Consider the following 40,570-nt stretch of genomic DNA (forward strand, 5'->3'; position numbering starts at 1 on the left):
ATACACAAAAGCTAAGTGCGAAACATTGTTTCGTCTTTTTTTTTGTCTATTTTTATCCAAGCTTTTTTGCTCAGTAACAAAAAATCATGTAGACTATACATATAATAGATACTCCTTAGGATCCATCCTAAGGTTTTTTTGTCCAGAATAAGAAGATCGAACTTTTTCTAAAGTTGATTTTTTTCTAGTAAGGTTCTTTAATAAAGGATAGCTATATAAATAACACTCTTGAAAACAGTCTTTTGAGAAAAGGGACTTAAATGAAAAAAGGTGAGTAATTAAAATGAAGCAATTTGAGTTTATCTCGAACAAGCCCGAAGATACAATGGATTTTTCTAAACGTCTTGCAGAATGTTTAAAGCCTGGCGATGTAATTGCTTTAGAAGGTGATCTTGGTGCAGGAAAGACGACGTTTACAAAAGGATTGGCTCTTGGTTTAGATATCAAAAGAAATGTGAATAGCCCTACCTTTACTATAATTAAAGAGTATCAAGGGAGAATGCCTCTTTATCATATGGATGTATATCGAGTAGAGGATTCATTTGAAGACTTAGGCTTCGATGAATACTTTGAGGGAAATGGAATTACAGTTGTTGAGTGGGCTCATTTAATAGAGGAACAGCTTCCACAGGAATTATTAATGATATCTCTGTTTTTAGGAGAAAATGGGACAAGAAAAATTGTCGTAACTCCTAAAGGTGAAAGATATGAGGAATTATGTAAGGAGTTTTTTATATGAAGTTACTTTCGATCGATACGTCTAATTATGCATTAGGTGTGGCCATTTTAGATGGGGACCAGGTGATAGGTGAATATATAACAAATATAAAGAAAAATCACTCTGTACGCGTAATGCCTGCAATTGAAACATTAATGAAAGACTGTGATATGAAGCCAAGTGATCTATCAAAGATTGTTGTTGCTGAAGGCCCGGGCTCATATACTGGGGTTCGAATTGGTGTGACTATTGCAAAGACATTAGCCTGGACATTGAATATCCCTTTAACAGGAGTTTCGAGCTTAGAGGTACTAGCAGCATCTGCCGGCCGATATTTCGAAGGTGTGATTTCTCCTATATTTGACGCACGCAGAGGTCAAATATATACAGGTCTCTATCAATTCCATGAAGGGAAATTGATTACAAAGAATAAAGATCAGCTGATATTATCTAAGTATTGGGCTGCTGAACTGAAAGAGAGAAGTGAAAAGGTTCTTTTTATTGGGAACGATTTATTGCTTCATAAAGAAACATTTGAAGGAATAAATGGAACGCAAGCCGTTTTTGCAGAAATAACGGAGCACAACCCTCGGCCTGCTGAGCTTGCTTTATTGGGCAGGGATAAGGAAGTCGAAGATATACATTCTTTTGTACCTAACTACATTCGTTTAGCAGAAGCGGAAGCTAATTGGATCAAAGCGAATAAAGAGAAGATAAGGAAGTAACAGTATGAATAAGTCTTTAACCTTCCGATTTATGGATATAAATGATGTAGATGACATTCTAAAAATTGAGCACGAATCTTTTACCCTTCCATGGAGTAAAGAGGCATTTCTAAATGAGTTAACGACAAATCAATATGCCTTATATATAGGTTTAGAAGAAGACGGAAAAGTCATTGGCTATTGTGGTGTCTGGATTGTGGTGGATGAAGCTCAAATCACAAATGTGGCTATTCTGCCGGAGTTTCGCGGAAGGAAGCTCGGTGAGGCATTAATGAGACAAGCGATGGAGGTTGCTTCAGAGAGGGGAGCGAGAACGATGTCACTTGAGGTGCGTGTATCCAACTCTATTGCCCAATCCCTCTATCGAAAGCTTGGATTTCAAAATGGAGGAATTAGAAAGAACTACTATTCGGATAATCAAGAGGATGCTTTAGTAATGTGGGTGAATTTATGACAAATAAAGATCAGTTAATTATGGGAATTGAAACAAGCTGTGATGAAACAGCAGTTGCAATAATTAAAAATGGAAGAGAGATTGCTGCAAATGTAGTTGCCTCCCAAATTGAAAGCCATAAAAGATTTGGCGGTGTTGTTCCAGAGATTGCTTCCCGTCATCATGTCGAGCAAATTACGATTGTGTTAGAAGAAGCATTAAATCAGGCAAATATCAGTTACGAAGATCTGAGTGCTATTGCCGTAACGGAAGGACCTGGATTAGTTGGGGCGCTTTTAGTGGGGGTAAATGCGGCAAAGGCCGTTGCTTTTGCTCATGGGATTCCGTTAGTTGGGGTCCATCATATAGCTGGCCATATTTATGCAAATCGACTTGTAACGGAGATGACATTTCCTTTGCTATCACTTGTCGTGTCGGGTGGACATACAGAACTTGTGTATATGAAAGAGCATGGTCATTTTGAAGTTATTGGCGAAACAAGGGATGATGCTGCTGGAGAAGCCTATGATAAAGTAGCAAGAACATTAAATCTGCCTTATCCTGGCGGACCACATATTGATCGGTTAGCACAGGAGGGAGAGCCTTCTATTTCATTGCCACGTGCATGGCTGGAGGAAGGCTCCTATGATTTTAGCTTCAGTGGATTAAAGTCTGCGGTTATTAACACAGTCCACAATGCAGAACAAAGGGGCGAAAAGATTAAGCCTGAGGATTTGGCGGCAAGCTTTCAACAAAGTGTGATTGATGTACTTGTAACTAAAACAAGTAAGGCTGCAAAAGAATATAACATAAAACAGGTACTATTAGCTGGTGGTGTAGCAGCTAATAAAGGTTTGCGTAAAGCTTTACAGGAAGAGTTTATAAAGCTTCCTGAATGTGAGCTAGTTATCCCGCCGTTATCCCTATGTACAGACAATGCGGCAATGATCGCTGCTGCAGGGAGCGTTTTATTTGAAAAAGGGATACAATCAACAATGGCGTTGAATGCAAATCCAGGTCTCGATATTACTATCCACAATTAAGGAACAACTAGGAAGAAGTCCTCATTGGAAAATGGGGACTTTCTTGTGGATAAATAGAAAAATCAGATAATTTTCGTAAAAATTGTGGATAAGAAGAGTTTTTATTGTGGATAATGTGGAAAAGTCTGTGGAAGTCTTTTATTTCAGGCTATATTTTGTGAATAGTTTTGTGGACAAAAAAGGAACAAAGGGTGTATATATCCCCAGTTCCTTTTTCATATGCTAGCTTCAGCGCCTATCGCCTATCAAACTTCAGGTCCTCTCTACGATAAGTCGACATCAATACGCTTTCATTCATTGTGTTTCCTTTATCGAAAGAACCAGCCCTTCTGCGTTTGTACGGTGATGACCAAGGCGCTTCCGCTTTTCTTAATCTGCTAATTCGGTCCATTCTTCGACCAGTTCGTCTAATTTAACTTTTGCCTCATTGTTTTTATTCGTAATCTCCAGTACTTTTTCATGATCTTGGTAAACCTCAGGCTCACATAATTGCTGCTCATAGTCAGATATTAAAACTTCCAACTCTCCGATTTGCCTTTCTACCTCTTCTAATCTCCTTTGGCGCTGTCTTTCCACTTTTTTCGCTTCTTTATCAAGCTGATAGCTGGTTTTTTCCTGACTACCCTGCTGTGGTGCAGAACTTTTTTGAACGGAGTTTAATGCCTTTAATTCTTCTTGCTCTTGTTTCTTTTCAATATAATAGTCATAATCACCAAGGTACTCGGTTGTGCCATTTTTGCTAAGTTCAATTACCTTTGTTGTAATCCGGTTGATAAAGTAGCGGTCATGAGAAACGAAAAGGATAGTCCCAGGATAATCGATAAGTGCGTTTTCTAATATTTCTTTACTATCTAAATCAAGATGGTTAGTAGGCTCGTCCAGAATTAAAAAATTTGCCCGCTGCATCATTAACTTAGCTAGTGCAAGACGAGCTTTTTCTCCTCCGCTTAAGGTGGATACATTCTTTAATACATCATCACCAGAGAAGAGGAAATTTCCTAACACAGTGCGGATATCCTTCTCTGGCTTTAGTGGAAATTCATCCCAAAGCTCATTTAAAACACGCTTGTTCGATGATAGTTCAGCTTGTTCCTGATCATAGTATCCAATGAAAACATTTGAACCCTGCTGAAAATGACCAGCAATAGGAGATAATCTATCAATGATTGTTTTTAAAAGAGTAGATTTTCCAACCCCATTTGGCCCCACAAGAGCGATGCTTTCCCCTCTAGTAATTCGGAAGGAAATACTATTTGAAATTTCTTCTCCATGATAACCAATAGCAATTGAGTCTGCCTTCAATACTTCATTTCCCGATTGTCTTTCAATTTGGAAGCCAAATGAGGCTGATTTTTCATCGCCTAGAGGCCTGTCCATTACTTCCATTTTTTCAAGCTGCTTTCGGCGGCTCTGAGCTCTTTTCGTTGTGGAAGCACGTGCAAGATTTCGTTGAATGAAATCCTGAAGCTTTGCTACTTCCTCCTGCTGTTTTTCATATTCCTTCATTTCACGTTCAAAATTTGCTGCCTTCTGGTCGAGATAGGCGCTGTAATTCCCGGTATATTTGCGAATTTGAAGTCTCGACAATTCGTAAACCTGGGTAACCACTTTATCTAAAAAATAGCGGTCATGTGAGACAATTAAAATGGCCCCATCATAGCTCTGTAAATATTGCTCTAACCAAGTTAACGTATCAATATCTAAATGATTGGTAGGCTCATCCAGGATTAAAATGTCGGGTTTAGTTAATAGTAGCTTTCCGAGAGCAAGTCTAGTCTTCTGTCCCCCGCTTAGTGTTGATACTTTTGTATCGTAGCTGAAGGAATGAAAATTCAAACCGTGGAGAACGGAACGGATATCTGATTCGTATTGATAGCCGCCTTCCTCTTTGAATTGAACTTGGCGTTTGTCATATTCGGACAAAATTCGCTCATATTCTTGCTGATTTTCCATCGCTTCGGGATCAGACATACGTTCTTCAAGCCTGCGCAATTCTTTTTCTTGGGTTTGAAAATGCGCAAAAACGGTTAACATTTCATTCCAAATGGATTGATCGGATTCCAAGCCCGTATTTTGCGCTAAATAACCAATTTTTACATCCTTAGGCTTAATAATTTCTCCAGAATCATAAGACATCTGACCTGCGATAATTTTTAAAAGAGTAGATTTACCTGCTCCATTACGTCCTACCAGAGCAATACGATCTCTTGTTTGCACTTCTAGCTTTATATTCGATAAAATAGGATCAGCACCAAAGTTTTTCATTAATTGATTTACTTGTAATAAAATCATTTTTTTCACCTCTATATTCTAGAGTTAGTGTAACTCATTCATATATGATGGGCAATAACCGATGCTTTTTGCGTAAGTGAATGATTGTACAAATTGCATACAAATGGATAAAAATAGTGTATCATTTTGTAGAGAGGTGTATGTACATGACAGATTTTACTCATTTTAATCAAGAGGGCCGAGCAAAAATGGTTGATGTAAGTAATAAGCCTGAAACAGTCCGAACAGCGATTGCTCACTCAAGTATTATTGTCAATAAAGAAATATATGAGAAAATTACTTCTAATAAAATGAAAAAAGGGGATGTCCTTGCAGTCGCTCAAGTAGCAGGAGTAATGGCGTGCAAGAAGACCTGGGAAATCATCCCGATGTGTCACCCTATCCCGCTTACAGGTGTGGATATATCTTTCTCATGGGAAAAAGATAAAGAGGAATACATCCTATTAATTACAGCATCTGCTAAAACAAAAGGAAATACTGGCGTCGAGATGGAAGCGCTAACAGCTGCATCTGTCTGTGCTTTGACTGTTTACGATATGTGTAAGGCGATTGATAAAGGAATGATTATTGGCAGAACGTATTTAGTTGAAAAAACGGGCGGTAAAAATGGTGACTTTAAAAGAGACACAATATAATGTAACTTTGGGAGAGTGGATGAAAAATGGCGAATGAATCAGTAAAAATTCCGCAAGCAACTGCGAAAAGGCTCCCTTTGTACTATCGATTTCTAAAAAATTTACATTCCTCTGGCAAGCAAAGGGTATCATCTGCTGAGCTAAGTGAGGCAGTTAAGGTTGACTCTGCAACCATTCGCAGGGATTTTTCCTACTTCGGAGCATTAGGGAAAAAGGGATATGGATATAACGTCAATTATTTGCTTACCTTTTTTCGCAAGACTTTAGACCAGGATGAACTGACAAAGGTAGCATTAATTGGAGTAGGGAATTTAGGTACTGCTTTTTTGAACTATAACTTTTTGAAAAATAATAATACAAAAATTGAAGTAGCTTTTGATGTAGACGTTAATAAAGTCGGTACAAAAATTGGGGAAGTCCCGGTTTTCCATATGGATGATTTAGAAAAAGTGATTGAAGAACATAATATTCAAGTAGCAATATTAACTGTTCCTGCTCCTGCTGCACAATCAATCGCTGACCGGATCGTTCAGGGTAGTGTAAATGGAATTTTGAACTTTACTCCAGCCAGACTATCTGTCCCATCTACAATTAGAATTCATCATATTGATTTAGCTGTAGAGCTTCAGTCACTTATCTATTTCTTAAAGCATTACCCGACAGAAAATGAAAGAGAAGAGTAAAATACAAAAATAAATGAGCCTCTCAAAATGGAGGCTCATTTATTTTTTAGGCTATTCTTTATTTTGAAATGAAAAGCAACCATGCGCAGCCCGCCGCCTAAGTCAAAGGTTGCTATAATAATTAGAAATACAGTGAAAACTCCCCAGCCTTGTTCTCTTTGAATATTTTGAATAGCAATGTATGTAAAGAGGAGACCGAGAATAATATAGATAATGCCCGAAAATAAAGGTGACCTTCTCATATAAATCCTCCAATAAAAGATTGTATTTTTTCCATTTTTTCCAGCCAGTTTTCTATAGGCTCCTTATTAAGCTGGAGAATGACAACAAGTGTATTCATTGTCACATGTGCGAAGATTGGTACGATAATCCGCTTTGTTTTTACATATAGAAAAGCAAACGTAAATCCCATTGCAGAATATAAAAGCGTATGTTCAATCTCTGCATGTGCTAGGGAGAAAATGACAGAGCTGATTAATGCGGATAAAAAAAAGTTCAATCGTTTATTTAGAGAACCAAAAATGATTTTCCGAAAAACGATTTCTTCCAATATTGGTCCGATGATGGAACTGACGATTATTACGGCAGGGAAGGTTTTGATAAGCATTAGGATGTCTTGTGTATTTTCGGAACCCATTTCAATGCCGATGATGTTTTCGATACTTGCCGCCATTATTTGTGCGAAATAGGCTAGGAAGATTCCGCCCACTGCCCATGCGATAGAAGCAGGAACAGAAGAAGCTTCCCGTAATTCACGGACTGTTTTCATTTCTTTCCGTAATAACGCAAGAGTAATGATGAAAGTAATGGCGAAGCTAATGACAATCCAATAAGGAACGGAAAGTATTTGCATTTCCTCAGGACTCTTGCCAAAAAAATTACCGGCAAACATGAGAAGGGGAACGCCTATAATCCCTGAAAATTGCATGGCGATATATGCAATTAGAATGATCCAGTATTCTTTTTTCAATGTATTGTCTCCTTCAATTAGGTTGGTTGGCTAAAGATGCTTATATACTCGTTACATGCCCATCTTTCATTGTACTCATAATTTGGTTCCAGTTTCAAATAGAACCATTCGATAGTCATAACTATTGCAAAATAATACAATGACAGATGCAAATTTTTGCTGTGAATATTTTTTGTAAAAATTTGAGCTTCACCCTTGCAAATAGAGTTCGTTTTCTTTAATATAATAATTGTGTTAGCACTCAGAAGGATAGAGTGCTAATAAAAAATAATACATATAAATTGAGGAGGTTGTTTCACTTGTTAAAGCCACTAGGTGATCGAATTATTATCGAGCTTGTTGAAACCGAAGAAAAAACTGCAAGCGGCATCGTTTTGCCGGACACTGCTAAAGAAAAGCCTCAAGAAGGTAAAGTTGTAGCTGTAGGTACTGGACGCGTTCTTGAAAATGGTGAGCGTGTAGCCCTTGAAGTTGCTAACGGCGACCGTATCATCTTCTCAAAATATGCTGGAACAGAAGTGAAATACGAAGGCAAAGAATACTTGATTTTACGTGAAAACGATATTCTTGCTATTATCGGTTAATTGACAATACACAAATAAATTCTAAAAGATAACTTTTCATATTCTAGAGGAGGTTTTTACAAATGGCAAAAGAGATCAAATTCAGTGAAGATGCTCGCCGTGCGATGCTGCGCGGTGTTGATACACTTGCAGATGCAGTAAAAGTAACTCTTGGACCAAAAGGACGCAACGTGGTTCTTGAAAAAAAATTCGGTTCACCATTAATCACAAATGATGGAGTAACCATTGCAAAAGAAATCGAATTAGAAGATGCTTTCGAAAACATGGGCGCAAAGCTTGTTGCTGAAGTAGCCAGCAAGACAAATGATGTTGCTGGTGACGGTACTACGACTGCAACTGTACTTGCTCAAGCAATGATTCGTGAAGGTCTTAAAAACGTAACAGCTGGTGCGAACCCAATGGGCATTCGCAAAGGAATTGAAAAAGCTGTTACAACTGCAGTAGAAGAATTACAAACAATTTCTAAGCCAATCGAAAGCAAAGAATCCATCGCACAAGTTGCTGCAATTTCTGCTGCTGACGAAGAAGTAGGACAATTAATTGCTGAAGCAATGGAACGTGTTGGCAACGACGGCGTTATCACAATCGAAGAGTCTAAAGGCTTCACTACTGAGCTAGATGTAGTAGAAGGTATGCAATTCGACCGTGGATATGCTTCTGCATATATGGTAACAGATACGGAGAAAATGGAAGCTGTCCTAGACAATCCATACATCTTAATTACAGATAAGAAAATCTCAAGCATTCAAGAAGTATTGCCAGTACTTGAGCAAGTAGTACAACAAGGCAAACCTTTATTATTAGTTGCTGAGGATGTTGAAGGTGAAGCACTTTCTACATTAGTAGTAAATAAACTACGCGGAACATTCAATGCTGTTGCTGTTAAAGCTCCTGGTTTCGGTGACCGTCGTAAAGCTATGCTTGAAGACATCGCGATTTTAACTGGCGGGGAAGTAATCACAGAAGAATTAGGCCGTGACCTTAAATCAGCTACAATCGCTTCTCTTGGACGCGCTTCTAAAGTGGTTGTTACAAAAGAAAACACAACAATCGTTGAAGGTGCTGGAGACAGTGCACAAATCGCTGGCCGTGTAAACCAAATCCGTGTTCAAATGGAAGAAACAACTTCTGAATTTGACCGTGAAAAATTACAAGAGCGCTTAGCTAAATTAGCTGGCGGAGTGGCAGTAGTTAAAGTTGGTGCTGCAACAGAAACAGAATTAAAAGAACGCAAACTTCGCATCGAAGACGCTCTAAACTCTACACGCGCAGCTGTAGAAGAAGGAATCGTTTCTGGTGGTGGAGTAGCTCTTCTAAACGTATACAATAAAGTAGCTGCTCTTGAAGCTGAAGGTGATGTTGCTACAGGTATCAACATTGTATTACGTGCAATGGAAGAACCAGTACGCACAATCGCTCACAATGCAGGCCTAGAAGGATCTGTTGTTGTTGACCGCTTAAAGCGCGAAGCAATCGGCACAGGCTTCAACGCTGCTACTAATGAGTGGGTAAACATGGTTGAAGCTGGAATCGTTGACCCAACTAAGGTTACACGTTCAGCTCTTCAAAACGCAGCATCTGTTGCGGCTATGTTCTTAACAACTGAAGCAGTTGTTGCTGACAAGCCAGAACCAGCTGGTCCTGCAATGCCTGATATGAGCGGCATGGGCGGTATGGGCGGCATGATGTAGTCTGTCCCTCAAACCCTTGATATGACTGGGTTTTGTAGTAAGATGAGAGTGGTTTGCTAACATTTTACTAACATTGAGGTAAATTAACGGAGGCTTCTCATAAGTTCAGCGAACTTTTGAGAGGCTTCTTTTTTCATTTCTTTAAATATGTTGAGCTACAAATAGGTTGAAAAGTATCTAGAAACATATAGGTGAAACCGAATCTGAAATAAACTATATAAAGATACCCGTATTGCAAATGAGCAATACGGGTATCTTTATATAGTTAAAATATGATATTTTTATATAATTTAATCTTTTTGCAATGTATCCGCTTACAGTTTTATTCGCCTGTAATGCCCTATATTTTATAGTTAAGTTGCAAGGTTCTAATTAATATCCTTGCATTTCTACAGAACAAATCATTTTTAATGGTTTAGACCGGTTTTTTCGGTGCGCAGCATGAGTTAATACATATATCTATAAAAAAATACTCTAAAAGGGGAATACTATTATGAGCGGCTATAACGCAGTATTAGCAAGAAATACGGAAAATGCTCCAAACGGTAACGGTCTATATTCACAGACTGTAGCTTTCTCTCATTACAATAATCTTTCAGCTCAATTACCTATCGAACCCAAAACTGGTAAATTGGTAGCTGGTGGTATAAAAGAGCAGGCTGAACAGTGCTTTAAAAATATCAAGGCAATTGTAGACAGCATTGATCATGTTATGAGCGATATTGTTAGAATCACTGTATTCGTTAAGAATATCAAAGATATTGACGCTGTAGACGAAGTGTATAAAACATACTTCCCAACCTATGTTCCTTCACGAACAACAGTTGCAGTTGCAGCTTTACCTATGGATGCTTTGGTGCAAATTGAAGCACTTGTTTCACACGGTGAAGGTACAATTCCAAACGCACCACAAGCAGGCGATCTCATAAAGCTTACAAATACCACGGCAAATGCACCAACAAGTTCTCTATCTACACAAACCGTGTCCTTCTCTCATTACAATAATCTTTCAGCTCAATTACCTATCGATCCGAAAACTGGTAGATTGGTAGCTGGCGGTGTAAAAGAGCAGGCTGGACAGTGCTTAAAAAATATTAAGGCAATTTTAGAAAGTATCGATGTTCCTTTTGATGATATTGTTAAAATTAATATCTTCCTTAAAAACCTATCAGATATTGAAGCGGTAAATGAAGTGTATAAAACATTTTTCCCAGACTCGGCTATCGCTAGGACAGTAGCCTATGTCCCTGCACTCACAACGGTTGCAGCATCAGCTTTACCTATGGATGCTTTGGTACAAATTGAAGCAGTCGTGTCACACGGAGATGGTACACCTCCACAAGCTGTGGAAGACAGACATGGAATCGTTATATGGGCAAACAACACTGAAGATGCACCAAAGAGTTCACTATCAACACAAACTGTAGCGTTTTCTCATTACAATCACCTTTCAGCTCAATTACCTTTAGACCCAAAAACGGGTGAAGTAGTAGCTGGTGGTATAAAAGAGCAGGCTGAACAGTGCTTAAAAAATATTAAGGCAATTATTGAAAGTATCAACCATGCTATGGACGATGTGGTTAAGGTAAATATCTTCCTTAAAGATATCGCAGATGTTGATGCTGTTGACGAAGTTTACACAACATTCTTCCCAGGCGGTGTTCCTGCACGAAGAACAGTTGGCGTATCAGCTTTACCTCAAAATGCTTTAGTCCAAATCGATGCAGTTGTAGCAAACGCTGAGGGAACACCTCCAAAAGCATAACAGGCATTTGTTTGTAAATACAGGGACTATCAAAGTTACTTGTTAATGCCGATGGTGAATGCGAAATCGCCTATCCTATATAGACGTTACTAAAAGCTATAAAATACAATTTTGATTACATAGCTGGCAGAATCGGAAGGGAAAATGCTAACGTAGTGTATACCAATCGAGGATTCTTATAAGTTCATTGAACTTATGAGAATTCTCTTTTTTCATTTCTAGCGTGACGGGGTGGTATACATTTTTCATAATTTGATTGTTAGTATGACCAAGCATATACAAAACCTGTTCGAGTGATATACCGCCTCTGTAAAAAGTGGCGTATGAGTGTGACTTAGACTATTCGGTGTTTTAACTTCATTTAAAACTGCTATAGTAAGCAGCACCTAACAGCTCCATAACTTCCTCTTGAATTTTTTTATGTTCCTTCAAAGCCACTTTAACTTTTTCATCCCAATGATTTTCCTGCGTGATTTTCTTTTCTTTGGCGTGACTAGTTGATATTCTTTGGCATTTAGTTCTTGGATTTTAATACGTTTTAGTGATGCTGATCGTGTGGTTTACGAAATCGCCCCCCTCCACTTAAGTGCCAAAGTTCACCAAAAATTTATTGACCGTTATATCGACAGCTGATATACTTTATATATCAGCAGTCGATATAACGGTTCACGATAGGTGGTGTAAAGATGGAGGAAAAAGCTCCGTTAACAGAAGGTGTATATTATATTCTTTTATCTCTGTATGAACCTAGGCATGGATATGGGATTATGCAGTTTGTTTCTGAGCTGAGTAACGGCCGTGTTGTGCTTGGGGCAGGAACCATTTATGGAGCCATTAAAACATTGGTTAATAGAAAATGGATTATTCCGCTGGATGAGGAAGGGCGAAAAAAGGAATATGTGATTACGGATACTGGTAAATTGATGGTTGAATATGAAATCAAAAGACTTTGTGAGCTGTATAATAATGGCTTGGCGATTGCGAAGGGAGAGGACTTACCATGAGGAAAATATTGTATCGCTTTTTTGTGGATTTTGAAAAAGAAGAAAAATGGGTTAATGAAATGGGAGCACAAGGCTGGCATTTACAGAAATTTTCTTTCGGACGCTTTACATTTACAAAGGGAGAGCCTGGGACGTTTATTTACCGCAATGAATTCATTAGTGGGATGTCTTCAAACGAAAAGAAGGATTACTTTGAATTTCTGAAAGATAGCGGGATTTCAATTATCAATGAATTGGGTGGCTGGGTATACATGAAAAAGGCAGCAGCTGATGGCCCATTTGAGATATACACCGATACAAAGTCAAAAATTGCCTATTATAAACGTATGTTAAATATTTTTGCTTTACTTTTTATCATTAATGCTTGGATGGGGATTGCGAACATAAGTATTTTTGGGGATAAAACAAGTTTCGAATTCGTTAATCAAAGCGTTGGGATTTTTAATATTGCTGCAGCATTGCTAATAGCATACCCAATTATAAAAATAATAAAGAGTAAAAGGTTGTTAGAGAAAGACCTGCAGTTCTTCGAGTAACTGTAAGAAATCAATCTTGTATCAATTAACAATCATTATATAATTGCAAACATAGATAAAATTAACGGAGACTTCTCATGAGTTCAGCAAACTTTTGAGAAGTCTTTTTTTATTTTTAGAGTGTGGTGGGCGTGAGCATTTTTCTTAATTCGGCATGTCACGGATCCTCCTCTTGCATGCACAACCTCGTCTATAGATATAATGTCCTTTCATTTTATTAAATCTCCTCTCCTTTCATTATTTTAGATAAATGCTATAAGCCCGATTAGAAAGTATCGCGATAAATAGAAAGAAAGTCAAAGTCCAGTTATTTAATGCTGCACATGAATTAGAATCAAATCGGAATCTATAAACTTATTACCCCAAAAGAAATAGAAAATATTCTTTATAATGATTTTGAGTTATATCTTGATTCAACATTCACTATAAAATTTACAAATAATTTATTATTGGCTTATATTACCTCAACAATTTTTCTCTATTCTAGATGATAGATGGCATATATAAAGGGGGAGTTTGAATGACAATCGAATCAATTCTCTCAGTTAACCGGATTATAGCAGCGTCACAATTAAAAGATATAGAAATAGCAGAGAAATCACGTTGTTCAGCTATTATTTTAATGAATGCCAAACTATCTGAATTAATGCATCTGCCAAAAGTTCAAAAGCCATTATTCATACATATTGATCTTTTAAAAGGGCTAAAGAATGATAAAGATGGAATTGCTTCTCTTAAAAGCATGGTACATCCAACTGGGATTGTTACGACAAAAGGGAATTTAATAGAAGCAGCAAAAAAGGAAGGCTTACTTACAATTCAGCGTATATTTTTAATAGATACTAATTCATTGAAGACGGCAATTCAAAATATTAAAGATAATCGACCAGATGCTATTGAAGTGATGCCAGGGATCGCTCCTTCAATTGTTAAGACTTTGAAGCAAGAGCTTAATATTCCAATTATTTTAGCAGGTTTAATTTCAACAAAAGAGGTTATGCTTCAGGCATTTGATGCTGGAGCTGAGGCGGTTTCTCTAAGTAATCAGCTGCTTTGGAGTGAAACACCAAAGGTGGGTATTAAAACCATATAAAATTTGATAAGAACTTGGGTGGAGACCATGGAAAACCCATTTGTTCCCAATCTGTTAGTGTATTTGGCATGTTTTTTTGTCAAATAAAGGGGGTGAATGTATTTTCTATTGTCTCCCTTTTTTGTATAGAAGAGAAAGGAGGTACTGCATTTAAAGAGCAGTCGATTTAATAGAATATGAGTTTTTCTAGAAATAAACGATTTAGAAATGAATATCCAAAATCTTTCCATTAGAAAGGAGAAATATTTATGAAACGTATACCAATTTTATTAAGTGTCATCGTTTTAATGTTCGGTATTTTAGCAGGATGCAGCAGCAGTACATCTGAAAGGTCGAATGAGGCAGATTCAAACAGCGAGACAATCGATTTAACGTGGTATTACCCAGTCAATGTAGGTGGTACGATTACTGAGGTGATTGATAAATATGCTAAAGACTTTAATCATGGAGGAATTAAAGTAAATGGCAAAAATGTAACAGTTACACCAGTATATAGCGGTAACTATGATGAAACGATGACGAAAGTTCAAACAGCCATTAAAAATGGAAAATCTCCAGACTTATCTGTTCAATTATCTGTAGATTTATTCCAAATAAAAAATTCTATCATTCCTTTAGACGACTTTATTAAAAATGATTATGAAGCTCAAGAAATGGTAGGCGACTTTTTCCCAGGTTTTATGAAAAATGCACAGACTGATGGAAAAACGTGGTCCATTCCATTCCAAAGAAGTACTGTCATTTTATACTACAACAAAGATATGTTTAAAGAAGCTGGTTTAGATCCGGAAACACCGCCTACAACTTGGGAAGAAGTAATTGAATATGGCAAAAAACTGACAAAAAAAGGTCAGTGGGGGATTGAATTACCGGCTACTATCAGTGGTTACTGGATCTACCAAGCACTATATTTACAAAACAGTGATAGTAATATGATGAGTGATGATGGAAAAGAAGTTTATTTAAATACAGATGAAGCAAAGGAAGCTCTTCAATATTGGGTTGATTTAAATAATAAACATAAAATTATGCCAGAGGGGGTACTAGATTGGTCTACTGTACCAACCGACTTTATTGAAGGTAAGACAGCAATGATGCTGACAACTACAGGTAACTTAACAAATGTAAAAAATAATGCGAATTTTGATTTTGGTGTAGCATTTTTGCCTGGAAATAAGCGTGTGGCTACTCCAACTGGCGGCGGGAACTTCTATATATTTAAGGATACATCTGAAGAAAGACAACAAGCAGCTTTTGAATTTATAAAATGGATTACTGAACCCACTCGTGCAGCTGAGTGGAGTATGAATACAGGATATATTGCTACTCGCCAATCCAGCTATGAAACAGAAGCATTAAAGGAATACGTAGGGGCATTCCCACAAGCTAAAGTTGCAATGGAGCAGATCGAATTTGCAAATAAGGAAATTTCGGTGTATGAGCAAGGTAAAATTCAAAAAATTATTCATGATGCATTACAAGCAGCCATTAATGGCGCTGATGTGAATGAAACATTAGACAAGGCTCAAGCAGAAGCGGAAGCAACTTTAAAAGCATATCAATAAACTACACAGTGAGGTGAAGGATTTGAGGAGAAGTAATGTTGTCAGAGAAAATTTGACTGCTTGGATTTTCCTCCTTCCATCCCTCATTTTTCTTGTCATGTTTACTTTATATCCGATATTGAGCACATTCATTTCCAGTTTTTATAAATCGGATTTATCGACAATAGAACCTATATTTATAGGGTTCGATAATTATGCAATCATGATGAAAGATGAGGTATTTCGGAAGGCGTTTATTAATAACATTTGGTTCACTATTGGTACTGTTCCAACAAGTGTATTACTTGGCTTATTATTAGCAATATTAGTAAATCGGACTTTTGTTGGAAAAGTAATGTCTAGAGTGTTTTTCTTTTATCCAGTTGTTATTCCAATGGTTGCAGTATCTTTTATTTGGTTGTTCTTCTACACACCAGATTATGGGATGATTAATTCTATTTTGAAACTGATTGGATTTGAAGAATTAAACTTATTAGGTAATTCAGGCACAGCTCTATTGTCGATTATTATTATGGTCATTTGGAAGGAAGCAGGCTTTTTTATGATTTTTTATTTGGCCGCTTTACAAAACATTCCAAAAGATTTAATTGAAGCTGCACGAATTGATGGTGCTTCAAAATGGAGACAATTCCGCAGTGTTATATTTCCTTTATTAATGCCAACAACTTTATTTTCAATCATTATAGCGACAACGAATGCATTTAAAACTGTCGATCAGCTAGTAGTTATGACACAAGGTGGTCCAAATAATGCAAGTAACCTGCTGCTTTATTACATCTATGAAAATACATTTCGTTTTATGGATTATGGAAGGGCAGCGACAGTAACTGTGATTGTATTAATGATCATGGTGAGTATTGCGGCTATTCAATTTTTCGCTGCAGATAAAAAAATTCATTATAGTTAAGGTGGGAGTCCATTGAATCGGCTCATATCAATTTCTACATATATATTAGCACTTTTATGGGCACTCCCATTTTTAGGTATTGTTTTTATGGCCTTTAAAGACTCAAGTGAACAGGGATATTCTCTTACTTTTAGAAACTTTATTGATGCTTGGAATGCTGCACCTTTTGGTCAATACTACTTGAACACAATTATTATTGTAATAGCGATTTTGTCTGTACAGCTTATTACCATTACATTAGCTGCGTATGCTTTTGCAAGAATGAATTTCATTGCCAAAGGTTTTACTTTTATGTTAATTCTCATTCAAATTATGATACCAAGTGATGTCTTAATTTATCCAAACTCCAATACAATCGCACAATTAGGAATTTATGATACAAAATTAGCAACGACGATTCCATACTTCATTTCTGCATTTGGTATTTTTTTATTAAGACAAACGTTTAAAGGGATTCCTTATGAACTTGAGGAAGCTGCAAAGATGGAGGGGTGCAGTCGTCTGCAAATTATTCGGAACGTATATATCCCATTAGCAAAACCGACATACCTTGCATTTGGATTAATTTCAGTTAGTACGCAGTGGAGTAATTTTTTATGGCCATTGATTATTACAGATTCAGATGAGAATCGTCCGTTAACAGTAGGGCTTTCAATGTTTGCCAAAGCTAGTGATTCAGGAGCTCAATGGGGGATTGTATGTGCTGGTACATTATTCATTATATTTCCTTTATTGTTGGCCTTCTTACTATTTCAAAAGCAATTCGTTTCAAGTTTTATGCAATCAGGCATAAAGTAAAACTAATTTATATATTGGAGGAAGTATCGTGAAACTTTCTATCTCAACATATACTTTATTTTCACAACCAATAGATGAAGCAATCAAACAGTTGGTGAATGGTGGATGGAAGTCGATTGAACTTATGGGTGAAGGGGAACACCATGGAGAACGGTTACTAGAAATGGATGATTCACAACTTATGAGTATTGCACAATTTGCTAAAGAGAATAGGGTATCTTTTGGTTTCCATTTACCAATTAAACATTTTAATCCAGCATTAGTAGATAAAACAACTGAAGAGATATGGAATAACTGTTTGCGAATTGTCCGTATTCTTGAAATGAATTATGTATTACTTCATCCTGGTTTAAATCTTTCAGTAGACAATGGGATCGATTCAACTTCTCGATTTATAAAAGAGATGCTTGAAGACTTACCTAAAGAGACGAAGCTTGCCATTGAAAATGTCCCACCTGCGGAAAATGTAATTGGTTCATCGATTGATCAGCTTATTACAATCATTCAAAAAGTAAATGATAGCCGAGTATCCATCATGTTAGATACCGGTCATTGCTATATGAATAGTAAAGAAGCCTTTATTCAGGAATGCGGTAAAGCGTATAACCATCTTTTCGGAATACATATCAATGATAATCATGGAAAAGATGATGAACATCTTGCCATTGGAGAAGGGGATATCCCATTTAAACAATTGCTTCTAGAATATAAAGAAAAGGACTGCGTATATGTATTAGAAACAAATTCTGTAGAAGGGGCAGAGAGATCACGAAGAAAAATAACGCAATTTTTTGATTAGCCCCTTTACAGAACAGAAGAGCAACAGAGAGGAAGTAGAATCATATGGTTCATGTTAATGAATATGATGCTTTTTGTTTTGATTTAGATGGAACGATATATGTAGAAGATACATTATTACTAGGGGTTAAGGATGTTATAAGCAGTTTAAGAGATTATAATAAAAAAGTCTTATTTATCTCAAATACTTCTATTCACACAAGAGAAACATGTAAAGAGCGTTTAGGGAAGATGGGGATAGAGGCAAGTGTAGATGAGATCATTACAACTACTTATATGGCTGAACGTTTTTTTAAGCAAAACATTCCGAATGCTAATGTGTATGTTGTAGGTGAACATAGCTTAATAGAACAGTTAATGAATGTTTCAATTAGATTAACTACTAATCCCGTTGAAGCAACACATGTACTTGTTGGGCTAGACCGAGATTTTACGTATAAAAAATTAAGTCATGCCATGAAAGCTGTTCGAAATGGTGCAAAAATTATAGTCACAAATCCGGATATTGTTTGCCCTGTAATGGATGGCTATATTGCAGACGCTTTCGTGTTAGCACAGGCGATTGAAACGGCATCAGAGAAGAAAATTGATACGATAATTGGAAAGCCTTCAGCATATTATAGTACGGCTATTATGGATTTATTAAACATTCCAAATGAGAAATGCTTAATTATCGGTGATCGGTTGGAAACAGATATTTTGCTTGGGTTAAATAGTGGCATGAAAACATGCTTAGTATTAACAGGGGTCACGAAGAGAGCAGATATTGCAGGCACAAAAATTTATCCAGATTATGTTGTTGAAAACCTTTCAGAGTTCATGTTAGCTTAATGTGAAATTTAAGTGGATAAGCAAATTAATTAGATTATTTATTTATTTATCTATCAACTACAAAACCCCACTGAAATAAGGTGTCGACTAGTTTATGATTGTATTTTAACTAAGTAATTCACCCCCTTCTATGAAAGAAGGGGGTTTTGCTATTATTGACTTCATTCAAATCGATTATCAATCAGTGAAATTCAATAGAATGATTGGCTACTTTATCAAAACTGCACCATCTTTTGTTTCAGCTGAAAGCATATTATCCCCTTTGCCAATAATATGTGTTTTCTTATTATAATTTGGCAGCATTATTTCAATATCTTCACCAGCTGTTGTAATCCGAAGGGAGTCGGGTGCTTTTTTATAGTGTATTCGAATATCTCCTGAAGTACTTTTTGCTTGTAATTTTGGCTGTTCTTTTGCCTCTGTTATATTAATTTGTCCATCAACTGTTTGTATCTTATGGTTGATGCCTGTGCTATCTTTTATGGAGACATCACCTGCATTTGTGGTGATTGAAAAATCTTCAATCGAACTTTTCGCAATGGATACACTGCCATCTTTTGTTTGGATATTTGCATTTGAGATGGACATATTTTTAAGAATGGCATCACCTGCAGCTGTTTTTATTTCTACTGAATCCAGCACTAATTTATTAATGGTAGAGTTCCCGTCAACCGTATGAAGTGTGAGTGTTTTAAGCTGACCCTTAGGAATTTGTACGAGAATAGTAGGTGTCTGACGAAGATGAATATAATCTGTCCATTTTTTCTTTTGTTGTTGTTCTTCCACCACGAATCTTTCGTTTTCTTCGCGAATGCCTACCCTTTTTTTATTTAATTGATGTCCTTTTATTTGTACATGTATTTTATCATCAGGTGAGCTGGTAAAATCGATATTTAGCATATCAAGCTTCACATCAATATGTGAGATTGATTTGTACTCGCCGATTGTTATGGTTTTTGCAGGTTGTTTCATAAATAGATAAATACTTGCACCGATGAACCCGGGTAATAGTACGGCTAACATAGTTTTTTTCATGATGAAACATCCTGTCTATCAATATTGCGAAAGGATAAATAAGCAATGCCAATTCCAAGCAGAGCTAGAATCAGCGGGATGATGACAACATCAGCCAGGCTAAATGTCTTTCCGCTATCTGAAACTGTTGAATTTACTAAAACGCCAATAATGACAGCTGAGGTGATCGTTGTCGCTGTTGATTTTTTCCGCATGCCGAAAAATAATGGAATTAGTGCAATCGCACCCATCGAAAATGCGTTTGTTATTGTTTTTGGAAAAGTGGCTACTATTTCTTGCCAAGTAATTGTGCCTGCAAATAGTCCGAGTGAAGGCTGCAAAAATAATGTAGTCACTTGCATAAGACAAATACCAATCAATAAACTTCCTGTCGTAAAGGTATAGGCAAGAATTAATTTAGCCAGTAACAATTTTTTTCGCTGGATTGGGTAGGTGAATAGCACTTGCATCGTTTTTGTTCGAAATTCCGAAATGACTAAACGCGAGAGAATGACACTGCCAAATGTAATGAATGTAATATTGGTGATAACTGTAATAAGTGACATGAATTCTTGGAATGAACCCATATCCCCGCTGTCAATGGCTATTAATGTGACAAAACCATAAATGCCCAAAATACAGCATACAAAGGTTTTAAAATAACGTGTCATCTGATTTTTGTTCCACTCAAGCTTCATAATCTGCAGCATTTGTGATCCCTCCATTAATGCGGCGAACAAAGTATTCTTCCAATGTTTGCTGCCTTATTTCCACTTTCTCGATATCTACCCCATGAAGAATTAAATGCTTTGTCATGGAGGTTGCCTTTTCATTTATTTTTGTAATCTGCAACGAATTTTGGCTAAGGATTTGTACTTTTGCACCAAACCCATCCTCTAGTAAACGCTTTGCCTTATCAGTGTCACTCACTACAATTTCAACCGTTGGCTGTTGCAGCTTGCGGAGCTCAGTCATTGTGATTTCTTCAATTAATTTACCATGATGTAATATGCCAATTGTATCTGCAATGGACTCAATTTCAGAGACAATATGACTGGAAATGATAAGGGTCATTCCATACTGTTTTTTTAATTTGATAAATAACTCACGCATTTCTTTTATGCCAATTGGATCCAGCCCATTAACTGGCTCATCCAATATTAATATTTTGGGTTTTGTGACAATTGCACGTGCAATTGCTAGGCGTTGGCGCATACCGAGTGAAAATTCTTTTACTTTCTTCTTCTCTATCTCCCTGAGTCCTACAATTTCTAAAACCTTAACGATGTGATTATGATCTTTATATCCTATATATGCACAATGCAATTGCAGGTTTTGATAGGCGGTAAGGTCGTCGTAAAATACTGGATATTCAATTAAACTGCCAATGTCTTTCAAATAGTGATAAGAATCTTTAGTGATATGCTCGTTTTGAATAATGATTTCACCGGAGGTCGGTTTAACTAAGTTTAATATCATTTTCATTATCGTGGTTTTACCAGCACCATTTGGTCCAAGAAACCCATAAATTTCTCCTTCTTTTATATTCATGTTTACACTGGTAATGACAGATTCGAGTGTAAATCGTTTTGTTAACTGGTGTGTCTGAATAATATTGGTCATACAAAAGCCTCCTGTTTCTATTTGCTTATCTACAGCTTAAAAGATGAAAGTAAAAACAAAGTAAACAGAATGGAAAATGTACGTAATTTTTATTTGAAAAGTAGGTGGTAGTGGGAAAAAATGCTAAAATGAAAATAAAAAGAGGAAAATGTATGAAAGATCATGCAAGGATTTTAATTGTGGATGATGAAATTGGCATTTTAAAAATGCTAGATATCACATTGAAAAGAGAGCACTTTTCCCATATTACAACAGTACCAACAAAAGAAGAAGCATTGCGGGCTTTAAAGGAGAAAGAATTTGATATTATTTTATTAGATGTCATGCTGCCAGATGGGGATGGGTTTGCATTATGTTCAGCCATTCGTCAGCAAACGACTGCGCCCATTTTATTTATTAGTGCACGTTCTAGTGACTTTGATAAATTAACAGGTCTTAGTGTGGGTGGGGACGATTATATTACAAAGCCTTTTAATCCACTTGAAGTTGTGGCGAGAATACGTGCTATTTTGCGCAGACAGAGAGTGTACGAAAATAAGATAGGGCAATTTGAAAAGAAAAGCTATGAATACAGCACATTTTCATTTTCACCTGATGAGGCTTTATTAACTGTGCATGGGGAAGTAGTAAAAGCTACTGCAAAGGAATTAGAATTATTGCTTTTCTTTTGTAAAAACCCAAACCGTGTATTTACTACCTCAAAAATTTATGAGCTTGTTTGGGGAGAGGATGTGTTTGGAGAAGAGAAAACGGTCACAATCCATATTGCAAAGCTGCGAAAAAAATTAGGTGATCATTCGAAAAATCCAACGATTATTGTTAACTTGCGGGGCATTGGCTATAAGTTTATTCCTCCAACAGGTGATGCAAGGTGAAAGTTCAACACCGCTTTATTCGGTACCTATTATTAGGATTTGCTTTTTGGTTATTGGTTTTAACTATCATAATACCAATTATAATGCAGCTTATTTTACCAAAGTTCGGGCTTGTCGGTGAGAAATATGAGTGGATCGTACCAATTATTATTTGTATTGTGACACTGTTATGCATCATTCTATTTGGCTGGTATTTTGGAAGTCCCTTAATGCTTGTGATGAAGGGGATTAATCAGCTTGCTCATGAGGATTTTACTGCTCTTCAAGAGCAAAAAAAAATATATACACGTAAAGGGAAGTTGAAAATTCGCTATCGATTATATCAGGAAGTGATCACACAGCTTTCTGACCTGCGATTACGGCTAGAAAAGGCAAAGGACGAACGTGAGCAGGTAGAAGAGGCGAAGCGGGATTGGATTGCAGGAGTTTCACATGATTTAAAAACACCATTAACCTATATTAAAGGATATTCTAAATTATTGCTAAGCCCGGATTATAATTGGTCAAAAGAGGAGCAGCATAATTTCATTCAAGAAATTGATGATAAAGGGACACATATGGAGCAGCTTGTGGAAGATCTAAATTTAGCAATACGTTTTGAGGGGGCACAATTGATGCCCATTAATAAAATAGCACAAAATATTGTTACTTTTGTCCAACAAGTGCTGGCTGATGTTAGCAATGATTTGCGAGCGCAAAAACATCAATTTGAAATGTATACGGAACTCGATAAATTAGTGATGGAAATTGATTCTCATTTATTAAAACGGGCACTGCAAAATATATATATAAATGCGGTAATCCACAATGAATCACCTATTACAATTACAACTACCTTGAAAAAGGACCAAAATAGTTTAACTATTTGTATCCAAGATAATGGAATCGGTTTGACAAAGGAAACTCAGCAGAATTTGTTTAATCGTTATTACCGGGGCACAACGACCGAACAAAAATCTGAAGGAACAGGGTTAGGTATGGCGATTGTGAAAAGTTTAATTGAGGCGCATGAGGGTGTAATTGAAGTAGAGAGCGTAATACAGCAAGGGACAACATTCACAATCATACTACCCATTAATAATGTAATATCTCCATGAAACCCTTAAAGGATAAGTTCTTTGAGCTGTATAAGATATAACTGGTTTTGTAAGTGGAATACTGCCATTTTGCTAACATCGAGGATATTATTCGAAGCTTTTCAAAAGTTTATTGAACTTTTGAGAGGCTTCTTTTGTATTGCACCCAACTTTAATCTTCCATCGAGTAATAGTAAATCCTTTTGCTCAAATTCTGAGGTAGCTGCCATAGATGTTCTTCAAAAAAGAAGACTAGGATAACATCCTTAGCCTTCAAGTATTAATCCTCAACCAGAAATTCAATATCGAAATGCGGAACAGTATTTCTAAGAATTTCTTCAAATAAGTATTTATCCCCAATGCCCTTTTCTACATATTCAGCGTAAAGTGCGTGTTCTTCCAGGAAGATTTTTTCTCCATTTATGTAATAATCGAAAACCTTTCCTCCTTCAAATCGTTTAATCATCATATTTACATTAGGAACAGATGCTAAGATTTTTTCTTTTGTTTCGTTAACAATCTTTAATTCCTCTCCATCTGTTAATGCCTCTGGAAAGTCAAAATTCACGATTAAGTATAACGGTGAATTATCAAAAACACTTTGTAACGTAATATCTTTAAATTTATAAATATCCTTATAGTTCTCAAATAGTTTATCCGGGTTTTCATCATAAGCAATATTCATCATCGATCCACTAAGGTTAGAATTATTTAAATAAATAGATTCAGGTGCATCGCCTACTATGGCTCTTATTTTTTTAGTATAGAGCGCATTTAAATGTGGACCTATACTGTTCAATAGTGGATCATCATTCTCCATATGAAAGATTTGTTTGTTGCCTTCATTATCTTCATAAGCAATCTCCCAAGCTATGAAGTTTTCATTATAGTCTCCTGCTGCAATAGCTTTATTATGTTCATTTGATGTGTTCAATACTGTCCAATCCCCAAGCGTATAATCTAAGAAGTCCTTATATTTAACAGTGTAGTCCTCCGTAAATTCTCTAGTACAGCCGCTCAGTATAATTAAGACAAGAAAGAGTGCTGATAATTTCTTCATTGTGTTCTCCCTCGTAATTCTAGCATTATAAATAATAATATATTTTAAATCATTTCCCATGGAAAACGAAGGGTATAGACGCATAGCGCAGGGAAATGCTGGTAACATTATAAAGGGACATCCACTCTAAGGAGAGAATAATCCATGCCACATCAGAAGTTCGAGTCAGGGAACATAAAACCTCGCTATTCCAAAGGGAAGATCTCTGTATTTGGGATCAACTCGGTATATCCACGCACACCTTGGATTGTAGCCTGGTGGTCAGCTGCCTTTCCAGGGTTTGGGCATATGTTTGTTGGCAAGTATCTACATGGGTTTATTCTAATTATTTGGGAGCTTGTGGTAAATGAAAAATCCAATCTAAACATGGGCATTGCCTTATCCTTTCTTGGCAGATTTGAGGAGGCAAAAACTCAATTAAATCAGGACTGGTGTCTGCTTTATATCGCCGTCTATGTATATTGTATCTGGGACAGTTACCGTTGTGCGGTTGAGATCAATAAAAGTCACGTGCTGGCAGAAGTTGAAGATGCACCTATTGCACCATCAGATGTTAGTTTTTTTGATGTGGTCATTCTCGACAAGAAAAATCCTTGGGTGGGAATGGCATGGTCAGCTTTCACACCTGGATTAGGGCAATTATATGGTGGCAGTACGATTGTTGGCACATTCATATTGGCCTGGTGGATATTTGTTTGCTATAAGGCAGTGGCCGTACGTGCCTGGCTCCATTCATTCCTTGGAGAATTTAGCTCAACAGCAATGGTGGACTGGCAATGGTTCCTCTTCCTGCCTTCAATGTACGTTTTTGCCATTTACCAAGCGTATACATCAGTAAATGAAAGCAATATTTTATTCGATATTGAACAAATACGGTTTCTTAGAGTGAGGGCTGCTAACTTGAACCAGCTAAACACAATCGATAACGAAGTAGTACAAATAATTGCAACCTTTGAACATTCCCCTTTTGTAGAGATGGCAATCCATGATATTGAGAAGTTGGGAGTACCATCCCAGAATATCGTTGCGCTGCCTCTGGAAAACCTTGAATCCCAAGCACATATTCTTGACTCCATTCATCGGGTGGATGGCAGAAGTATTCTGGATGGGGCGATGATGTGCGGTACGATCTTTGCAGTATTGGGGGCAATTTATGGATTCATCTTATACTGGGGACCAATCATTTGGGGGTTGCTTGGCTTAGCAGGAGGATTCTTCTTGGGATTGGCAATCGAATTAGCACTCAATAGAAAGAAACTAAAAGTTTTTGCGAGCCGTAAAAGTGAGGTTATTATCGAGGTAACATGTAATGCCTCACTCAAGAACGAACTGATTAAAGCCCTTAAATCAAGGAAGGCTATGGGGTTTGTGATAATGCCTAAACAAGTAAGATCTTATCTATAACTGCAGAATTAAAAACTATATATGCTCTGTAACGCAAAAGAAGTAACACGCTATGAGTTCGGTTACTTCTATTTATTTTGTCCAATGATAGTACCACTAATTTAGATGATACTATTGCTAGGACAGTGACAGAAGTGGATGAAATTTAAGCGCCCAGATAAATAGTAAGAAGCTAGGCATTCTCAACTTTTAACTGTCTCCTAGTCATCCACCGCGACAGTTGCTGTGCAATATATTCAGAGCTATAATGTTTTCCATCGCGAATCCACCACATTAAAATTCCTAGAATCGAGGATGCGATAATATCTTTTGAAACAGCATCTTCTGTTACGATTTTTCGCAGATCGCGCCTAGCTTGAACGAAGTCTACGATAAAGTTATGAAGCTTCTTTTGGAAAGCCTTTTCTTCGAATAACACGGATAAGTATTTTCGATGTTGATAGAAATAATCCAAAAAGGTAATCATTTGTTCATCTGAATTTATAGATTCTAGCTGTAGTAACGGTGACAACTTATTAGACAGATCGTCGAAAACATCATAAACGACATGCTTCAATAAATCCCGCATATCTAAATAATGCAAGTAGAATGTAGCACGATTTAATTCTGCTTTTGCAGTTACTTTTTGAACAGTTAATTCCTGTAAATCTTGTGATTCAATTAATAATGATTGAACCGCTTCCTTCAATAGACGTTTGGAGCGAATAGCACGTGGGTCCTCTTTTTTTACCGACATTTTAATGCCTCCTTTATCTATTAAACAAACATTTTAACAACACATGAAAAAAAACTGTTGCATAGTTGACGCTTTATTAAAAAATGTTGGTGGTTTCTTCATTTAAAAGTTGTTACAATTCATTTTATCGTCATTGTGTTGATAAAGTAAAGAGGAGGTCTATGAGTTTCTATGGATCAACAAATAAATAAAAAAGTATTACTGTTTGTGCTGCTGCTTGGAGGATTTTTATCGATTTTAAATCAAACACTTTTAAATGTTGCATTAAGCAGATTTATGGAAGTGTTTAATGTTAGTGCAACCACCGTTCAATGGTTAGCAACAGGATTCATGCTCGTTAACGGTATACTGATTCCGGTAACGGCTTTTTTAATGAAGCGTTTTTCTACACGTCAGTTATTTATAAGCTCGATGCTATTATTATTAATCGGTTCTATATTTTGTGCGATTTCAGCAAATTTTACGGTTTTATTAATAGGACGCATGATTCAAGCTGCAGGTGCTGGTATTATCATGCCGCTTATGATGGGTATCGTTATGTTTATTTTCCCGCCAGAAAAACGTGGGAGCGCAATGGGCCTAATAGGTCTTGCCATGATCTTTGCGCCAGCGATTGCACCAACATTATCTGGCTTTGTCATTGAATATGTATCATGGCGCTGGTTGTTTATCGGCTTAATCCCACTTGTAGGAATTGTTATCTTATTAGCATTCAAATATTTAATTAACGTATCTGAAGGATCAAAAGCAGATTTGGATGTGCTAAGTTTCATCCAATCAACAATCGGTTTTGGGCTAGTATTGTATGGATTCAGTAATGCTGGCAGTCACGGCTGGGACGATGCGGTGGTGTTATCGTCGATTATTGCGGGGATTTTAGTGCTAGTGTTATTCACAATGCGTCAATTACGGGCTAGTGATCCGTTCTTAAATGTTCGAGTGTTCCAGAACAAAACATTTACAATGACATCTCTCATTAACATTATCGTAACGATGATGTTATATGCTGATATGATTTTGCTGCCGATCTATTTACAAGATGGGCGCGGCTTTACAGCATTTGATGCAGGACTATTATTATTGCCAGGGGCCATCATCAATGCACTCTTATCACCTGTTACCGGAAAATGGTATGATCGATTCGGTGCGAAGCCCCTATTCATTATTGGTTTAATTTTTGTTATTCCTTCGATGTGGATTGTAACCGACTTAACGCAAAACACGACATATACTTTCTTGATGATTCGTACGATCTTCTTACGTATCGGTTTAAGCTTTATAACAATGCCACTGAATACAGCTGGCTTAAATGCATTACCTAAGGACCTTATTACACATGGCACAGCCGTAAACAATACGGTTCGTCAAATTGCAGGGGCAATTGGTACGGCGGTTGTTGTAACCATTTATACATCGAAAGCAACAGACTATGCAGGCGATTTAGTTCATCAAGGTGTAACAGAAAGAATTAAAGAACTGTCATCTATTTTTGCCTCAAGTGAATCATACTACTTCATGATGATTTTAGCGGTGGTTGCACTTGTGATCACAATTCTGACACCGCTGAAAAAACCAATGCCAGCTGAAAAAGCAGAAGAGATGCAATAAACATGGAATCCGTAAGTTGATACAACCTTTGGAGGATCTTCCCTATAGTGTAGTCTTCTCCGGCATTATAAAAATAAAAGGACCCCTTTCTAGTATAAACTCGAAAGGGGCTTTCCTTATGCATCAAGTGTTTCAATATAAAATTCTGTTACTCTCGTTCTCTCTTCATCTGCTTTTGCCTGGCAAAACAGTACGATTGGGCTTTCTTCATCGTCGAACCATAAGTACCTTATTTCAGCGCAAAATCCGCTGTTATCATTATATTCATACACATCTATTTCCATTTCTTCGTTGCTAGGCGGCAATGAAAGGATTCCTTGTTCCTGAAACACTTCCTTCAAGAAGTTTTCCGTTTCCTCATTTAATTTATTCTCTTCTTTCAGTTTATCATAGCGTAGATGGACTAAATCAACAAATGCTTCTTTCGTCAATTGCCTGATTTGCTCTTCAATTGTCACTTTCCAATCACCTCCTAATGTTATATTTTGACATTACCATATGGCAGTGTCTTGATGGAAGTGCTAAAGTCATGCATAGCAAGGAAGTTTGTATAATATTGCTTGATTTTTTTAGAGCTATTGACTATTCCCTTAGGTAATGGTTTAAGATGATTTTGAGGTGAAGAACGTGTTGATTAGTGAAGCAAGCAAATTAGCAAATTTGACTAAAAAGGCAATTAACTATTATATAGAACAAAATCTGATTTTTCCTGACAGCTTAGAAAATGGGTATCGGCATTTCAGTGACAAGGATGTTGAACGCTTAAAGGAGATTTCCGTTTTACGAAAACTTGGTCTTAGTATAGAAGAAATTAAAATGATATGTACGGATGATGCTAGCTCTGCAATTCAAAAGATATCCGTACGGAAGGAATTAAGTTTACAGCGGGATAAAGCCCAAAAAGCTATACTTGATAAACTTAGTTATGGCTATAGCTTTGCTGAAATTCACAAGGAATTAGAAGCCATTGAGCAGAGTGCAACTGTAACAGAAAAGTTACTGGAAGCATTTCCAGGATACTACGGACGATTTATTTGCTTACATTTTGCACGGTTTTTGGACGAGCCTATTGAAACGAGTGAACAGCAAGCTGCTTATGAAGAAATTATCGCGTTTTTGGATAACGCACCATCTATAGACTTTCCTATAGAAATACAATCGTTTTTAGTAGAAAACACAAAACATATCAATACAGACGACATTCATGACATGATAGAGAACACAAAAAAATCTTTAGAAGATCCACAGAAGTTTTTATCGGGAAATAGGGAGAGGTTAGAACAATACCTAGAATATAGGCAATCTGAAGAATATAAACAATCGCCGGTTTATCATATGCAAAAAATACTGAAGGAATATAATCGTACAAGTGGGTATAATGATGTCTTTATTCCCGCGATGAAAAAGTTAAGTAGTTCTTATGCAAAATATTATGAGCAAATGGAAAATGCAAACGAAAAATTACTTTTACAGTACCCTGAAATTGCTGCGTTGAACAAATTAAATGAGTAAAGACTGCGTCCTTAAAATTAGGAGGCAGTCTTTTTTATATATGAATTTCTTATATATATTAATCCTTAATAATTATAGTTTTTTTGAACAATGAAAACTATCTAATATAACAACTTGTTACCTCCTGATTTTGTTGAGTTGACATATAAAAAAATGCCTGTATGTCTTCAATACTAAGACCTATTTTCCTTGCTTCCATAATTAATTGGACCCATTCTTGTTCTAATTTATCCATGTTTTTACCTCCGTTAATAATTGATAAGATTCCGCTTGTAGTTACTCCTTCACGTATAGAGGGATGAGAAGTGTAGGTGAAGTAAGACTGGTTGTAATATTTGGAAAATAATTCAAAGTATCTAAATCGGAATATTGCGAATTTTTTTCGTAGAGTACATGATATTGTATACTAAGTGATTAATTCCCTTCTTAAAGAAAAAATATTTTTAAAGACTTAAAAAAGCTCATTGATCCCATAAATAATGTATTAATATGTTATGAATGATTTTTGATGTTTTTATACGAAATGTAAGGTTAACACACTTATTATAATAATAAACAAATTCAGTTTATATCTGCTATTGAGGAATGTTAATATTTTACTATTAGCTAATGAATTAATTAAAAAAACACATCCATCAATAGGATGTGTCAGTAAATACAGTTATTATTAGCGGCTAAAGGTTCCATTCTTTTGCTAATAAGATTGCTTGTGTTCGGGATTGTACTCCAAGCTTGCTATAAATAGTAGTTAAATAGACGCGAATGGTTCCTTCAGAAAGAAATAATTGACTAGCAATCTCCCGGTTTGATGCACCACTTGCTAATAATTGGAGGACATCTAATTCACGAGGGGTAAGTATGTCTTTACTTGATTCATCGGTCATTTTATGCTTAGTCTTTAACAAATCTTCAACATAGGAAAGGGGAACAGAATTCCAATTATCATTTGAATGCTTTTGTCGAAACGTTAGATATTTTTTTAATAGCAGAATGCTATCTGCATCGTCAAGAAAGATTCTTTTATATCCAAAGGAAGAACCTAATTCCATTGCTTTATGTACGGTGTGAAAGGCTAATTCTAAACGATCTATTTTCAGATAACTAATTGCTTCAAGTAGTGTGGCTTCTATAATCGTTGAAATTTGATTTTCATTTAATGCTTTTTCTTTTACACGGATAGCGATTGTCAACGCCTTTTGAATATCATTAGTTGCTAATAAAAAACGCACGTAAGTGAGCAGCCAGAATTCTTGTCCTAATTCAATTTTAAGCATGTCTGGTCTTTTCATTTTGAACAGTTCGATTTCTGCATTTGTTCTGTTTGATTCCATTAGATAACAATGAGCCTTCATCGCTTGCAATGAACGAATCCAATACCATTCAGTCACACCTTCCATGGCATGATCTAAAACAGCGTGAGCGGCGGTAAATTGCCTTTTTGCCATATAAATCCTACTTTTTAATAGATAGAGAGGGATGGATAAACCAGAATCTTGAAAACGATAAGCATATTTCAATCCTCCTCCTATTTCATCCATTGCATCTTCAAGTAAATTTGCTTCATATAGTATTTCGGCTAACACAGCATAGCTAAATCCCATCATATTTTGTTCTTTAAATTCGCTTTGGCGAAAGAAATTTGCAAATCCAATCGACTCTTCTATTGGAGAGAATTTTCCTTTTGATCCGATTAATGTACGGGATATCTTTGCTTCAAACTGATTGTATTGCATTGGAATATGATCCCATCTAGAACTCACTCTTCCCACTGTAAGTTGTTTTACAATAATCTCTACCATTTGTTCCGGGTTATCCCCAATTGCCATGAGGACATATGCTTTTAAAGTAGTCAAAATACTCACAACACCTTGATGATCAGGTTGATCCATCCATTGATTAACAGCATGCCTTTGTTCCAGTTCATCGATTAATTTCTTTGCTTTTTGTAAGTTGGGAATAGAGGTTAGTGCAATGATATACATGACAAGCGTTTCAAAGGGAAGAGAATAGTTATTGGTTCGTAATAATTCCACCCAGCGCACAAATGTTGATAGTTGTCCTGTTGTAAAAATATCAACAAGGTAGGTTGTAATCCATAAATCCGCTAAATCATAGATTTCTTGCTGTAATACTAATTCAATTGCAGAAACGTAATCTCCTTTTTCGCATAAAAGGGTCGCAGCCTTCTTATAATATGCAGCCACTTGTTCTTCAGGATATTTGTTTCTCATTTCTGATTGAAGAACATCTGCGAATAAATGATGATAACGAAACACAGGACGATTTGAAGATAGACGAACGGTAAACACGCCTTTTTCGACAAGCTTTACTAATACATCGTAACTATCAATACGATCCGTTAATAAATTACAAACCTTGGGTTCCAGCATGTTTAGGACAGAGGTTTGTAAAAGGAAATCCTGCGTAGAAGGTGAAAGTGTTTCGAAGATTTCTTTCATCAAATATTCGGCCACAAATGGATGTGTTCCATCAAATTTGTCCACACTGAATTCATCTTTGGCAATGGATAAACTTGCTAATTGTATACCAGTCACCCATCCCTCCGTTAAATCCAACACATCTTGATATAATTTGCTACCATTTAATAAAAAATTTTTCTTTTTATATAAGGCTTCCACTTCCTTATAAGTAAAACATAGCTGCTTAAAACCAATCTCCGTAATCCATGATTTTACTCGCCATTTAGCTAAGGGAAATGGCAGGTTCGTTCGACTTAATATATAAACACGCGTGTTATTTGGCAAATAATCAATAAAGCGAATCATCATCTCATGAATAATAGGATGCTCAATATAGTGATAGTCATCTAAGACAATATGTAAATTTTCTTTAACAGAGCTAATTTCATTTAAGAAAGAATCAATTATAAGCTCATATGGGGATTGAGGATGTGAAGTGAATAGTGGAAATAGTCGAGTAGCTAAATCATTATTAAGTGCGTCAGACATGGATTGTATGACATATTTCCAAAAACGAATCGGATCATTATCAATCGCATCAATCGAAAACCAAGAAGTAGGTTCGTCCATTTTGCATATCCACTGACTAAGAATAGTTGTTTTCCCATAACCACCTGGTGCTTGGATAATTGATAATTTTGTAGAATTCCCTTTTTTTAATAATTGCTGGAGCCGATCTCGATTGATTGCCATTTTTGCAATACTTGGTACTTTTGTTTTAGAATCCAACCAAATAGTATTCATTCATTCCCTCCTCCTTAGATTACGTGGAGTATGCGACAACATTATTATTTCAAATAACATTTTTTAATAAAATATATAATAAGGGATTTATTGGATGAAGTTTTGCTGGCTATTTTTTGTAAGCCCAATAATGATAGACAATCTGAATAAATTATAAAATTAATTGTCAATAAATACAAATTTTTCAGAACTATTGTCATAAAACTGTAGAATTTAGGTAATAGAGTGTCTTTTCGAAAAAGTTAATAAGTAGGGGGAGTTTTGTACATGTACTCTTTAGGAATTGATTTTTTCTCCTTTACATTATTAGGAAACAAAAAGGATCCTTTATCGGTTCGTTATTAAAATCTCCATCAGAGAAATACGATAGCAGACGTTGTTCGTGGCAAAAAGATTGAAATAGGGCCGGGTCGTCAATTTGGATTGGTGGAGTATACAAATGAGTTCAAGCATGCTTCCATTATCAAAGATGACAAAAAAGACAAAGTGTTAAAGGCAAAAATAAGGCATTTAATTATTACAGTAAAAGCTTTGACTTTCAGGATCATTGTCATAACTGGGACAATGATCCTGTCCCTCTGTCCCTTCCTCTATATTGCTTAGGTGTTAATCCGGTATGTTTTTTGAAGGTTTTTATAAAATAGCTTTGATCGTTGAAGTTTAAAAATGTGCCGATTTCCGAAATCGAATAGTTCGTTAAATCCAATAGCTTTTTTGCTTCGTCTATTCGAAGCTGCTGAATAAATTCGCTTATAGAAATACCAACTTCTTTTTTAAAAAGAGAGGATAAATAATTGGGACTTAAATGACATATTTCTGCTAGGTGATCAAGTGAGATGTCGCCATACAAATGGTTATAAATATAGTTCTGACAAGCAGTGATGGGTGCCGAATATTTTGCTTCATTTAATTGGTGCACACGATTGGTAAAATCACTTATGGCTTCTTCTGTTAACTTCAGAATGGCTTTCAAACTTCCTAATTCCTCGAGTTGCTGAATATAGAAATCACTTAAAGTAAAGGCAAGTTCATCATTTAAACCACCTTCAATCGCGGCTCTGCAAACAAGAGCAATTCCTGTGATCATCAGATTTTTTTCACTTCTTAATCGATTTCGTTTGGACAACAGCCCCAATTCTGCTTCACCGATAATTGAGTAGTCGAAAATATCCTTTAATTTATCTTTTTGGCCGTGTTTAACATAATCGAGCAAAACTCGTTCATATGAAAGGTTTGAATGAAAAATTAAATTCCTTCTACCATTAGAAAGCTCAAGATCCAAATTCTCTGATTCAATGTTAACCAGGTTCAACTCATGATTGTTTTGTATGACAAATGATTTATCTAACTTTTTACGGTAAATCAAAAAATACATTAATAAGCTGATCGCCAGCAGCTGCTGTTTATCAATAATAGGAACGGAGTGATAGTAGTCAATAAGCTTTCTTTTATTCACGTTTCCCTTAAAGGCGTCAACTATTTTGGAGATATTTGCATCAGAAATTTCTGATTCAAGGACGGGTCCCGCTATAATAGAACCTAAAAAGTGATTCTCTAATTTCAAATTAATAAAAAAGAAGTTCAAATTAGAATTTGAAAAGAAGATAGGAAAATCATTGGGATCCTCTTCATTAGAATATAAACTTATCTGTTGCTTGAACGGGACATCATATGGATTTCTCCGCATGTCACTTGTTGAAATTTCGTATTCAACCTCGCCTAGTGTATTGACATAATAAACGGGAATTTGATGAGCTTCATAAATTAACTGACAAATAGATCGTAATTCTTCTTTTGGCATTTCCATTTTAATTACAAGCTCCATTCAAGTTTAGTTGAATTTATTTTGTGTATTAAAGATGATAAAAAAATACTATTATTCGTAAAATATTGCAATAAATATAGCTTTGCAAGTTTTAAAATAATTGATGTATCAACTATTTAATAACAAGGGGGAGCTATAAATGGAATTAACAAACAAAATTGCTGTCATAACTGGAGCAGGAAGCGGGATTGGCAGAGCAAGCAGTTTGAAACTTGCTGGTGAAGGCGCAACCGTTGTTCTAGTCGATTTCAATAAAGAAACAGGGGAAGAAACATTAAAGCTTGTTAAAGAACAGGGCGGAGAAGGGATCTTCGTTCAAGCAGATGTTTCAAAAGATGAAGAAGTACAAAATTATGTAAATAAAGCAGTCGAAACATATGGACGTATAGATGTATTTTTCAATAATGCAGGTATTATTCAAAAGTTTGCTCCATTCACTTCAGTGGAAGAATCTGAATTTGATCGAATTATGGCGATCAATGTAAAAGGGGTCTTCCTTGGCATGAAATATGTGTTAAAAGTAATGGAAGAGCAAGGCAGTGGTTCTATTATTAACACGGCTTCTACTGCTGGAGTTCGTCCTGAGCACAGTGTAGCAGTGTATTCTGCAAGTAAGCATGCAGTGATAGGCTTTACAAAAGGGGCTGCATTAGAATATGCTAATAAGGGAATCCGTATTAATGCCCTATGTCCTGGCGGTGTTCAAACAGCCTTAACTGCTAGTGTAGCCACTCAATTTGAAAAAGGCGGTTATGTTCCAGAAGAGATTTCAAATATGAGAATGGGCCGTTATGCTGACCCGAAAGAACTAGCTGAAATGGTTTCTTTCTTAGCATCAGATCGAGCAAGCTATATGACAGGTTCGGTTGTTCTTGTGGATGGCGGATTGACATTATAAGCTATATTTAGCGAACATCCTTATGAATTAATCGTAATATAGAAAGAGGAAAGGAGGTGCTTCCATAAAATGAATAACCAGAATAGAGTTTTCATTAGAGAGATTTGCTCCGCACAAATGTATACGATGAAGCATTGTGTCAGGAGCCTAATCAGGAAGCAACCTGCTTCCTCTATTCATCGGCTAATAGTTTGCTGATAAAAGTATAGGGTGCTATGCTTATTTGAGTATGACTATTTGCCGATGATATAAAGATTAAAGGGCCATAGACAATGCTTTGTCTATGGCCCTTTGTTTTGGATTTTTCAATGAGCTTTTTTATTGAAATGTTTTTTTGCTGCATCTATTACAGCAAAACCCCAAAGCAAAGAGCTGGCGTCTAAAAACGCCGTCTCTTTGCTTTTTTTTATTTTTAGGAAATGAGGAATGAACATGAGTTTACTAGAGGTCAGAAATTTAACCCACAGTTATATAGATAAAGTTCTATATGATAAAGCAAGTTTTGATTTATACAAAGGCGAACATATGGGGATTGTAGGACAAAATGGTGCAGGAAAAAGCACCCTGATAAAAATATTGATGGGAGAAATGATTCCGGATAACGGTTTGATCAAATGGCAGCCTTCCATTCGTATAGGGCATCTTGATCAATATGCCAAAATGAATGGAACTCAAACAATTATTGAATATCTAAACACGGCATTTGCAAATCTTTTTGATCTAGAAAAGAAAATAAATGATCTGTATCAGGAGATGGCGGATACAGGTAATTATGATTTGCTGGAGCAAACAGCAGCCTATCAGGAAAAACTAGAGGCGAGTGATTTTTATTTAATTGACAGTCAGATTGATAAAGTCGTATATGGGTTAGGGATAAATGCAATCGGCACGAATCGCTTAATTAATGAGCTTAGTGGGGGACAGAGGGCGAAAGTCATTCTTGCGAAGCTTTTGCTGGAAAAGCCAAATGTTCTATTGCTGGATGAGCCAACAAATTTCCTTGATAAAGAACATGTAGAATGGCTTGCCAATTATTTAGCCGTTTTTGATGGCGCTTATATAATTGTATCCCATGACTATGACTTTTTAGAAAAAGTATCTTCTTGCATATGTGATATTGAGTTTGGAACGATTAAAAAATATACAGGGAAATACTCGGATTTCCTTAAGCAAAAAGAGCATTTGCGAGAAGATTATATTAGACAATATGAGGCCCAGCAAAAAAAGATAGAAAAAACGGAAGAGTTTATTAGAAAAAATATTGCTGGAGTTAATACGAAGATTGCACAAGGGCGCCGGAAACAGCTTGAAAGGCTGGAACGATTGGCACCGCCAACTTTCACTCATAAACCTGCTTTTGCCTTTAAAGATATCCCACTTTCCGGGCAGATCGCACTCTCAGTAAATGAGCTAGAGGTTGGTTACGGAAAACCGCTATTGCCTAAATTGAATTTCTCTGTGCTAGGCGGGGAAAAGCTAGTAATTACAGGCTTTAACGGAATCGGTAAATCTACATTGCTAAAAACACTTGTACAACGTATATCGGCTATAGCAGGCAGGTTTCGATTTTCAGAATCAGTAAAGATTGGTTATTTCGAACAAGATTTAGTATGGGAAGATGGAACGAAATCACCGCTGCAAATCATCTCAGATTATTATCCAAAATTGGGTTTGAAGGAGATTCGAAGCCGATTGGCTCAATGTGGTGTAAAGAATACCCATACGACTCAAGCAATAGCGACGCTGAGCGGCGGAGAACAGTCGAAGGTGAAGCTATGCCTGCTCGTACTTTCGCCGTGTAATTTTCTTATCTTAGATGAACCAACCAATCATTTAGATGCGGAAACAAAAGAAGCATTACAAAAAGCGTTAATTCAGTTTAAAGGCAGTGTATTACTAGTCTCGCATGAAGAAAAGTTCTATCAGCAGTGGGCTGATCGCTCCTTAAATATAGAGGATTGCATATAGTCAATTAAATCGGCAAAAGCCTCTGGATAAAAGGGGCTTTTGCCATTGCAGATGATATTTGAGGAACATAAATTTTTCCGCTTATTTGGTACAGGAAAAGGCAAGTACGACTGGAATTCTTAGTCTTCTAGTGAACTCTTCTTCATTGGAAAAATACTCACGGCTAGGTGTTCCTTCTCGTAAATCAACCACTGAAAAACCAGATGCAGTAAGGGCTTTAAAGTAATATTCAATGGTTCGATGATACTTTACAACGGTTTGGTCAATCCAAGGTTCTTTTCTTTCACCTTCAATAAAGTAATCATCAACGACCCAGTTCCCGCGCTGATCACCTTTTTGTTTGCTTATAAAAGAAGAAGTAGTAAGCGGATGCTGCACACTGAAAATGAATTTTCCATTATCTTTTAAGGTGCTATGCACGTTTTGAAATAGTAAAAGAATATCTTGAACATAGTGGATAGCAAAACGAGAGGTGACAATATCGAAATTGTTTTCAGGATAGTGATAGGATTCCATCGTTTTATGCAGAAGGGACCCATTTAATCCAGATAAATTAAAAGTTGCAGAGGCTATCATCTGTTCAGAACCTTCTATTCCTGTGTAAGATGCTGCTCCTTGCTCTAGTAGTTCCTTTCCAAATGATGCATCGCCACAGCCTAAATCTAAAATACTTATATCTTGAACGTTACCAATAAGTTCTTTTATGATAGGGCCTTCAATCGCATTGTTGGGACTGTCCTTCCTATTCCTTCTTTTCATGTAACTGTTAAAAAAATCAGCTTGGTCATAGGCGCTGGATCCCCTATATTCCATAACAGATACCACCCCTCTTAATGATATTCAATAAGCAAATAGCTTTGAATATTTTACCATATAATGAGAGTAACTTGACTTTTTCTTAAAATAACCGTATAGTTACCTTTGGTAATAGTTATCCATGGTAATTTTTTTTTTGAAAGGAAGTGTAAGAATTGGAAGGTTTTTTTCAACGTTATCTAAGTCTTTATCGTTCGCTAATAACTACATTGAATGAATTATTGAGCGCTTATGAGCTTTCTTATTCTTTATGGCAAGTTATCTACCATATAAAAACCAATGGTCCGTCCACACTTGTAGATATTTCTGCTAGATATAATGTAGAAAAGCCGACCATTACCAGAAGGGTTCACCGTTTGGAAGAATTGCAAATGGTGAAGCAAATTCCCGGTAAGGATAGGAGAGAAAAGGTGATTCAGTTAACTGAATTAGGAGATAAGATTTACCAGGAATGCAGAAAAAAAATAACTGATTTAGAACATAGTGTGATGGAAGGGATAGCGAAAGACGAGCAAAATGCTGCCTTCCATATTCTTCCCAAAATCCAAGAGAATCTATTTAATAGAGAGGGTAATAAAAGTGAGTAAGCCTAAATTATGGACGAAGGATTTTATTATTGTGTCCAGCATCAATTTTTTGTTAACGCTAGTCTTTTATTTATTGATCGTCATAATAGGTGTCTATGCGGTAGATGAATATCATGCAACAACAAGCCAGGCAGGACTTGTAACAGGACTTTTTATTTTGGGCACGTTAATTGGCCGTTTATTTATCGGCCGCAGTATCGATTTAATTGGGCGTAAAAGAACATTGTTCATTGGATTAATTTTATATATATTATCGACAACATTATATTTTATCCACTTTGGCATCATCTTCCTCCTTATTACTCGTTTACTGCATGGAATTACGCTAGGTATTGCGAGTACAGCTACGGGAACAATTGTGGCTCAGATTATCCCGGAAACACGAAGAGGAGAAGGGGTCGGTTATTATAGTATGAGTGCCACATTGGCTACTGCAATTGGACCGTTCGTAGGTCTATACATGAGCCAGCATACGAGTACCCAAATTATTTTTAGTCTTTGCCTTGTTTTAGGAATCATTAGTCTGATCACAGCATTTTTTGTGTATGTACCGGTATTGGAAGGATCAGCAAAAACAAATGAGACAAAAGGATTCAAGCTTTCCCAATTTATTGAGCCAAAGGCCGTTCCGATCGCATTGATTACTTTAGTTGTTGCCTTCTGTTACTCTAGTGTTCTATCATTTATTAATTTCTTTGCTATTGAAATTGACCTTGTTAGTGCAGCAAGCTTTTTCTTTCTTGTCTATTCAATAGCGGTATTGGTTTCACGTCCATTTACAGGCCGATTAATGGATGTAAAAGGAGCAAACTATGTGATGTATCCGGCGTTTATTTTCTTTACAGCCGGTATGCTGCTTTTAGGTTTGGCTCACAACAGCGTTACGCTATTAGCAGCAGGCATCTTAATTGGACTCGGATTTGGAAATATGCAGTCATGTACACAAGCAATTGCCATTAAGCTCACTCCACCTCATCGAATGGGATTAGCTACGTCAACTTTCTTTATTTTTCTTGATGCAGGGCTTGGATTTGGACCCTATCTATTGGGATTCTTTATACCAATTACGGGCTATAGTACACTTTACATGATTTTAGGCATTGTTGTTTTGGTATCCTCTGGCCTTTACTATGTCCTGCATGGCAAGAAAGAAAGGACTACTATTAATAATGCAGTTGAAACGCTTGGTTAAGTTTAGTACCGACCCCCGAAAGTTAGAGTAATAAATCTAACTTTCGGGGGTGTTTTTTATGGCAAAATATAGTGAAGAATT

General features: G+C 36.4%; 39 protein-coding genes. 26 read left to right on the forward strand and 13 right to left on the reverse strand.

The window, feature by feature from the left end:
• Window positions 1-283 precede the first annotated feature (283 nt).
• The 4 genes from tsaE to tsaD are packed head-to-tail and all read left to right on the forward strand — an operon-like array spanning window position 284 to window position 2,919.
• On the forward strand, window positions 284-739 hold the full coding sequence (gene tsaE / locus ASU02_RS23455; RefSeq protein ID WP_057767847.1) for a tRNA (adenosine(37)-N6)-threonylcarbamoyltransferase complex ATPase subunit type 1 TsaE: 456 nt from the start codon (window positions 284-286) through the stop codon (window positions 737-739).
• Window positions 736-1,443: a tRNA (adenosine(37)-N6)-threonylcarbamoyltransferase complex dimerization subunit type 1 TsaB gene (tsaB, locus tag ASU02_RS23460; RefSeq protein ID WP_057767848.1), complete on the forward strand. Its 708-nt coding sequence runs from the start codon at window positions 736-738 to the stop codon at window positions 1,441-1,443. The genes tsaE and tsaB overlap by 4 nt, the downstream gene beginning before the upstream one ends.
• A gap of 4 nt (window positions 1,444-1,447) precedes the next feature.
• Window positions 1,448-1,897 (forward strand): ribosomal protein S18-alanine N-acetyltransferase, encoded by a 450-nt coding sequence (gene rimI / locus ASU02_RS23465; protein ID WP_057767849.1) that lies wholly within the window; start codon window positions 1,448-1,450, stop codon window positions 1,895-1,897.
• Window positions 1,894-2,919: a tRNA (adenosine(37)-N6)-threonylcarbamoyltransferase complex transferase subunit TsaD gene (tsaD, locus tag ASU02_RS23470; protein WP_057767882.1), complete on the forward strand. Its 1,026-nt coding sequence runs from the start codon at window positions 1,894-1,896 to the stop codon at window positions 2,917-2,919. Before rimI ends, tsaD begins: the two co-directional genes overlap by 4 nt.
• 369 nt (window positions 2,920-3,288) lie before the next feature.
• Here the strand turns inward: tsaD and ASU02_RS23475 are convergent, their stop codons facing one another.
• A complete protein-coding gene (locus tag ASU02_RS23475) occupies window positions 3,289-5,211 on the reverse strand; it encodes an ABC-F family ATP-binding cassette domain-containing protein (protein WP_057767850.1) in 1,923 nt (640 codons plus the stop codon).
• A 146-nt stretch (window positions 5,212-5,357) separates the two neighbouring features.
• Between ASU02_RS23475 and moaC the strand changes: the two genes are divergently transcribed.
• Together moaC and ASU02_RS23485 are read left to right on the forward strand one after the other, a co-directional pair.
• On the forward strand, window positions 5,358-5,846 hold the full coding sequence (gene moaC / locus ASU02_RS23480; RefSeq protein ID WP_057767851.1) for a cyclic pyranopterin monophosphate synthase MoaC: 489 nt from the start codon (window positions 5,358-5,360) through the stop codon (window positions 5,844-5,846).
• A gap of 26 nt (window positions 5,847-5,872) precedes the next feature.
• Complete coding sequence (locus tag ASU02_RS23485) at window positions 5,873-6,529, forward strand: redox-sensing transcriptional repressor Rex (RefSeq protein WP_057767852.1); 657 nt, start codon at window positions 5,873-5,875, stop codon at window positions 6,527-6,529.
• Window positions 6,530-6,564: 35 nt separating this feature from the next.
• On the opposite strand, the gene ASU02_RS23490 is transcribed toward ASU02_RS23485, so the two are convergent.
• Together ASU02_RS23490 and ASU02_RS23495 are read right to left on the reverse strand one after the other, a co-directional pair.
• Window positions 6,565-6,771, reverse strand: a complete 207-nt coding sequence (locus tag ASU02_RS23490) for a YdiK family protein (protein ID WP_057767853.1) — start codon at window positions 6,769-6,771, stop codon at window positions 6,565-6,567.
• A complete protein-coding gene (locus ASU02_RS23495) occupies window positions 6,768-7,499 on the reverse strand; it encodes a CPBP family intramembrane glutamic endopeptidase (RefSeq protein ID WP_057767854.1) in 732 nt (243 codons plus the stop codon). Before ASU02_RS23495 ends, ASU02_RS23490 begins: the two co-directional genes overlap by 4 nt.
• A 299-nt stretch (window positions 7,500-7,798) precedes the next feature.
• Between ASU02_RS23495 and groES the strand changes: the two genes are divergently transcribed.
• The 11 genes from groES to ASU02_RS23550 all read left to right on the forward strand — a co-directional run bounded on the left by groES (window position 7,799) and on the right by ASU02_RS23550 (window position 19,071).
• A complete protein-coding gene (gene groES, locus ASU02_RS23500; RefSeq protein WP_053478084.1) occupies window positions 7,799-8,083 on the forward strand; it encodes a co-chaperone GroES in 285 nt (94 codons plus the stop codon).
• Window positions 8,084-8,145: 62 nt separating this feature from the next.
• On the forward strand, window positions 8,146-9,774 hold the full coding sequence (groL, locus tag ASU02_RS23505; protein WP_057767855.1) for a chaperonin GroEL: 1,629 nt from the start codon (window positions 8,146-8,148) through the stop codon (window positions 9,772-9,774).
• Window positions 9,775-10,267: 493 nt separating this feature from the next.
• Window positions 10,268-11,539 carry a RidA family protein gene (locus ASU02_RS23510; protein WP_057767856.1) on the forward strand — a complete coding sequence of 424 codons (1,272 nt, stop codon included), beginning with the start codon at window positions 10,268-10,270 and terminating at the stop codon, window positions 11,537-11,539.
• Window positions 11,540-12,225: 686 nt separating this feature from the next.
• Window positions 12,226-12,543, forward strand: a complete 318-nt coding sequence (locus tag ASU02_RS23515; RefSeq protein WP_057767857.1) for a PadR family transcriptional regulator — start codon at window positions 12,226-12,228, stop codon at window positions 12,541-12,543.
• Window positions 12,540-13,079 (forward strand): DUF2812 domain-containing protein, encoded by a 540-nt coding sequence (locus tag ASU02_RS23520; RefSeq protein ID WP_057767858.1) that lies wholly within the window; start codon window positions 12,540-12,542, stop codon window positions 13,077-13,079. Before ASU02_RS23515 ends, ASU02_RS23520 begins: the two co-directional genes overlap by 4 nt.
• 520 nt (window positions 13,080-13,599) lie before the next feature.
• Window positions 13,600-14,172, forward strand: a complete 573-nt coding sequence (locus ASU02_RS23525) for a glycerol-3-phosphate responsive antiterminator (RefSeq protein WP_057767859.1) — start codon at window positions 13,600-13,602, stop codon at window positions 14,170-14,172.
• A gap of 248 nt (window positions 14,173-14,420) precedes the next feature.
• On the forward strand, window positions 14,421-15,737 hold the full coding sequence (locus ASU02_RS23530; protein WP_057767860.1) for an ABC transporter substrate-binding protein: 1,317 nt from the start codon (window positions 14,421-14,423) through the stop codon (window positions 15,735-15,737).
• A 22-nt stretch (window positions 15,738-15,759) separates the two neighbouring features.
• Window positions 15,760-16,644, forward strand: coding sequence for a carbohydrate ABC transporter permease (locus ASU02_RS23535; RefSeq protein WP_232426329.1), 885 nt, complete (start codon window positions 15,760-15,762; stop codon window positions 16,642-16,644).
• Between the two features lie 12 nt (window positions 16,645-16,656).
• Complete coding sequence (locus ASU02_RS23540) at window positions 16,657-17,442, forward strand: carbohydrate ABC transporter permease (RefSeq protein WP_057767862.1); 786 nt, start codon at window positions 16,657-16,659, stop codon at window positions 17,440-17,442.
• Between the two features lie 28 nt (window positions 17,443-17,470).
• Window positions 17,471-18,241, forward strand: a complete 771-nt coding sequence (locus ASU02_RS23545; protein WP_057767863.1) for a sugar phosphate isomerase/epimerase family protein — start codon at window positions 17,471-17,473, stop codon at window positions 18,239-18,241.
• Window positions 18,242-18,285: 44 nt separating this feature from the next.
• The gene (locus tag ASU02_RS23550) at window positions 18,286-19,071 is read left to right on the forward strand and encodes an HAD-IIA family hydrolase (RefSeq protein ID WP_057767864.1); all 786 of its coding nucleotides are present in this window, start codon (window positions 18,286-18,288) and stop codon (window positions 19,069-19,071) included.
• Window positions 19,072-19,278: 207 nt separating this feature from the next.
• Here ASU02_RS23550 and ASU02_RS23555 read toward each other — a convergent pair whose 3' ends face one another.
• Genes ASU02_RS23555 through ASU02_RS23565 form a run of 3 tightly spaced genes read right to left on the reverse strand, consistent with a single transcriptional unit; the run spans window position 19,279 to window position 21,708 of the window.
• Window positions 19,279-20,106, reverse strand: a complete 828-nt coding sequence (locus ASU02_RS23555) for a DUF4097 family beta strand repeat-containing protein (protein WP_057767865.1) — start codon at window positions 20,104-20,106, stop codon at window positions 19,279-19,281.
• Complete coding sequence (locus ASU02_RS23560) at window positions 20,103-20,795, reverse strand: ABC transporter permease (RefSeq protein ID WP_057767866.1); 693 nt, start codon at window positions 20,793-20,795, stop codon at window positions 20,103-20,105. The genes ASU02_RS23555 and ASU02_RS23560 overlap by 4 nt, the downstream gene beginning before the upstream one ends.
• The gene (locus tag ASU02_RS23565) at window positions 20,773-21,708 is read right to left on the reverse strand and encodes an ATP-binding cassette domain-containing protein (protein WP_057767867.1); all 936 of its coding nucleotides are present in this window, start codon (window positions 21,706-21,708) and stop codon (window positions 20,773-20,775) included. Before ASU02_RS23565 ends, ASU02_RS23560 begins: the two co-directional genes overlap by 23 nt.
• Window positions 21,709-21,860: 152 nt before the next feature.
• Here ASU02_RS23565 and ASU02_RS23570 point away from each other — a divergent pair, with 152 nt between their 5' ends.
• Window positions 21,861-22,583, forward strand: coding sequence for a response regulator transcription factor (locus ASU02_RS23570; protein WP_057767868.1), 723 nt, complete (start codon window positions 21,861-21,863; stop codon window positions 22,581-22,583).
• Entirely contained in the window at window positions 22,580-23,680 is a 1,101-nt protein-coding gene (locus ASU02_RS23575) for a sensor histidine kinase (protein ID WP_057767869.1), read from the forward strand. The genes ASU02_RS23570 and ASU02_RS23575 overlap by 4 nt, the downstream gene beginning before the upstream one ends.
• A gap of 259 nt (window positions 23,681-23,939) precedes the next feature.
• Here ASU02_RS23575 and ASU02_RS23580 read toward each other — a convergent pair whose 3' ends face one another.
• Window positions 23,940-24,719: a hypothetical protein gene (locus ASU02_RS23580; RefSeq protein WP_057767870.1), complete on the reverse strand. Its 780-nt coding sequence runs from the start codon at window positions 24,717-24,719 to the stop codon at window positions 23,940-23,942.
• A 144-nt stretch (window positions 24,720-24,863) separates the two neighbouring features.
• Between ASU02_RS23580 and ASU02_RS23585 the strand changes: the two genes are divergently transcribed.
• A complete protein-coding gene (locus tag ASU02_RS23585; protein ID WP_057767871.1) occupies window positions 24,864-26,123 on the forward strand; it encodes a hypothetical protein in 1,260 nt (419 codons plus the stop codon).
• A 172-nt stretch (window positions 26,124-26,295) separates the two neighbouring features.
• Here the strand turns inward: ASU02_RS23585 and ASU02_RS23590 are convergent, their stop codons facing one another.
• The gene (locus ASU02_RS23590) at window positions 26,296-26,859 is read right to left on the reverse strand and encodes a TetR/AcrR family transcriptional regulator (RefSeq protein ID WP_057767872.1); all 564 of its coding nucleotides are present in this window, start codon (window positions 26,857-26,859) and stop codon (window positions 26,296-26,298) included.
• A 171-nt stretch (window positions 26,860-27,030) separates the two neighbouring features.
• Here ASU02_RS23590 and ASU02_RS23595 point away from each other — a divergent pair, with 171 nt between their 5' ends.
• The gene (locus ASU02_RS23595) at window positions 27,031-28,467 is read left to right on the forward strand and encodes a DHA2 family efflux MFS transporter permease subunit (protein ID WP_057767873.1); all 1,437 of its coding nucleotides are present in this window, start codon (window positions 27,031-27,033) and stop codon (window positions 28,465-28,467) included.
• 116 nt (window positions 28,468-28,583) lie between these two features.
• On the opposite strand, the gene ASU02_RS23600 is transcribed toward ASU02_RS23595, so the two are convergent.
• Entirely contained in the window at window positions 28,584-28,925 is a 342-nt protein-coding gene (locus ASU02_RS23600; RefSeq protein WP_057767874.1) for a DUF7668 domain-containing protein, read from the reverse strand.
• Between the two features lie 172 nt (window positions 28,926-29,097).
• Between ASU02_RS23600 and ASU02_RS23605 the strand changes: the two genes are divergently transcribed.
• Window positions 29,098-29,979 carry a MerR family transcriptional regulator gene (locus ASU02_RS23605; protein ID WP_198317485.1) on the forward strand — a complete coding sequence of 294 codons (882 nt, stop codon included), beginning with the start codon at window positions 29,098-29,100 and terminating at the stop codon, window positions 29,977-29,979.
• 97 nt (window positions 29,980-30,076) lie between these two features.
• Here the strand turns inward: ASU02_RS23605 and ASU02_RS26145 are convergent, their stop codons facing one another.
• The 3 genes from ASU02_RS26145 to ASU02_RS23615 all read right to left on the reverse strand — a co-directional run bounded on the left by ASU02_RS26145 (window position 30,077) and on the right by ASU02_RS23615 (window position 35,010).
• Window positions 30,077-30,214 carry an anti-repressor SinI family protein gene (locus ASU02_RS26145; RefSeq protein ID WP_082631920.1) on the reverse strand — a complete coding sequence of 46 codons (138 nt, stop codon included), beginning with the start codon at window positions 30,212-30,214 and terminating at the stop codon, window positions 30,077-30,079.
• A 439-nt stretch (window positions 30,215-30,653) separates the two neighbouring features.
• The gene (locus ASU02_RS23610; RefSeq protein ID WP_057767876.1) at window positions 30,654-33,203 is read right to left on the reverse strand and encodes a LuxR C-terminal-related transcriptional regulator; all 2,550 of its coding nucleotides are present in this window, start codon (window positions 33,201-33,203) and stop codon (window positions 30,654-30,656) included.
• Window positions 33,204-33,753: 550 nt separating this feature from the next.
• Window positions 33,754-35,010: a helix-turn-helix domain-containing protein gene (locus ASU02_RS23615; RefSeq protein ID WP_057767877.1), complete on the reverse strand. Its 1,257-nt coding sequence runs from the start codon at window positions 35,008-35,010 to the stop codon at window positions 33,754-33,756.
• Window positions 35,011-35,167: 157 nt separating this feature from the next.
• Here ASU02_RS23615 and ASU02_RS23620 point away from each other — a divergent pair, with 157 nt between their 5' ends.
• Together ASU02_RS23620 and ASU02_RS23625 are read left to right on the forward strand one after the other, a co-directional pair.
• Window positions 35,168-35,926 carry an SDR family NAD(P)-dependent oxidoreductase gene (locus ASU02_RS23620; protein WP_057767878.1) on the forward strand — a complete coding sequence of 253 codons (759 nt, stop codon included), beginning with the start codon at window positions 35,168-35,170 and terminating at the stop codon, window positions 35,924-35,926.
• 432 nt (window positions 35,927-36,358) lie between these two features.
• Window positions 36,359-37,894: an ABC-F family ATP-binding cassette domain-containing protein gene (locus tag ASU02_RS23625; protein WP_057767879.1), complete on the forward strand. Its 1,536-nt coding sequence runs from the start codon at window positions 36,359-36,361 to the stop codon at window positions 37,892-37,894.
• A gap of 81 nt (window positions 37,895-37,975) precedes the next feature.
• Here ASU02_RS23625 and ASU02_RS23630 read toward each other — a convergent pair whose 3' ends face one another.
• Window positions 37,976-38,707: a class I SAM-dependent methyltransferase gene (locus ASU02_RS23630; RefSeq protein WP_057767880.1), complete on the reverse strand. Its 732-nt coding sequence runs from the start codon at window positions 38,705-38,707 to the stop codon at window positions 37,976-37,978.
• A 158-nt stretch (window positions 38,708-38,865) separates the two neighbouring features.
• Here ASU02_RS23630 and ASU02_RS23635 point away from each other — a divergent pair, with 158 nt between their 5' ends.
• Together ASU02_RS23635 and ASU02_RS23640 are read left to right on the forward strand one after the other, a co-directional pair.
• Window positions 38,866-39,297 (forward strand): MarR family winged helix-turn-helix transcriptional regulator, encoded by a 432-nt coding sequence (locus ASU02_RS23635; RefSeq protein ID WP_057767881.1) that lies wholly within the window; start codon window positions 38,866-38,868, stop codon window positions 39,295-39,297.
• A complete protein-coding gene (locus ASU02_RS23640; RefSeq protein WP_057767883.1) occupies window positions 39,284-40,489 on the forward strand; it encodes an MFS transporter in 1,206 nt (401 codons plus the stop codon). Before ASU02_RS23635 ends, ASU02_RS23640 begins: the two co-directional genes overlap by 14 nt.
• Window positions 40,490-40,570 lie beyond the last annotated feature (81 nt).

It is taken from the genome of Cytobacillus praedii, from assembly GCF_001439605.1.
GTDB classification, from domain to species: Bacteria; Bacillota; Bacilli; order Bacillales; family Cytobacillaceae; genus Cytobacillus; species Cytobacillus praedii.

Excerpts from the sequence above, each read along its gene's own strand:
- tsaE (WP_057767847.1), top strand. The coding sequence starts at position 284 with ATGAAGCAATTTGAGTTTATCTCGAACAAGCCCGAAGATACAATGGAT.
- tsaB (WP_057767848.1), top strand. The coding sequence starts at position 736 with ATGAAGTTACTTTCGATCGATACGTCTAATTATGCATTAGGTGTGGCC.
- rimI (WP_057767849.1), top strand. The coding sequence starts at position 1,448 with ATGAATAAGTCTTTAACCTTCCGATTTATGGATATAAATGATGTAGAT.
- tsaD (WP_057767882.1), top strand. The coding sequence starts at position 1,894 with ATGACAAATAAAGATCAGTTAATTATGGGAATTGAAACAAGCTGTGAT.
- ASU02_RS23475 (WP_057767850.1), bottom strand. The coding sequence starts at position 5,211 with ATGATTTTATTACAAGTAAATCAATTAATGAAAAACTTTGGTGCTGAT.
- moaC (WP_057767851.1), top strand. The coding sequence starts at position 5,358 with ATGACAGATTTTACTCATTTTAATCAAGAGGGCCGAGCAAAAATGGTT.
- ASU02_RS23485 (WP_057767852.1), top strand. The coding sequence starts at position 5,873 with ATGGCGAATGAATCAGTAAAAATTCCGCAAGCAACTGCGAAAAGGCTC.
- ASU02_RS23490 (WP_057767853.1), bottom strand. The coding sequence starts at position 6,771 with ATGAGAAGGTCACCTTTATTTTCGGGCATTATCTATATTATTCTCGGT.
- groL (WP_057767855.1), top strand. The coding sequence starts at position 8,146 with ATGGCAAAAGAGATCAAATTCAGTGAAGATGCTCGCCGTGCGATGCTG.
- ASU02_RS23510 (WP_057767856.1), top strand. The coding sequence starts at position 10,268 with ATGAGCGGCTATAACGCAGTATTAGCAAGAAATACGGAAAATGCTCCA.
- ASU02_RS23515 (WP_057767857.1), top strand. The coding sequence starts at position 12,226 with ATGGAGGAAAAAGCTCCGTTAACAGAAGGTGTATATTATATTCTTTTA.
- ASU02_RS23520 (WP_057767858.1), top strand. The coding sequence starts at position 12,540 with ATGAGGAAAATATTGTATCGCTTTTTTGTGGATTTTGAAAAAGAAGAA.
- ASU02_RS23525 (WP_057767859.1), top strand. The coding sequence starts at position 13,600 with ATGACAATCGAATCAATTCTCTCAGTTAACCGGATTATAGCAGCGTCA.
- ASU02_RS23530 (WP_057767860.1), top strand. The coding sequence starts at position 14,421 with ATGAAACGTATACCAATTTTATTAAGTGTCATCGTTTTAATGTTCGGT.
- ASU02_RS23550 (WP_057767864.1), top strand. The coding sequence starts at position 18,286 with ATGGTTCATGTTAATGAATATGATGCTTTTTGTTTTGATTTAGATGGA.
- ASU02_RS23555 (WP_057767865.1), bottom strand. The coding sequence starts at position 20,106 with ATGAAAAAAACTATGTTAGCCGTACTATTACCCGGGTTCATCGGTGCA.
- ASU02_RS23560 (WP_057767866.1), bottom strand. The coding sequence starts at position 20,795 with ATGCTGCAGATTATGAAGCTTGAGTGGAACAAAAATCAGATGACACGT.
- ASU02_RS23565 (WP_057767867.1), bottom strand. The coding sequence starts at position 21,708 with ATGACCAATATTATTCAGACACACCAGTTAACAAAACGATTTACACTC.
- ASU02_RS23570 (WP_057767868.1), top strand. The coding sequence starts at position 21,861 with ATGAAAGATCATGCAAGGATTTTAATTGTGGATGATGAAATTGGCATT.
- ASU02_RS23580 (WP_057767870.1), bottom strand. The coding sequence starts at position 24,719 with ATGAAGAAATTATCAGCACTCTTTCTTGTCTTAATTATACTGAGCGGC.
- ASU02_RS23585 (WP_057767871.1), top strand. The coding sequence starts at position 24,864 with ATGCCACATCAGAAGTTCGAGTCAGGGAACATAAAACCTCGCTATTCC.
- ASU02_RS23590 (WP_057767872.1), bottom strand. The coding sequence starts at position 26,859 with ATGTCGGTAAAAAAAGAGGACCCACGTGCTATTCGCTCCAAACGTCTA.
- ASU02_RS23595 (WP_057767873.1), top strand. The coding sequence starts at position 27,031 with ATGGATCAACAAATAAATAAAAAAGTATTACTGTTTGTGCTGCTGCTT.
- ASU02_RS26145 (WP_082631920.1), bottom strand. The coding sequence starts at position 30,214 with ATGGATAAATTAGAACAAGAATGGGTCCAATTAATTATGGAAGCAAGG.
- ASU02_RS23610 (WP_057767876.1), bottom strand. The coding sequence starts at position 33,203 with ATGAATACTATTTGGTTGGATTCTAAAACAAAAGTACCAAGTATTGCA.
- ASU02_RS23615 (WP_057767877.1), bottom strand. The coding sequence starts at position 35,010 with ATGGAAATGCCAAAAGAAGAATTACGATCTATTTGTCAGTTAATTTAT.
- ASU02_RS23620 (WP_057767878.1), top strand. The coding sequence starts at position 35,168 with ATGGAATTAACAAACAAAATTGCTGTCATAACTGGAGCAGGAAGCGGG.
- ASU02_RS23625 (WP_057767879.1), top strand. The coding sequence starts at position 36,359 with ATGAGTTTACTAGAGGTCAGAAATTTAACCCACAGTTATATAGATAAA.
- ASU02_RS23630 (WP_057767880.1), bottom strand. The coding sequence starts at position 38,707 with ATGGAATATAGGGGATCCAGCGCCTATGACCAAGCTGATTTTTTTAAC.